Source organism: Ruegeria sp. CI5, from assembly GCF_056536885.1.
Window position 1 is genome coordinate 53,160 of record NZ_JBQFQN010000008.1, and the last position, 41,321, is coordinate 94,480.

Annotated in this window: 43 protein-coding genes and 1 tRNA gene (1 of these 44 only partly in view); 12 read left to right on the forward strand and 32 right to left on the reverse strand. The window is 59.5% G+C overall.

Annotated features, from left to right (window positions below; all coding sequences use genetic code 11):
* The 9 genes from ACR0BA_RS17860 to ACR0BA_RS17900 form a co-directional block, all read right to left on the reverse strand.
* Positions 1-143, reverse strand: the 5' end (the start) of a protein-coding gene (locus ACR0BA_RS17860) for a sugar phosphate isomerase/epimerase family protein (protein WP_480729243.1). The gene continues 913 nt to the left of window position 1, outside the view; 143 of the gene's 1,056 nt are visible here — the first part of the coding sequence; its start codon is at positions 141-143; its stop codon lies beyond the left edge, outside the window.
* Positions 144-169: 26 nt separating this feature from the next.
* A complete protein-coding gene (locus tag ACR0BA_RS17865; RefSeq protein WP_170343496.1) occupies positions 170-1,228 on the reverse strand; it encodes a LacI family DNA-binding transcriptional regulator in 1,059 nt (352 codons plus the stop codon).
* Positions 1,229-1,235: 7 nt separating this feature from the next.
* The gene (locus ACR0BA_RS17870; RefSeq protein ID WP_480729245.1) at positions 1,236-2,858 is read right to left on the reverse strand and encodes a dihydroxyacetone kinase subunit DhaK; all 1,623 of its coding nucleotides are present in this window, start codon (positions 2,856-2,858) and stop codon (positions 1,236-1,238) included.
* A 10-nt stretch (positions 2,859-2,868) separates the two neighbouring features.
* The gene (locus ACR0BA_RS17875) at positions 2,869-3,861 is read right to left on the reverse strand and encodes an ABC transporter ATP-binding protein (protein ID WP_480729247.1); all 993 of its coding nucleotides are present in this window, start codon (positions 3,859-3,861) and stop codon (positions 2,869-2,871) included.
* On the reverse strand, positions 3,854-4,951 hold the full coding sequence (locus tag ACR0BA_RS17880; RefSeq protein WP_480729249.1) for an ABC transporter ATP-binding protein: 1,098 nt from the start codon (positions 4,949-4,951) through the stop codon (positions 3,854-3,856). The genes ACR0BA_RS17875 and ACR0BA_RS17880 overlap by 8 nt, the downstream gene beginning before the upstream one ends.
* A 2-nt stretch (positions 4,952-4,953) precedes the next feature.
* Positions 4,954-5,142 carry a hypothetical protein gene (locus ACR0BA_RS17885; RefSeq protein WP_093965435.1) on the reverse strand — a complete coding sequence of 63 codons (189 nt, stop codon included), beginning with the start codon at positions 5,140-5,142 and terminating at the stop codon, positions 4,954-4,956.
* On the reverse strand, positions 5,139-6,077 hold the full coding sequence (locus tag ACR0BA_RS17890) for a carbohydrate ABC transporter permease (protein ID WP_010442361.1): 939 nt from the start codon (positions 6,075-6,077) through the stop codon (positions 5,139-5,141). Before ACR0BA_RS17890 ends, ACR0BA_RS17885 begins: the two co-directional genes overlap by 4 nt.
* Complete coding sequence (locus ACR0BA_RS17895; RefSeq protein WP_170332156.1) at positions 6,074-7,021, reverse strand: carbohydrate ABC transporter permease; 948 nt, start codon at positions 7,019-7,021, stop codon at positions 6,074-6,076. Before ACR0BA_RS17895 ends, ACR0BA_RS17890 begins: the two co-directional genes overlap by 4 nt.
* 79 nt (positions 7,022-7,100) lie before the next feature.
* The gene (locus tag ACR0BA_RS17900) at positions 7,101-8,420 is read right to left on the reverse strand and encodes an ABC transporter substrate-binding protein (RefSeq protein ID WP_093965439.1); all 1,320 of its coding nucleotides are present in this window, start codon (positions 8,418-8,420) and stop codon (positions 7,101-7,103) included.
* A 397-nt stretch (positions 8,421-8,817) separates the two neighbouring features.
* Between ACR0BA_RS17900 and ACR0BA_RS17905 the strand changes: the two genes are divergently transcribed.
* On the forward strand, positions 8,818-9,597 hold the full coding sequence (locus tag ACR0BA_RS17905; protein ID WP_480729252.1) for an MOSC domain-containing protein: 780 nt from the start codon (positions 8,818-8,820) through the stop codon (positions 9,595-9,597).
* 108 nt (positions 9,598-9,705) lie between these two features.
* Here ACR0BA_RS17905 and ACR0BA_RS17910 read toward each other — a convergent pair whose 3' ends face one another.
* The 8 genes from ACR0BA_RS17910 to ACR0BA_RS17945 form a co-directional block, all read right to left on the reverse strand.
* On the reverse strand, positions 9,706-10,593 hold the full coding sequence (locus ACR0BA_RS17910) for a sulfotransferase domain-containing protein (RefSeq protein WP_480729253.1): 888 nt from the start codon (positions 10,591-10,593) through the stop codon (positions 9,706-9,708).
* Between the two features lie 345 nt (positions 10,594-10,938).
* Positions 10,939-11,454 carry a hypothetical protein gene (locus tag ACR0BA_RS17915; RefSeq protein WP_480729254.1) on the reverse strand — a complete coding sequence of 172 codons (516 nt, stop codon included), beginning with the start codon at positions 11,452-11,454 and terminating at the stop codon, positions 10,939-10,941.
* A 57-nt stretch (positions 11,455-11,511) separates the two neighbouring features.
* Positions 11,512-12,486 (reverse strand): sulfatase-like hydrolase/transferase, encoded by a 975-nt coding sequence (locus ACR0BA_RS17920; RefSeq protein ID WP_480729256.1) that lies wholly within the window; start codon positions 12,484-12,486, stop codon positions 11,512-11,514.
* A 570-nt stretch (positions 12,487-13,056) separates the two neighbouring features.
* On the reverse strand, positions 13,057-13,905 hold the full coding sequence (locus tag ACR0BA_RS17925) for an enoyl-CoA hydratase/isomerase family protein (protein WP_480729258.1): 849 nt from the start codon (positions 13,903-13,905) through the stop codon (positions 13,057-13,059).
* Positions 13,906-13,983: 78 nt separating this feature from the next.
* A complete protein-coding gene (locus ACR0BA_RS17930; protein ID WP_480729260.1) occupies positions 13,984-14,772 on the reverse strand; it encodes an SDR family NAD(P)-dependent oxidoreductase in 789 nt (262 codons plus the stop codon).
* Positions 14,773-14,784: 12 nt separating this feature from the next.
* Positions 14,785-15,750, reverse strand: coding sequence for an LLM class oxidoreductase (locus ACR0BA_RS17935; RefSeq protein ID WP_480729262.1), 966 nt, complete (start codon positions 15,748-15,750; stop codon positions 14,785-14,787).
* 13 nt (positions 15,751-15,763) lie between these two features.
* The gene (locus ACR0BA_RS17940; RefSeq protein WP_480729263.1) at positions 15,764-16,540 is read right to left on the reverse strand and encodes a CmcJ/NvfI family oxidoreductase; all 777 of its coding nucleotides are present in this window, start codon (positions 16,538-16,540) and stop codon (positions 15,764-15,766) included.
* Between the two features lie 54 nt (positions 16,541-16,594).
* A complete protein-coding gene (locus ACR0BA_RS17945) occupies positions 16,595-17,290 on the reverse strand; it encodes an NAD(P)H-dependent oxidoreductase (RefSeq protein WP_480729265.1) in 696 nt (231 codons plus the stop codon).
* A 110-nt stretch (positions 17,291-17,400) separates the two neighbouring features.
* On the opposite strand from ACR0BA_RS17945, the gene ACR0BA_RS17950 reads away from it, so the two are divergent.
* Positions 17,401-18,315, forward strand: a complete 915-nt coding sequence (locus ACR0BA_RS17950; protein ID WP_170343509.1) for a LysR family transcriptional regulator — start codon at positions 17,401-17,403, stop codon at positions 18,313-18,315.
* A 44-nt stretch (positions 18,316-18,359) separates the two neighbouring features.
* On the opposite strand, the gene ACR0BA_RS17955 is transcribed toward ACR0BA_RS17950, so the two are convergent.
* The 6 genes from ACR0BA_RS17955 to ACR0BA_RS17980 form a co-directional block, all read right to left on the reverse strand.
* Positions 18,360-19,442: an energy transducer TonB family protein gene (locus ACR0BA_RS17955; RefSeq protein WP_480729267.1), complete on the reverse strand. Its 1,083-nt coding sequence runs from the start codon at positions 19,440-19,442 to the stop codon at positions 18,360-18,362.
* Entirely contained in the window at positions 19,439-19,816 is a 378-nt protein-coding gene (locus ACR0BA_RS17960) for an ExbD/TolR family protein (RefSeq protein WP_170343511.1), read from the reverse strand. Before ACR0BA_RS17960 ends, ACR0BA_RS17955 begins: the two co-directional genes overlap by 4 nt.
* Before the next feature lie 4 nt (positions 19,817-19,820).
* Entirely contained in the window at positions 19,821-20,147 is a 327-nt protein-coding gene (locus tag ACR0BA_RS17965) for an ExbD/TolR family protein (RefSeq protein WP_170343537.1), read from the reverse strand.
* Between the two features lie 31 nt (positions 20,148-20,178).
* Positions 20,179-20,844 (reverse strand): MotA/TolQ/ExbB proton channel family protein, encoded by a 666-nt coding sequence (locus ACR0BA_RS17970; RefSeq protein WP_170372791.1) that lies wholly within the window; start codon positions 20,842-20,844, stop codon positions 20,179-20,181.
* On the reverse strand, positions 20,841-21,182 hold the full coding sequence (locus ACR0BA_RS17975) for a hypothetical protein (protein ID WP_244952491.1): 342 nt from the start codon (positions 21,180-21,182) through the stop codon (positions 20,841-20,843). Before ACR0BA_RS17975 ends, ACR0BA_RS17970 begins: the two co-directional genes overlap by 4 nt.
* Before the next feature lie 259 nt (positions 21,183-21,441).
* Positions 21,442-22,566: an ROK family transcriptional regulator gene (locus ACR0BA_RS17980; protein WP_480729290.1), complete on the reverse strand. Its 1,125-nt coding sequence runs from the start codon at positions 22,564-22,566 to the stop codon at positions 21,442-21,444.
* Between the two features lie 306 nt (positions 22,567-22,872).
* On the opposite strand from ACR0BA_RS17980, the gene ACR0BA_RS17985 reads away from it, so the two are divergent.
* The 4 genes from ACR0BA_RS17985 (at position 22,873) to ACR0BA_RS18000 (ending at position 26,440) form a co-directional block, all read left to right on the forward strand.
* The gene (locus tag ACR0BA_RS17985) at positions 22,873-23,841 is read left to right on the forward strand and encodes a sugar ABC transporter substrate-binding protein (RefSeq protein ID WP_170366448.1); all 969 of its coding nucleotides are present in this window, start codon (positions 22,873-22,875) and stop codon (positions 23,839-23,841) included.
* 114 nt (positions 23,842-23,955) lie between these two features.
* Complete coding sequence (locus ACR0BA_RS17990) at positions 23,956-25,029, forward strand: ABC transporter permease (protein ID WP_005979495.1); 1,074 nt, start codon at positions 23,956-23,958, stop codon at positions 25,027-25,029.
* Positions 25,029-25,805, forward strand: coding sequence for an ATP-binding cassette domain-containing protein (locus tag ACR0BA_RS17995; protein WP_170366340.1), 777 nt, complete (start codon positions 25,029-25,031; stop codon positions 25,803-25,805). Before ACR0BA_RS17990 ends, ACR0BA_RS17995 begins: the two co-directional genes overlap by 1 nt.
* Positions 25,802-26,440, forward strand: a complete 639-nt coding sequence (locus ACR0BA_RS18000) for an AAA family ATPase (protein WP_480729270.1) — start codon at positions 25,802-25,804, stop codon at positions 26,438-26,440. The genes ACR0BA_RS17995 and ACR0BA_RS18000 overlap by 4 nt, the downstream gene beginning before the upstream one ends.
* On the opposite strand, the gene ACR0BA_RS18005 is transcribed toward ACR0BA_RS18000, so the two are convergent.
* The 6 genes from ACR0BA_RS18005 to ACR0BA_RS18030 form a co-directional block, all read right to left on the reverse strand.
* Positions 26,437-26,955: an N-acetyltransferase family protein gene (locus tag ACR0BA_RS18005; protein WP_480729272.1), complete on the reverse strand. Its 519-nt coding sequence runs from the start codon at positions 26,953-26,955 to the stop codon at positions 26,437-26,439. The two genes, ACR0BA_RS18000 and ACR0BA_RS18005, sit on opposite strands and share 4 nt — an antisense overlap.
* On the reverse strand, positions 26,952-27,506 hold the full coding sequence (locus ACR0BA_RS18010; RefSeq protein WP_480729274.1) for a helix-turn-helix domain-containing protein: 555 nt from the start codon (positions 27,504-27,506) through the stop codon (positions 26,952-26,954). Before ACR0BA_RS18010 ends, ACR0BA_RS18005 begins: the two co-directional genes overlap by 4 nt.
* A 108-nt stretch (positions 27,507-27,614) precedes the next feature.
* Positions 27,615-28,628, reverse strand: coding sequence for a Fe(3+) ABC transporter substrate-binding protein (locus ACR0BA_RS18015; RefSeq protein ID WP_170451994.1), 1,014 nt, complete (start codon positions 28,626-28,628; stop codon positions 27,615-27,617).
* A 151-nt stretch (positions 28,629-28,779) separates the two neighbouring features.
* Positions 28,780-29,943: a WD40/YVTN/BNR-like repeat-containing protein gene (locus tag ACR0BA_RS18020; RefSeq protein WP_480729276.1), complete on the reverse strand. Its 1,164-nt coding sequence runs from the start codon at positions 29,941-29,943 to the stop codon at positions 28,780-28,782.
* Between the two features lie 115 nt (positions 29,944-30,058).
* Entirely contained in the window at positions 30,059-30,184 is a 126-nt protein-coding gene (gene ykgO, locus ACR0BA_RS18025; protein ID WP_005648635.1) for a type B 50S ribosomal protein L36, read from the reverse strand.
* Positions 30,185-30,277: 93 nt separating this feature from the next.
* Positions 30,278-30,352: transfer RNA gene (locus tag ACR0BA_RS18030), tRNA-Val, on the reverse strand.
* A gap of 148 nt (positions 30,353-30,500) precedes the next feature.
* Here ACR0BA_RS18030 and ACR0BA_RS18035 point away from each other — a divergent pair.
* Positions 30,501-31,361, forward strand: coding sequence for an N-formylglutamate amidohydrolase (locus tag ACR0BA_RS18035; RefSeq protein ID WP_170373397.1), 861 nt, complete (start codon positions 30,501-30,503; stop codon positions 31,359-31,361).
* A gap of 6 nt (positions 31,362-31,367) precedes the next feature.
* On the opposite strand, the gene ACR0BA_RS18040 is transcribed toward ACR0BA_RS18035, so the two are convergent.
* Both ACR0BA_RS18040 and pyrF read right to left on the reverse strand, forming a co-directional pair.
* A complete protein-coding gene (locus ACR0BA_RS18040; protein WP_480729278.1) occupies positions 31,368-32,621 on the reverse strand; it encodes a DNA polymerase IV in 1,254 nt (417 codons plus the stop codon).
* Positions 32,622-32,994: 373 nt separating this feature from the next.
* A complete protein-coding gene (gene pyrF / locus ACR0BA_RS18045; protein WP_480729280.1) occupies positions 32,995-33,711 on the reverse strand; it encodes an orotidine-5'-phosphate decarboxylase in 717 nt (238 codons plus the stop codon).
* A gap of 87 nt (positions 33,712-33,798) precedes the next feature.
* On the opposite strand from pyrF, the gene ACR0BA_RS18050 reads away from it, so the two are divergent.
* The 3 genes from ACR0BA_RS18050 to clpB all read left to right on the forward strand — a co-directional run bounded on the left by ACR0BA_RS18050 (position 33,799) and on the right by clpB (position 38,214).
* Positions 33,799-35,055 (forward strand): tetratricopeptide repeat protein, encoded by a 1,257-nt coding sequence (locus ACR0BA_RS18050; RefSeq protein WP_480729282.1) that lies wholly within the window; start codon positions 33,799-33,801, stop codon positions 35,053-35,055.
* Positions 35,056-35,155: 100 nt separating this feature from the next.
* Positions 35,156-35,470, forward strand: coding sequence for a hypothetical protein (locus ACR0BA_RS18055; protein ID WP_093965477.1), 315 nt, complete (start codon positions 35,156-35,158; stop codon positions 35,468-35,470).
* A 125-nt stretch (positions 35,471-35,595) separates the two neighbouring features.
* Positions 35,596-38,214 carry an ATP-dependent chaperone ClpB gene (clpB, locus tag ACR0BA_RS18060; protein WP_480729284.1) on the forward strand — a complete coding sequence of 873 codons (2,619 nt, stop codon included), beginning with the start codon at positions 35,596-35,598 and terminating at the stop codon, positions 38,212-38,214.
* A gap of 64 nt (positions 38,215-38,278) precedes the next feature.
* On the opposite strand, the gene ACR0BA_RS18065 is transcribed toward clpB, so the two are convergent.
* The gene (locus ACR0BA_RS18065) at positions 38,279-39,262 is read right to left on the reverse strand and encodes a hypothetical protein (RefSeq protein WP_170422069.1); all 984 of its coding nucleotides are present in this window, start codon (positions 39,260-39,262) and stop codon (positions 38,279-38,281) included.
* Positions 39,263-39,486: 224 nt separating this feature from the next.
* Between ACR0BA_RS18065 and msrP the strand changes: the two genes are divergently transcribed.
* Both msrP and msrQ read left to right on the forward strand, forming a co-directional pair.
* Positions 39,487-40,389 (forward strand): protein-methionine-sulfoxide reductase catalytic subunit MsrP, encoded by a 903-nt coding sequence (msrP, locus tag ACR0BA_RS18070; RefSeq protein WP_480729287.1) that lies wholly within the window; start codon positions 39,487-39,489, stop codon positions 40,387-40,389.
* Positions 40,390-40,393: 4 nt separating this feature from the next.
* Complete coding sequence (msrQ, locus tag ACR0BA_RS18075; protein WP_480729288.1) at positions 40,394-41,008, forward strand: protein-methionine-sulfoxide reductase heme-binding subunit MsrQ; 615 nt, start codon at positions 40,394-40,396, stop codon at positions 41,006-41,008.
* Positions 41,009-41,321 lie beyond the last annotated feature (313 nt).

The window sequence follows — 41,321 nt, forward strand, 5'->3', positions numbered from 1 at the left end:
AACCGGCCATCCCAACTGGGAACCTGGACGCCCTTGTATCCACAGTCAGCCGCCCATTTGGTAATCGCGTCCCACGAATTGAACGGTGCTTCGTCCCCTGCGAATTGTGCAAGAAACAATGCTGGACCTTTGATCGTTTTCATAAGTTTCCTCCCCAAAACCTAAGCCGCTATGGCGGTAAATTTTCCCTCAGATAGATGTCGATACGGATACGTTCCTGCGCTTTGTTGAATGGGACTTTGTCCGAAGTCGCACGCAGAAGACGGACGGCTGAACGAACAATGTGCCCGGTGTCTTGCGAGATCAGGGCGTCAAACGTGCCAAGCCTCAGAGCCTCTCGACTAAGCGGAGTCAACTCATGCGCTATGATCACCAGATCCTTGCTGAGCTTGTTTTCCGAAAGGAACTGAATAAGGCCGGCATTGCCCGCTGCTGACGAGTATATTCCGACCAGATCCGGATAGGTTTCGAAGATCTCGGGCATCATCTTGTAAATCAGATCCGGGTCATCCCGGCCCTCAACAGACGCCACGACCTCGAGATGCGGAAACTCCTCGGCCACAACAAGATCAAAGCCCTGGCGACGCTCGAGGTGGTCACGTGCCAAACGAGAGCCAGTCAGAACCAGGACCTTGCCTTCCCGATGCACGAACCGTCCCATCAATTGACCGGCGGTTCGTCCTGCGGAAACGTTGTCAATTCCTACAAAGTGGTCTCGCTCGGAACTCGGCAGGTCAGACACCAAGGCAACCACCGGAACCCCTTTGTCCTTGAGCCGTCTCACCGCATCGCGAACAGAAGGCGTTTCGGGTCCGAAAACGGCAACCCCATCAACATCCAAACTGTCGACAGCATCCAGAATGTTGACGATATCCTGCGGTTCAAACGGAGCGACCCTTTTGATCGTGATGCGAGTCCGCTCGATAAACTGGTCACGGGATTGCTCTGCGATCTGGTTGCTGATCGCCTCCACAAATTCGTTGTCGGTGTCCGGCAGAACAAAAAGGAAATTGTAAACCCGGTTTCGTGCGAGGTTTGCCGCGGCGGTGTCGCGCACATACCCCAGTTCATCAATTGCCTTTTGTACTTTCTGAACGGTTACTGCGCGCACGCCGGGGCGCCTATTCAAGACCCGGTCCACAGTCGCAAGACTGACACCCGCAACCCGCGCGATGTCATTGACGGTTGGCTTCTTCACCAATTCTAGTTTTTGTTTTTGGTCTGCCACGTGTTCCTCAGCCCTCAAGCTCCCGCGCCAAGCCCTCGAACAACAAGGCAACGGCCTCAGCGCCGGGATCGTTATGTCCAACTAGGTTTTCTTCGGGAACATAAGCTGCTCGGCCCGCCTTCGCACGGCGAATTTTGGCCGTATTGTTCGCTCCTTCGCGGGCGGCATGTGCGGCATGGGTCAACCCCGATGGGAGAGCGGCAAGCGCGGGTGCCAAGGCGTCAATCATAGTTCTGTCGCCGACCTTGGCGCCTCCGACTTGGCTGACGCGTTTCAGGCCTTCTTCCAGGGATTTGGCTACGGTTGCCCCATTGGCACATGCGTCACCAGCTGCATTGAAGAAAATTGCTAGTATCACACCGGAGGAGCCACCCATGGTTTGGCTCAATTCATTGCCCAACGCCGGGAACAGCTGAGTCAAATCAGCGAGCGGCATGCGGTCAAGGCTGCCTTGCAGCGCTCTTGCGGCCGTCGCCAATGTGCTTCCTGTGTCGCCATCACCGGATTTCGCGTCCAGTTCGTTCAGATTCTTCTCAGCGTTGATGAGGAGTTCAGACAAGCGCGAGATCGTTTCCCTTGTGGTGGGATTGTTCGAAGGAATTGGATCGATCGGCGTCAGGCCGTCAGGCAATGGTGCCACTTTGATCGGGTCGATGGAATTGATCCCGGGCCACGCGGCCAGATCAACAGGTGCTTCAAGAGCTGACAAATCGGCCTGATCCACGGGTAGAATGGAAACAGAAAACCCGTGCATATCTAGCGATGTCATCATGGGGGCCGGACCGATGATATGGTGGGCAATACCGGTTTCGGACAAGGCGTGCGTTAGGACAGCCATTTCCAGCGGAGTCGTGGAACCGAGGTTGTTGACCAACGCCACACATTCCCCGGCCCCAAGCCGTTGCCTCAGCTTCTCCACCACTGTGGACATGGCCGATACGGCATTTGAGAATTCGACTTGCTGCACACCCGGCTCGCCATGGATGCCCAAACCAAGTTCCGCTTTGCCGGGTGCGATCCTGTCTTCTTTCGGAGATCCCGGAACGGTACAGGTGTCCAGGCTCATTCCGATGCTGACAACCTTTTCGATGGTGCTTCTGGCTGCTTTGGCAACGGTGTCCAGGTCAGCACCGCTTTCCGCAAGCGCTCCGGCGATTTTGTGCACGAACAACGTGCCTGCCACGCCGCGTGGTTGCGGCAGGTCGGGCAGGGCGATGTCGTCGTCGACGACCACCATCTCAACCTTGCGGCCCAATGCACGGGCGCGTTCAGCGGCCAGCCCAAAGTTCAGCCGGTCACCGGTATAATTCTTGACGATCAGCAAGCACCCTGCCTCACCCGTGACCGCAAGAATGCCCGCCAGAACCGCCTCGACCGACGGGGACGCAAACACTTCGCCGCAGACTGCGGCCGTCAGCATACCGGCGCCAACAAAGCCCGCATGGGCGGGTTCGTGACCTGACCCTCCACCGGACACCAACGCCACCTTCGACTTGTCCCAATCCGACCTGTAGACAACTTTGATATGCGGGTAGCCGTCCAGCCGGGTAAGCCTCCCTCCAGAGGAGGCCAGAAGACCGTCTATGGCATCTGTTACCAGAGTTTCTTTTGTGTTGAGGAACTGGGCCATGCTTTGCTCCTTAATTCACCCGCGCGCCGGACGCGTCAAAATACAATGGGTTACGGGGGCGGATTTTTATTATTTTTCCAGACGGATAGTCCTGGTGGACATCTATCAACGTCACGACCGGGTGACCGTTTAGGTCCAGGTGCAGCCGTGTTTGATCGCCCAGGTGCTCGGCGCGTATCACGCGCGCCTCACTGCCTTCACCTTCAACGATGTTTTCCGGGCGAAGACCAATCTGCGGGCCTTTGTGGTTGCCTCCGAACAACTCGGACGGCAGGATGTTTATCCGTGGCAGACCCAACCTGCTGGCCACGTAAACGCTGCCGGGATTTTCGTAGATATCGCGGGGAGTACCGTATTGAACCAGCCTGCCGTTTTCCAACACGCCGATATGCGTCGCCATTGTCATGGCCTCCACCTGATCATGGGTCACATAGAGCAAGGTTGACCCAAGGTCGGCCTGAATTCTTTTCAGTTCGACCCGCAAATCCGCCCGAAGCTTGGCATCCAAAGAGCTGAGCGGTTCGTCCATCAGGAATATCTGGGGGTCGCGCACCAGCGCCCGTCCGATCGACACTCGCTGCATTTCGCCGCCGGACAATTCGGTGGCTTTGTTGTCCAGCTTGTGCGGGATCTGCAGGATCTCCGAGACTTCGTTGACCTTCCTGGCGATCTCATCCTCTGGTGTCTTCAGGATCGGCGACCGCAGAGGGAAAGACAGGTTTTCACGCACTGTCATATGCGGGTACAGCGAGTATTGCTGGAATACCATCGCCACGTCGCGCTGGGCGGGTGTATCCATCCCGACGTCGCGCCCGGCAATGCGAACTGTGCCTGAATCCAGCTTCTCAAGCCCGGATATCAATCTCAGCGTTGTTGTTTTTCCCGCACCCGTCGGACCCAACAACACCACGAAGGCACCGTTGGGGATCGTCATTGAGATATCATCCACCGCTTTGATGTCGCCGAATGACTTCGAAATGTTTTCCAGAACGACTTCAGCCATTGCTCAGTACCTCGTCGTTCAGTGCGGACCTCAACGCGCGTCCGGTAGAATTTTCGAAAAGGGTCACTGCGGATGAGCGGAATTCCAATCCAACCGTCTCGCCGGGATTGACGGTTTCGCGTGCATCAATCCGGGCTTTCAACTCTCCGTTCGGGCTTTGCAGTGTCACGATCTGGGTGGTTCCAAGATATTCTGCGGCCAGGACCTTGGCTCGGTAGGCGCTGGCATCCGACAGAAAAACATGCTCGGGTCGAACGCCGAAAACCAAGTCACCTTCCGCACCTTCCATCAGTTTGGGTACGGCTTCGTCATGGCCATTCAGCCGTACCACTTCCGAGCCGGGCGCGACCTTTCCTTGAAACGGCAGGAAGTTCATCGAAGGCGATCCGATAAAATCCGCAACGAACATTGTGGCCGGTTTGTCGTAGATTTCCTGCGGCGTGCCGAATTGCTCGATCACAGCGTTGTTCATCACAACGATCTTGTCGCCCATTTGCATGGCTTCCAACTGATCGTGCGTGACGTAAACAGTGGTTGCGCCCATGCGATCATGAAGCGCACGCAACTCTTCGGCCATGTGCTCGCGAAATTCGGCATCCAAAGCGCCCAACGGCTCGTCCATCATGAACGCCTTGGGTTCGCGAACAATCGCGCGCCCCAGCGCCACGCGTTGCCTGTCGCCACCTGAAAGGCCGCCTACCGGGCTATCGAGGATGTCCTTGATCCCTAGTATTCCCGCGACTTCCTCTACTTTGGCTTTGACAGCAGCGCGCGGCATGCCCTGCGATATCAGGGGGTAGCTGATGTTCTTGCGCACGTTCATGTGCGGATACAGCGCGAACATCTGGAACACGAAGGCAATGTCCCGCTCTGATGGCGGCCGCTGGCTGATCTCTTCGCCGTCCAGATAGATTTCGCCCGACGTTGGAAGCTCCAATCCCGCGATCATCCGCAGCGTCGTCGTTTTCCCGCAACCGGATGGCCCCAGCAGCATGAAAAACTCGCCGTCTTCAATCGTGAACGAGCTTTCGCGGACAGCCGTGAAATCGCCGAACATCTTCTTTACGTTTTTGACTACGATCTGGGCCATTTCTACTCCGGGAAATGGCTGACGATGATGAACATGACGGTTCCGATCAGCGTGACGATGAAGGAATAAGTGAAGGCCCAAAGGACAAACGGCTGCATCAGCATGAAGACACCCAGTGCAATCAGGATGGTTGCGACCATCTCCCATGGGCCGCGGCGGAGCCGCATCAATCCGGAAAGAAACTCGCTCATTTGCGTACGGCTCCGAATGTAATCCCGCGCAGCAAGTGTTTGCGCATCAGGATGGTGAAAATCATGACCGGGATCAGGAAGATCGTCGCGCCGGCCGCCACCGCGGGCCAGTCCAGGCCGCCAATACCGATGATGGTCGGGATGAACGGCGGTGCGGTCTGTGCATTCGCAGATGTCAGCAGCACGGCAAACGCGTACTCATTCCAGGCGAAGATCAGGCAGAAGATCGCAGTTGACGCGATGCCCGTGGCGGCTTGCGGCAGCACCACTTTGTAGAAAGCCTGAAACCTCGTGTAGCCATCGATAAGGGCGGCTTCCTCGTACTCTCTGGGGATTTCGTCGATGAACCCTTTCAGCAACCAAACCGCCAGAGAGATATTTACCCCTGTATAGAGCAGGATCATTCCCAGATGCGTGTCGCTCAGCCCAAGGTTTCTGAACATCAGGAAGATCGGGATGGCGACAGCGACCGGGGGCATCATCCTTGTACTCAGGATGAAGAACAGAAGGTCGTCCTTGAGCGGGACCTTAAATCGGCTGAACGCATAGGCGGCCAGCGTGCCGAGGAAGATACTCAAGAACGTCGAGCCAAATCCGATGATGACCGAATTCATGAAACGCTCGCCGAACTTGGAGGGCCCAACGATCACCATGTCGTATTGGCGGACGATCTCATCGGCCCAGTTCTGCGGCGGGTTGGCTTCCAGAAACTCCTGCGTTTGCCTGGTGCGCGTGGTGAAAAGATTGACGTAACCTTCGAGCGTTGGGTCAAAGACCACTTTAGGCGGGTAGCTGATCGCGTCGGCGGGGGATTTGAACCCGGTCAGCAAGATCCAGACCAGCGGGATCATCGTGATCAGCGCATAAGTGATGACCAGGAAGCCTGCGATCCATTTGGACCGGTTCGAAGGTTCAGTGACGGAAAAACTGCTCATCGCTGTTTCACCTTGTTCAGGGCTTTGACGTAGATCGACGCAAGGCCGAACACGGTGACGAACAAGATGATCGCATAGGCCGAGGCGTAGCCCGTCCGCCACTTCTCAAACGCCTCTCGCTTGAGATTGATTGAGGTGAGTTCCGTTACAGATCCCGGCCCACCGCCTGTCAGCTGAACAACCAGGTCGAACATCTTGAAGTTCTCGATCCCTCGAAACAGCACCGCGAGCATCAGGAACGGCAGCACCATCGGAATGGTAATCGTAAAGAACTGCCGCAGCTTGCTGGCCCTGTCGATCTCAGCCGCCTCGTAGATGTAGTCGGGGATGCTGCGCAGCCCGGCCAGGCAGATCAGCATCACGAAGGGGGTCCACATCCAGGTGTCAACGATCACGATCGCCCAAGGGGCCAAAGTGACCGACCCCAGCATTTCAAAGCTTGAGGGATCCTTGCCCGTGAACCAGGACACGATGTAGTTGAACAGGCCGATTTGAGGCTGATACAGGAATTTCCAGAAGTTCCCGACGACGGCCGGGGACAGCATCATCGGCAAGACGATGATCGTGGTCCAAAGATCGTTGCCCTTGAATTTCTTGTTGATCAGCCATGCCAGCGTGAATCCGATCAGGACCTGGAAAAAGATCGTCCAGAACAGGAAATGCGCCGTCGCCTGCATGTTCAGCCAGGTGTCTGAATCAGTCAGGATACGTTCGTAATTCCTGAGCCCGACGTCTTTGACCTCGCGCCCGATCCGGTTGGCCTTGTAGTTGGTAAAACTCAGTTGGATGGTCCAGATCAACGGAAAGATGTTGATCGCCAGCAATAGAAAAATCGTTGGGGAGATGAATATCCAGGCGATTGCGCGGTCGGATAATCCTCGGATTTTTCGCGCAACTCGCTCGGGCGTTGCCTGCGCAACGCGATCTACGGTCCTGTCAGACATCTCTTTGCCAGCTCTTGTTGGTTTAGGACTCACGGGTGAAGGTGGAGCGGGATTGCACCCGCTCCTGCCTGTGTCCGGACTACAGCTTGCCTTCGTCTTCGAAGACTTCGGTCCAGTCTTGGATCAGAAGGTCAAGCGCTTCTTGAGCGGTGCCCTGGTCCGCAACCACGTAGTCGTGGATGCGCTTCTGCATCGCCAGCAGCAGTTCCGCATAAGCAGGCTCCTGCCAGAAATCCTGCACCCCGGCCATCGCTTCCAGGAAGTCACCGGCAAACGGCTGGCTGTCAACAAAACCCGGATCTTCCAGTACGGAGTTATGGGCCGAGTAGCCGCCGAGCTCCCACCATTTGGCCTGAACGTCCGGTTGTGCAAACCACTTGATGTACTCAAGTGCGGCGTCCTGTTTGTCAGAATAGCTGACAACCGAGATACCTTGTCCGCCCAGTGTCGAACCTGCCTGATTTTGTGGTGGGTTCACAAAGAAGTCGATCTTGTCGCCGCCGGTATTGGGATCGGCGTAGAGACCCGGGAAGAACGCAAACCAGTTCATCGCCATGGCGACCTGACCGGACTTAAAGGCGTCCAGACTCTCACCCATGTAAGAGTTGGTATATCCCGGAGGCGTCGCCGTTTCGTAGAATTCCTTGTAGAATTCCAGAGCTTCAACCGCTTCGGGCGAGTTCACGGCGCCTTCCATGTCATAGGAACCCGGCGTGTTTTCGTATTTGAAGCCCCAAGGATACAGCGCTCCGGTCACACCCATGGTGATCCCTTCCGAGCCGCGCTCGGTAAAGATGGCTGCCCCATAGACAGTCTTGCCGTCGATCTCACGACCTTGGAAGAACTGCGCGATCTGCAGGAGTTCTTTTTGCGATTGAGGCTCGCGGAGGTCCTGACCCGTCGCCTCTTTGTAAGCGGCTTGGATGTCGGGGTTTTCGAACCAGTCCTTGCGGTAGAACCAGCCATTCGCATCGCCCATCGCTGGCAGCGCATAGTAGTTCGGCGTGCCCTTGGGCCAGGTCGAGTATGCATAGACGGTGGCCGGCGCGAAATCGTCCATGCTGATGCCTTCAGCATCGAAGAAGTCGTTCAGTTTCACGTAGTGGCCATTCTCAGCGCCCCCGCCGATCCACTGGCTGTCGCCGATCAACAAGTCGCAGAGCTTGCCCCCAGAGTTCAGCTCGTTCAGCATCCGATCCGCAAAATTCGGCCAGGGAACAAACTCGAAGTTCATCGTGTGACCGGATTCGGCTTCGAATTCCTTTGAAAGCTCGACAAGCGCGTTGGCCGGGTCCCATGCAGCCCAACAAAGCGTCAGATCTTCAGCATTCGCCTTGGTGGAAAGAGTAGTAGCGGCAAGGACTATTGCGCTGGCCGAGGCCAGTTTTGTGTAAGTCATCCATTCCTCCCTTTTTTCGCCGTCAATCGAGGATGTGCGAATCGCGGCATACCTCCAAGGCTATTTGAGGTACGCACATCAAGTCTAGATATTTTTGAGGTTCGTACCTCAAGCGGACGGTGGTTGACGATTGGTGCTCCTTTAAATCACTGATGTAATGTAATTTTATTCCATTTGGTCGGTGTGCATGTATTTTCAGCAGTGAGGCATTTAAGGGCCGCACCCTCCAAAAGTGGCCCAGCTCACAATCACGGCCATCAAGCGGCCACCGGATTTTGGAACCCGCTTGTGAAGCCCTAGCGGATTATTCGGTCGATACCTTTGAGGATTGGAGATAGCGTCAAACGGCACGGGTCACTCTGGATCGTGCATGACTCGGTTGGACAGGGGCAGACGTATGAATACGCTCTCTATCGTCAGATTGAACCGGTACCCAATCAAAGGCTTGAGTGCCGAGCCGATGCAAACCGTGACGCTGCGGGCAGGGGAGGGGATCCCGGGTGATCGCCTGTTCGGATTTGCGCGCTACAACTCCGGGTTCGACGCGCAGAACCCTCAGCCACTGCCGAAAGATCGCTTTGTTGTTCTGTTGAATGAGGCAGCGCTGGCAGGCGTCGAGACGAGTTTTGATTTTGAGACCCAAGATCTTGAGATCAAAGCGAACGGCAAAACACAAAGCTTCAATATGCGAACACCAGAAGACCGGATGAATGCGGCAAGTTTCCTGTCTTCGGAGATCGGCTTGAAAGATCCCGAATTGCCGGAATTCGTCTCGTCTGCTCCTCACCGGTTTACGGATGTGTCCGTCGTCTCACCAAAAATGATGAACGCGATATCCGTTCTTAATCGCGCGTCGGTGAGAGAGTTGGGTGAAAAACTGAACGCAGAGATCCAGCCAGCGCGGTTCCGCGCGAACATCGAGATAGACGGCTTGCCTTCGTTTTCCGAGTTGGATGCAGTTGGATCAGTTCTGAGATTTGGCGATGTTGAGTTGAAGATACTATCGCGTACGAAAAGGTGTGCGGCCACTGAAGTGAACCCGGATACGGCCGAGCGTGACTTGAAAATACCCTATCTTATTAGGAAGCTGATGGGGCACATGGATATGGGAGTCTATGTCGAGGTGACCAAAGGCGGAACCCTAAGTGTCGGCCAACCCGGGGAAATGCTTGCCTGAATGCCGTCTCCTCAGATTGGCGACCTCGGGAAACCTCTGTTCCATATTCAATCGAGAAAAAGGTCTTCGGTTTTTGGTTATTCGCTGGTTCGCCCGGGGTGGCGATGTCTACGCAGCGAGGCTCCCCTGAGAGCCATATTCCAACCAGTCTCGGTCTTCGGGATCCAGGTGTGCATCCATCATCGCGTCGTAGCTTGCCAGTTCTTCCGCCGTCAGTTTCCCGTGCCATTTGCCGCTCGTTCCGCTGTGGAAAAACTCGGCATCCGACTTGAAGAACCCTTTGCCACCTGAGGGAGCATAGCGTTCTGCTTTGTCCTTCATGTTGTCGAAGGTCGCAGCTTGAACCAATTGATCCATGACTGCCTCTGAATGGGTCGTGCCCAAGATGTCAGCCAGCCTGAAGAACGTTCCTCTCAAGTCCCGGGTCATGTCTGCGTAGTGAAAACGCGATACGTTCGGCCGGTCGGAAAGCGCCGCAGCGGCTTTGTAATGCCGGATGATATGTGCCAGTGGCATCGCATCGGTATCGAACCCTTCCGCCCCGCCGTCCAGAAAGCGGCGGAATGTGATACCTTCTTCATCGTTCTCGGGATACCAGGTGTCAAACCAGGTCATTGGAATGTTTCTGATGTGTTTGCGAAACGAGAAATGCGCATCGAGGGGATGACGAAAAACGCAGATGTACTGTGCTTGATCATCCAGAGGTAACCCATCCATCGGTGTGTGGCTTTTCATGCTGCGCCGATGCTGCATGGCTTCGAGCCGCTCTGCGACTTCAGGCATCTCTCGGATTCGGATGTCTACCCAAGGCATTTTCACTGACAACTCCGTTTCAACTTCGGGATCACCAGAAAACAACAGCGATACGATGGTTTGCATCCAGGTCGTGCCGCATTTCGGAGGTGTCACTACGAACACATCATCGGGGCGGATGCGAACCATATCCCAGCGTCTATTGTCGGTCAGGTGGCCAAGGTAGAGCTTTCGGTTTTTCACGTCTGAAAATTCCTCCGCGCGAATTGGTTCAGGAAAAGTGGAACGAAAGTGAAAGGCGACTGGTTCTCATGGCAGAAAGCCTAAAAAGCCAGTTGCTGCCTTGTTGAGATAGGCTGGCAACAGAATGAGAGCGGAGCAGCACCTATGCGTTTTTCCAAAGACCGCTCAGGGTTCTGTCCAGCAAGCAGCGCTCAATGCCCGCAGAACGAAATCTAGCCGCCGTTCATTCTTTCCCTTGGACTGCGCTGGTCTTCAGTCCAAGGGCATGATTTACCAGCCTGAATTCGACAAACAGTTGTTTGCGAATTCAGGCTGGCGAACACAGCTCACGGCGTCCCGTTGGTGCTATTGGTTCCCGGCACGGCTTGTGAGTTCCTCCATGACATTGTCGAGGTTGAAGCTGCCGGGCTTTTGCCTTGGCGGAAATTCCTCGAAGCTTTGCAGCCATTGCCCAACGAAGGCGGAGGCCGGAGCTATCGCGAACATATGCTCGAGGAACCAGCGCTGGTATCCCATAGCGTTCTCTTCTTCGGCTCGCTCGAACGGATCGCTGCGGAGGTTTGCCAGCATCGGTGCGCGCAAGACTTCAAACGGTGAGAGCCATACATCAAGCCCATGAGCATTCTGCTTCAGGAATGTCACCTTGTACTGTTCGTATCGCAAGGCGGCGACGCTGCCATCATCGGTCCAATAGATGAACTCGCTGCGCGGCCACTCATCCGTTTCACCTGAGAGCGACGGCAGAAGATTGTAGCCGTCAAGATGGGCCTTGTATTGGCGACCGATCGCTTCAACGCCACCATCGAGCAACTTTTCTTTGATGTCTGGCTCACCGACCGCAGCCAGAATGGTAGGCAACATATCCGTATGCGATACTACGCCATTGACCTTCGATCCCGGCTCGATGACGCCCGGCCACTAGATGACCGTCGGGACACGATAGCCACCTTCCCATTGCGTGTTCTTCTCACCGCGGAAGGGTGTCGTACCGCCATCCGGCCACGTGAACGTCTCCGCTCCGTTGTCGGTTGAATACATCACGACGGTGTTGTCGGCGATTCCGAGCTCATCAAGTTTATCAAGCAGTACACCGACATGCCCATCATGCTCGACCATGCCGTCGGGATAAACTCCAAGTCCCGTCACTCCCTCGGACTCTTCCTTCAAATGCGTGAATATGTGCATGCGGGTGGAGTTCCACCAAAGGAAGAAAGGTTTGTCCTGTTCGACGGCTCTATCCATGAAATCCAACGCGCTGGCTGTGACTTCTTCGTCAACGGTTTCCATGCGCTTTTTCGTGAGCGGCCCGGTATCCTCGATCGAGCCATCAGCGGTCGACTTGATCACCCCGCGCGGGCCGAAGTTTTCCCTGAAGGCTTCATCCTTGGGGTAGTCAGGGTTTTCGGGCTCTTCTTCTGCGTTGAGATGGTAAAGGTTTCCGAAAAACTCGTCGAAACCATGGTTTGTGGGTAGGTGCTCGTCACGGTCACCCAAATGGTTTTTACCGAACTGGCCAGTCATGTAACCATGGTTTTTGAGCAGCCCTGCGATGGTTGGGTCTTCGACGGGCATGCCCTCTGGCGCGCCGGGTAGGCCGACCTTGGTCAGGCCCGTGCGGATGGGAGATTGTCCTGTGATAAAGGCCGCTCGTCCTGCGGTGCAGGACTGCTCACCGTACCAATCAGTAAATAGCGCGCCTTCTTTGGCTATGCGGTCGATGTTGGGTGTCTGATACCCCATCATGCCATGGTTGTAGGCACTGATGTTCCAAAATCCAATGTCATCTCCCCAAATAATCAGGAAGTTCATGGGGGGATCATCTTGTGCGGAAACGGTTGTGGCAGCTGCAGCAAATAAGGCCGCCATTATTGTTGATCTTGTTTTGTATTTCATTTTCGTCCTCCCAAAATTTTTTGTTAATACCGAGTAACCTATCACAAAATTGGCGGTTTTGTCGGGGCACTTGCGGTTTTCAGGATTTCGGGCGGAAATGCGCAAGTGATCCAAGAGACCCAATCGACTTTGAAGGCTTTGATTTACGAGCCGGCCGAAACTTTTCTCTGCGCTTCAAGGCATGGTTGATCAAGACGAGTTGCGTCGAGTCTCGGAGCCACGCCAATTCGGTTTTTGGAGCACTTCTTCTGCTTTTGGAGCAAAGAACGGCCTGCTGAACGTTTTTTTGGGGTGTGTTCAGTAAGCCTGTCGGTCGTTCCGGCACATTCGATCCCGTGCGTTGGCGACCGAAAAGCGCCGCGCACCGTAGATCAGCCCGGTCGCCCCGGACGTCGGTGCTGCTGCCGTCCATCCTTTGGCCTATCGCCGGCTTCGGAACGTGGGCGTATGAGTTCTTTGACAACCGCAGTATGGCGACCTGCGTGCCTCCGCCCCCTTGCCGTCGGAACGCCCAAACCGGCTGCGGGATATGATCCGCTGAAACCGACTTCAGCGGATCAAGCGCAGTCGTCAGTTGGTGATTTCTTGCACCTTCATGACCAGTTCGTTCCAGTTTCGCTGGTTCTCGATATCATGCTCGAGCCCTTGTTCATCGGCAATTCGAAAGCGCTTGACCGCCGGCGTCTTGCTAGTCGCCTGGTACAGCCAATAGGCCTCGGCTCTCAACGCCTGGGAAATAGGTTTGTCGATGGATTCGTAGACCATCTGCTTGCACGCGTTGATGGATTCGGCGGGGAACTGGGCAATGCGCCTGGCCAGAGCATCGACATAGGGACCGATCTCGTCGGAATCCAGCGCCTTGTTGATGGTGCCCATGCGCTCGGCATCGTCGGCATCGTAGTCCTGCGCACTCAGGATGATTTCCAATGCCCGGCCAAGTCCGGTTTGGCGCGCCATGCGAGAAGCTCCGCCGCCGCAGGGCAGGATACCCATGCCAACTTCCATCTGCATGAACTTGAACCGTCCACGTGCTGCAAAACGCATATCCAGCGCGAGTGCGAGTTCGTGTCCGCCGCCACGGGCGAAGCCTTCAAGCTTTGCGATTGTTTCCTGCGGGACCTTGCTCAGCCGTTCGCACACGGACTGCAGGTCCAGCAACTGGGCGTCTTCACGCGAGACGGCTTCGGTCGAAAGATCCTTGAGCAACTCGGTATCGTAATGACAGACCCAGATTTCGGGGTTCGCCGACTGGAAGATCACCACTTTGGTTTCCCGGTCCCGCTCCAGCCGCATCGCAAGGCTATTGAGGTCGGCCAGCATCTCCTGGCCCTGAACATTGACCGCTCCGAAGTTGAACGTCACGGTGGCGATTGCATTCTCGACTGCGACGTCGAAGGTCTGGAAGTTTTCGTATTTCATTGGACAGTCCTCTCCTGTCCTCGTCATCAAAGATGCGAGGGTTTGCGTGAATTGGCAGGGCGCGGGAGTGCGCCTGGCTCAGCCGTAGTGGCGGATAGTGTCTTGAATGGCCTTCATGACGTCGGCCGCGTGTTCGGACTTCAGCGCTGCGGGGTGCGGGTCTGCAAATGTACCGCCGTCATTGTCGAAATAGGCGCCCGACGCCTGCGCGAACCGATCGCTAAGTGCGGCGTCGATCAGGATGTCGGCGCCGATGTTGAGGTCGTTGCCGGCGACTCCGAAACCGTCCTTGACCATTTTGGACGCCAGCAACGAACCCGGATTGACCGCGATCAACGCCGGTCCATCGGGCAGGGCGCGGGCCTGTTCGCGCGTCCATATCGTGATTGCCAACTTGCTTTGCGCATATGCGCCCATATCGGCCAATCGCGTTTTGCCGGTCAAAGCATCCAAAACCACAGGGGCCTGGGCGGCCGAGGACAGGTTCACGACGCGGCCAGTCTTGGGAATGATCGGAAGCAGAAGTTCGGTCAGCAGATAGGGCGCGAACGTGTTCACGACGAAGCGGATATCGAGACCGTTTTCGAGAGTGGTCTGCGGAGCCTTCAGGACGCCGGCGTTGTTGATCAGCACATCCAGCCGGTCGTGATTAAACCGGATGGCCTCCGCCAAAGACCTCACGGCTGATAGGTCGGACAAATCGGCGCTGTAGGTTTCCGGCTGTCCTCCAACCTCCTGGGCGGCTGCCTCCAGCTTTGCAGAGTTCCGCCCGTGCAACAGAACACGGTGACCGTCAGCGGCCAGTTTCTTGGCGGTGAGCAGTCCGATACCATCGGTTGCGCCGGTGATCAGAATGGTTTTGGTCATGCGATCCGTTCCTTATGAAAATTCCGGCAAGATCGTATCCGCCAGGCGTTTGAGTGTCGGTTCGATGGCCGCCTGGTTGAAACGCAGATTCAGGGCGACGTGATTCATCCCGATCTCACGTATTTCAGCCAAGTAGCGGCGCAGGAAATTCGAACCCGACTGGAACCCCAGATGTATGGGACGTGCGGGGGCATTTGGGTCTTCCAGCAAGGCGACATAGAGCGACTGCATCACCGGTTTGTCCGGTTGCCCCAGTGCTTTCAGACGGTTCCGGTAATCGGCCACCGCGCGCCCCTGTGATGCCGCGTCGCGCGGATAGGTCATCCATCCATCGCCGTTTTCAGCCACCCAATCCGGGGATTGTCGACTGCCGCCCGTGATCAACAGCGGCAGGCGCGATCCCGAGGGTTTTGGCAGAAGGTCAATGTCGCCGGGCAGATGCCCCTGCAGGCTTTCATGCTTGGGATAGGGTGTTGCCGTCGCACGGATATAGTCGACACTGTCGCGGAACCGCTCACCTCGATCGGGGAAGGATTGACGCATTGCCGGATACTCTTCCGGTCGATCGCCGGACGCCACACCCAACAGCAGACGGCCATCGGACAACACATCCGCCGACGCGGCTGCCTTTGCCACATGGGCCGGATGGCGCAGGGGCAAAACGATGCTGGCGGTCCCCAGGGCAATGCGATCCGTCGCGGTCGCTAGCGCACCCAGATAGACGAACGGGTCAAAGATCTGGCCGGGGTCCCCGAAACTTGGAACATTGAACGGCACGTCGCGCAGCCAAAGCGCGGCAAAGCCCAGAGACTCGGCCAATTGCGCGGCCTTCATGTGGCCCTTCATCGTCGGCTCGGATCCCACCGGGTAGGCCTCAAGCGGCAATACCAGCCCGAGCGTCAGCTGATCCGGTCGAAATACCTGACCGTAGGCCTTGTTGATCGGGGCAAAGGACAGGTTTTGGTTTTTGTCCAACATGATGGTTCCTTGCTCAGTACCGCACCAAAGTGCGGGTCTCGATGCTCTTCCGGATGGTGGTGACGGTCGGGTCCTCGACCATATCGAGCGCGCTGTGCGCGACGGAAGGCAACCCCCGATTGTCGTAGATGTTGAAAATCGCGATTTCATCCGGGCTCATTCGAGACAGATTGACCCAGTCATGCCGTGCATTCCCGACAAGCCCCATGATCTGCCCTTTGCGGTCAGGATAGATCAGGTCAAGCAGGATCCAGTCTTTGGGTTCGACGGACGAAGGACGGACAAACCCCAGCGGCGCGCTGTTGATCGGGTGACCGACCGGCCGCCATAGATTGACAAAGGCATAGTGCCCTTTGCTCCACTCGGCCGCCCGCTCGGCGCCAAGCAAATCCTCCAGCCGTTGCCGAGCGCCGTCCGCGCTGTAATCGCTGTGGACATTGCGCGCCGGCTTGCGCGTCGCCTTTGGGTCGTCCACGCGCAAGGTATGGTCAAAGATCACGACCTCGCGAACGCCGATCTTTGCGGTCAGCAGTTGAGCCAGTTCGTGTTCGTAGGGCCGTTTCCACTGATCCCGGGAGAAATCGCGGATCGCACTGGGCGCATTCAGAAACTCGACGCCATCGGGGTCAAAGCGCAGGGGCCGCCCGGATGTCCGCATATCCGTCAGGCTCACCTGTGTCGGTAACAGTTCAGGCGAAATCAGGTTGCCGACAATGCCGCCGGCGTCCAGTTGGAACGCCTGCCGTTCAGGTTTGTGAACGTGATAGTTTACGATACCGGATCGTTGCATCTGAACCCTCACTGATTTGCGGATGACGCAGCCCCTGGCTTTATCGACGTTGGCTCAGAACCAGTTCACGGTTTCGGCCATCGGGCGGCGGGTCTTGGGGAATTGCGGATCGCTGGCGCGATACCCGAAGGCAAACATCACCGCGGGTTTCCATTTCGAGGTATCCACCCCGAAATGCTCGGCCAGAGTCTGGGTGGTGAGTTCCATGTCAAACCCTTCGATGGGGCAGGAATCTACACCCATCAAAGCAGCGGTCGTCATCATGTTGGCCAGAACGATGTAGGCCTGTTTGCCGGACCAGTCGGTGATTTCGCGTTCAGTGGTGATGCGATGGTCGGTTGACTGGAACTTGCCATACGCACCGTTGAATAATTCGATGACGTCCTCGGGCAGTTGTTTGACCTTGCGATAGTGGTCCTGCAGATAATCAGACCCAGCGGTCATGGTTGCCGCAGTGCTGGCCAGAATGATGCCAAAGTGGCTGGCTGTCCCCAGCTGGCCGGAGCTGCCGTTCATCATGCCATTGGCGCCCCAAGAAAACTCGCGCAAAAGCTCGCGTTTGTTGGGCGATTGGATGACAAGAATCTTGAATGGCTCGTGCCCGAAAGAGGTGGGCGACAGGCGGCCAGCTTCAAGAATGGTTTCGAAATCGGCGTCGCTGATCTTTCGGTCGGGATCAAAGACCTTTGTCGCGTGCCGGAAATTGAAGGCTTCGAGGATCTGAGACTGAACGTTCGGGCGAACGGACATTTGTGGCTCCATTTGGTTTGTCTTCCGTGGAGCCAGAAATATCACTTGTAGAATCCGATGAAGCAGCGGATATCAGGTTTCAGTTTTCGGATTTTGCGTATAATAAGCTAATGGACACACAAGCGCTTCGTCTTTTTGTGCTTGCAGCGGACAAGCTGAACATATCGGCCGCCGGGCGCGAACTGGGTTTGGTGCCCGCAGTCTCCAGCGCCCGACTTGCCAAGCTGGAGCATCAGCTGGGTGTCGAGTTGCTTCACCGCTCGACCCGGAAAGTATCGTTGTCTCTGGAGGGCGCTGAGTTTCTACCTTATGCGCGCGAGATTCTGGCGCAGGAGAATGCGGCCTTGGCCGCTTTGGGGCAGGGGTCGGCCCAAGCCACCGGCACACTGCGGTTTACTGCGCCCAGCACGTTTGCACAGCTCTACATTGCTCCGATCCTTGCAAAGTTCCAGGAACAGCATCCGGGTGTGACCCTGGACCTGCGTCTGTCGGATGCTCAGTTTGATCTGATCGAAGGCAGCTATGATCTTGCTTTGCGGAACGCACCGCTGATCGATACCAGCCTCAAGGGGCGCAAGCTGGCGGATGACAAACGCATCCTCTGCTCGGCACCAGATTACCTGTCGGCCCACGGAGAGCCCAAGACGCCGGATGATCTGGCGCATCATCGGCTGATTGCATTTCGCCACACCCGGGCCCGGGCGCTGAAAACTGCCCGGGGAGCTGTCGCAAGTTTCGATCCCGGAGCCACGAAATGTCCATTGATCATGGATGACGGTCTCAGCCAGAAGCTGGCCACCGTGGCAGGGGCGGGGATCTCGATGAACTCACTGTGGAGCGTTCAGGAGGAGCTTGCCTCGGGCAAGTTGCGTCATGTCCTTCCCGAATATGAGGCGGCGGAAGACAACGTGCTTTGGCTGATCTATCCCAAGTCGAACGTATTGTCGCCAAAGGTGCGGGTCTTCATGGATTTTCTGATCACCGAGATCGGCGTGAAGCCTCCGTGGGAAAGATCATTGGACTGACTGATTGCGTCCAGTTGCTTCGGGCCAGCGCAGCAAAGGCCCGATTAGCCGTTCTGAAAGTAGAACGACAGCTTCCGGCTGACCCCGCCCGGAGGTTTCGGGAAGGGCGATGCGCGGCGGACCTGTTCCTTGGCGGCCCTGTCGACCTCGGTCGAGCCAGAACTGTCGATAATATCGACCCAGGCCAGTGTTCCGTCCGGGTTGATTTCAAAGAAAACTTTGGCAAAGCCGCGAACCGAGACATAGACCGGCGGAGTTCTGTTGAGGTGGACAAGAACCTGCCCGGCGTAATTGGTGACATTCGAGTTTCCCGGGCCTCGACCGCCGGACTGATTGGAGTTGCCTCCTCGGCTGAAGGAATCGACCCCCTGTCGGCGATAGGTCGTCAGCGGCGAGTCGATCTGCTTGTTGGGAAATCGCAGGTTGTCAAAACTGTCGAGCCGGCTGGCCCTTTGGTCGGGTACAGGGGCCGCAGCAGGGGTCCGGTCCGGAAGGCGCGGGCGGATCGATGTTTCAACCGCCAGATCCGAGACGCCGTCTTCGGTGTCGCTTTCGACCGGTTGCTGCTCCTCTGCCGGCACTGAAGGCTCCGGAACCGGTGAAGGGGCAGGCAGGGCAGCCAGTTGCTCTGGTTCCGAAACCGGGTCCTCTATGGGTTCGACCGGTGCTTCGGGGGCCGCTGCGGACTGCGTTTCGGCTTGGACGGGGGGTGTTTCATCCACCTCATCGGCGGCCTGCCGATCACCTTCGGCCGAGTCCGCCGGCTCAACTATTTCCGGAACGGGCTGATCAGGCTGCACCGGGTTGGTTTGTCCGATATCAGGCGAGTTGACCTTTTGCGGGTCCGACGAGGCGACCAGTGTTTCGCTGACGGGTATTTCGGCCCGGTCCGGCTCTGTCGGCTGTTCGACATCGGGCTCCGGCTCTTCTGCGGGGGTTGGCGGCTCGGGCGGGGTCGCGGTTTCCGCCAGATCCTCGAACGCGTTGCCCAAGGCAACCGTGTCCGGTTGCGAACCGGCCGTCGCAGGTTCCGCAGAATCCCGCGCGGCTGGCAGCAGCAGGAAAAGGTGGAGCAGCACCGAAAGCACAACGGCCAGCGCCGCGACAAACAGAGATTCCCGGATCATTCGAGCGCCCGTTCGGTCACCGCAAAGACTGCGGTGGCGCCGAGACGGCGCAAGGCGCCGGTGACTTCGATCAGGCGTGCCCCGGAAACGTTCCGGTCAGGCACGATCCGCACGGGTTCTTCCCCCCGGCCGGTCATGTAGGTCTGCGGATCCGTCGGAGTCCCGCGAAAGCTGAGCGTCCCGTCAGCGTGAAGAACCAGTGCATCGGGTGGTTCGCGGCCATCCAGATCGGATGTATTGACCAGTTCCAAGTCCGGGTCCAACGGTTGAGCAACAGTTCCGGCGATCAAAAAGAAGATCAGCATCAGAAAGACCACGTTGATCAACGGGATGGTCGAGTCGCGCTTGCGGCTTGGGCGGTCGTGGCGGATCATGGGGTCACTCCAGAACCGTTACCGACAGACCGTCGAGGCCGCGCAATTTCACCAGAAAGTCAACAAGCCGTTGGGCGTTGACGTCGCCGTCAAGACTGACCAGCACCTGCCCGGGCTGCAGTGCCTGTGCCAATTCATCCAGCGAGAGCGGTGCTCCGTTCAGCACCACGCGGTTCGCCCCCAATTGCACAAATGCGCGATCCGACGGGGCGCTGGGCTCTGATGGGCCCGCGGCTGCGCTGCTGAGTTGAATTTCTCCGAATGTCGAAAAGGTCGACGTTAGCATGAAGAACAGCAAAAGCAGAAAAATCACGTCGATGAGCGGTGTCATCGACATGGCGCGCCGAACGAATGGGGCCGCGTTACGCATGTCCCGGCGCGGCGACAAACGCGGTGCTTGTCGTTGCTGCAGGCAGCGCCTGGGTCGGTACGAGAATCGTGCGCAAGGCCTTGTCTGCGAACACCCGCTCGCGCGCGGTGCGGCTTTCGAACCAGGACAGGACCATGGATGTGGGCATCGCAACCGCCAGACCCACCGCCGTCGTAACCAGCGCAACCCAGATCCCACCAGCCAGCAAAGACGGATCCACGCCGGCCCCGGCCGTCTGCAGGCTTTGGAACGCTTCGATCATGCCCAGAACCGTGCCGAACAACCCCAGCAAGGGGGCCAACTGCGCGACCGTATCCAAAAGCCGGAAACCGCGCTCGAGCCCGGCCAACGCCAGTCCGGCTTCGGCGTCCAGCCGTTCGTCCAGCCCCGCCGTATCCGGGGCGTTCATTGCCGCACCCACGATCGGGGCAAGGTAGCTGCTGCTGGCGGCCAGACGCTCGCGCGCAGTGTCGTGGTCTCCGGCATCCCAGGCCGCCAATGCCTGGGACAGCACCCTATGGCGGCCGACGCCACAGGCCGCAAACTGCCAGAGCTTGTAGATCGATACCGCCACGGTCAGGATCGACATCACAAGAAGGATCGCCACTACTGGCCCGCCTAGTGCAAGGATCTGGCCAAGCGCGTTGAAGATGTTCATCCCAAAAGCTCCATTTCCAAGCGGCTGGTCACCGAAAGGGCCGAATTGCAAAGATCACTCTCGGAACCGCCTGTTACGCAGGAACTGGCTCCGTTTATCAGAACGCGCCCGACCGTTGCGCATGGTCTGTCAGGCAGGTCGAACTGGCGCACACGCGGCCGGTCCTGCGGCAAATCCCGAAAATCGAACAATGACAGTTTGATCACCGAACCCTGCGTGTCGAAGATCACGGTTTCGAAAACGGCTTTGTCGATCGCCTGTCCGGTTTCGTTGGTGATCAGAAATGACAGCCGACAGGCCTGCCCCACATCCTGCGCCGCGTTGAGTTCCAGTGACAACCCTGCGCCACCGGCGTCAGATGATTGCGCATCAGCCGCAAGGGGGAGGGCTGACCATGCGATAAGGGCGGGTAAAAGGTGACGCAGTTTCAATGATAGAACCTCATTCTGAACACGTGGTACCTGCAGCCCGCCAAACAGTGCTGGCGCCGTGTCTGTGATACCTTAGACCGGCTGTACGGGGAAGGGTTGGCGGGGGCTTTGTGATCGTTCGTAAGGCGAAACCTCGCCAATGCTCTCGGAGGTTCGCGGCTGTCGCTCAGGTTTCGACAAGATATCTGTCCGACAGAGGCAGGCTGGCTGCCCCCAGGGCGCGGGCATCCGGACCCACCGACCCGGCCAGAACCGAGGGTTGCTCGAGCCCGGTGAAGTTGAGCTGGGAGAGATGCGTCTCGACACGTTCGATCAAGCGCGCGGTAACGCTCTCGGGCATCCAGCCGTCGATTTTCACCGTTTCAAAGTCGATCAGGCTGCAGGAAGACAGGATCGCATAGGCCAGACCTTTCGCGGCCTCGTCCATCCATGCTTCGAGAAGCGTGTCCGGCATGTCCCAATGGTCCGGGGTCTCCCACATGTGGAAGGGATCCAGCCCTGCGGCGACAAGCTTCTGCTCAAGCACGCACAGGCTGGCGACATCGATCAGGGGTTTGACTTCGCCCGAGCCGACGGGAACCGGCAACGGACCCAAGGCGCCTGCATTCCCGCGCCCGGAAAAAATGACGCCGTTCAGGACGACTCCCCCGCCAATGAAGTACCCCATGTAGAAATACAGAAAGTTCCGCGGCCTTTCGGATGGCCCGAACACCAACTCTGCCCCGCAAGCCGCGGTGGCATCATTCTGCAAATAGACGGGGATGTCTCGCGCTTGGGAAAGACTGGCTTGCAGATCGGCTGAGCGCCATGGATCCATCCTTTCTTGTGGGACATTCAGGGTCTGCGCCCAATCCCAGAGATAGAAGGGCATCGCAATGCCCAACCCGGCAACCCGGTCACGCGATGCTTCCGGCATCTGGTGCATCATCCGGTCCAATGTGCCCGTGGCGAAATCCAATGTCGCACCGGGGGTGGGATAGTCATAGGTCTCTCGCGCGCGATCCCGTACTTTGCCCAGGAAATCGGTCAATACCAGCTCGGTGCTGCGGCGGCCGACCTTCAGCCCCAGAAAATAGGCCCCATCCGGATTCAGGCGCATTGGCACGGAGGGTTGCCCAACCCTGCCACGTTGTGGCTCGCCCCTCAGCAGCAACCCATCGCTTTCCAGTTGGCGCATGATCACCGAGACAGTCTGCGCCGACAATCCGGTCATGCGGGCCAGCTCCGATTTGGCGAGCGCCTGGTGCCGGCGGACCAGTGACAGCACCAGTCGTTCGTTGTGGGCGCGCATGCCACTCTGGTTCGTCCCGCGCACGGTCGAAACGCGCTCGGGCGGATTGCTTTGCGCTGATTGTTCGTCGGGCACGGGCCGCTCCTCCTTCAGTCAAGAATGTGGATGCGCCTACCCAGTGTCAATAATAAATAAGAGTGATTTATTTATTGACAGAACCCGAGAATCACCGGATGGTTTGACGCATGGGAGCCGGAAGAAATCCGTTCGGATTCCTTAGATGCCCGTCGGGTATCGGAGATATTGGGAGGAAAAGCCTTGAAGATTTCAGCATTTGCTGGCGCGACCGCGCTGGCCTTTACAGCCATGGCAGGCGCTGCCGCCGCGCAGGACACGGTCTGCCTGATCACCAAAACCGACACCAACCCCTTCTTCGTGAAGATGAAAGAGGGGGCCACCGCCAAGGCCGAAGAGCTGGGCATGACGCTCAAGGCGTTTGCCGGCAAGATCGACGGCGACCATGAGACTCAGGTGCAGGCGATCGAGACCTGCATTCTGGACGGCGCCAAGGGTATCCTGTTGACCGCATCCGATACCTCGTCGATCGTTCCGGCCGTCCAGCAGGCGCGCGACGCCGGTGTTCTGGTCATCGCGCTGGATACACCGCTCGAACCGATCGACTCGGCGGACGCGACTTTCGCAACCGACAACTTTCTGGCGGGCGAGCTGATCGGCAAATGGGCCGCGGCCACGCTGGGAGACGAAGCCCAAAATGCGAAGATCGCGATGTTGGATCTGGCAGTCAGCCAGCCCTCGGTCGGGGTGCTGCGCGATCAGGGCTTCCTGCAGGGGTTCGGCATCGACCTGGGCGACCCGAACAAATGGGGCGACGAAACCGACCCGCGCATCGTAGGCCATGACGTCACCGCCGGGAACGAAGAGGGTGGCCGCAAAGCCATGGAGAACCTTCTGGCCAAGGACCCGATGGTCAACGTGGTCTATACGATCAACGAACCCGCCGCCGCGGGTGCGTATGAGGCGCTCAAGGCCATCGGCCGCGAAAACGATGTGCTGATCGTTTCGGTCGACGGCGGCTGCCCCGGTGTGCAGAACGTGGCCGACGGTGTGATCGGCGCAACCTCGCAGCAATACCCGCTGCTGATGGCGTCGCTTGGCGTCGAGGCGGTCAAGAAATGGGCCGACGAGGGCGTGAAGCCCGAGAACACGCCCGGCAAGGACTTCTATGACACCGGTGTTGCGCTGGTGACGGACAAGCCGGCCGAAGGCGTTGAGTCGATCTCGGTCAAAGAGGGCATGGACCTCTGCTGGGGCTGATCTGATCCCTTCAGGGGCCGCAGCGCGCGGCCCCTGAATTGAACCACGACCTCACCCGAAATTTTGCTAGAGTCGCCCCAAGACGGGAGCTTGACGCATGGGGGAACCTCACTGATGTCCGACACATCGAGACAGTCCGACGACTTCGAAGCCGCAGCCAAAGGCAGCCCGGAACAAGTTGCCGAATTCGAAGATCACCACCGCGGTTTCATGGGGACGGTCCAACACTTTCTGCATGTGAACCCGTCGCTGGTGCCGCTGATCGTTCTGGTCGCGGCGATCCTGATTTTCGGCGCCTTGCTGGGCGCCAAGTTCTTTTCGCCTTTCGCACTGACCCTGATCCTGCAGCAAGTGCAGATCGTCGGCATCGTGGCCGCCGCCCAGAGCTTGGTGATCCTGACCGCCGGGATCGATCTGAGCGTGGGCGCGATCATGGTCATGTCCTCGGTGGTGATGGGCCAGTTCACCTTCCGCTATGGGCTTCCGCCCGCGGTGGCGATCCTGTGCGGTCTGGCCATCGGGACCGCCATCGGCGCGGTGAATGGGTTCCTGGTCAGCCGGGTCAAGCTGCCGCCCTTCATCGTGACGCTGGGCATGTGGCAGATCGTTCTGGCCGCCAACTTCCTGTATTCACAGAACGAAACCATCCGGTCGCAGGAAATCGAGGCCAACGCCCCGATCCTTCAGCTGTTCGGCGCCAAGTTCAATGTCGGCGGGGCTGTGTTCACGGTCGGGGTGATCTTCATGCTGGTCCTGATCCTGGTGCTGGCCTATGCGCTGCGGCATACCGCGTGGGGGCGCCATGTCTATGCCGTGGGCGACGACCCCGAGGCCGCCGAGCTGTCGGGAGTGAACGTGCATCGCACGCTGATGTCGGTCTACATGCTGTCGGGGTTGATCTGTGCCTTTGCCGGCTGGGCGCTGATCGGGCGCATTGGCTCGGTCTCGCCCACCTCGGGGCAGTTGGCCAACATCGAAAGCATCACCGCCGTCGTGATCGGAGGCATTTCTTTGTTCGGGGGGCGCGGGTCGATCCTGGGCTCGTTGTTCGGGGCGCTGATCGTCGGCGTGTTCACCCTCGGCCTGCGGTTGTTGGGCGCGGATGCGCAGTGGACATTCCTTCTTATCGGTATGCTGATCATCGCCGCCGTGGCCGTGGACCAGTGGATCAGAAAGGTAGCAGCGTGATGGAACCCATTCTCAAAGGGCGCAATCTGGTCAAACGCTATGGCAAGGTCACGGCGCTGGATCACTGCGATTTCGACCTTATGCCGGGCGAAATCCTGGCCGTGATCGGCGACAACGGCGCAGGTAAATCGACCTTGATCAAGGCGGTTTCCGGTGCCGTCGCCCCGGATGAGGGCGAGATCTGGCTGGAAGGGCGCAAGGTCGATTTCCACTCGCCCATCGACGCGCGCGAAGCCGGGATCGAAACGGTCTATCAGACGTTGGCCATGTCGCCCGCCCTGTCGATCACCGACAACATGTTCATGGGGCGCGAGATCCGGCGCAAGGGGCCGTTGGGCTCGGTATTCCGGATGCTCGACCGTCCGGCGATGGAGAAGTTCGCCCGCGACAAGCTGAACGAACTGGGGCTGATGACGATCCAGAACATCAACCAGGCGGTCGAGACCTTGTCGGGTGGACAACGTCAGGGTGTGGCCGTAGCCCGGGCGGCGGCGTTTGGGTCCAAGGTCATCATCCTGGACGAACCAACAGCGGCGCTAGGTGTCAAGGAAAGCCGCCGGGTTCTGGAACTGATCCAGGACGTGAAATCGCGTGGCATTCCGATCATTCTGATCAGCCACAACATGCCCCATGTGTTCGAAGTGGCCGACCGCATCCATGTGCATCGGCTTGGCAAGCGGCTCTGCGTGATCGACCCCAAAGACTACACCATGTCCGATGCCGTGGCCTTCATGACAGGCGCCAAAGAGCCGCCGGACCAGGATCGCGCGGCATGACGACCGAGGGGTCATCGCCGCAGGCGCTGGCCGAGCGGATCGCCGACGCCGCAGCCGGGCTGGCGGACGTCGAGGCGCGCCAGCTTGTTGCCGTGGCCGGGCCGCCGGGTGCGGGGAAATCCACCGTGGCCGCTCTTGCCCAACAGGCGCTGCAGGGGCGCGGCATTCCGACCGGGCTGCTGTCGATGGATGGTTTCCACTATGACAACCAGATCCTGGCGGCACGCGATCTGCTACCGCGCAAGGGTGCGCCCGAGACATTCGACCTGCCGGGCTTTCACGCCTTGTTGCGCCGCCTTCAGGCCGAAGACGAGGTCGCCGTGCCCAAGTTCGACCGCGTGCTCGACAAGTCCATCGCAGCCTGTTCGTTCGTGACCCGCGACCAGCGGGTGGTGATCGTCGAGGGAAATTATCTGCTGCTGGGCGAACCGGGGTGGCGCGATCTGCGCGACCACTGGGCGCTGACCGTGTTTCTGGACGTGCCCCTGCCGACGCTCGAGGCGCGCTTGCTGGACCGTTGGATCGGGCTGGGCCTGCCTCGCGACGAAGCTGAGCGCCGAGCCTTCGCCAATGACATACCCAACGCCCGACGCGTGGTGCAGAACTCGGGCGCGGCCGACCTGGTGCTGAGTTAAGACAGCGCTTTGTACATGTAGGTGGTGGGTTCGAACGCGGGCTCGAACGGGTTGCGGCAATAGCCGGGAATCTCTCCGGCAGTTTCAAAGCCCAGGCTTTGGTACAGGATGAGCGACGGGTCGGTGCTGCGCGTGTCCAGCACCAACAGGGTTCGGCCAAGTTCGGCGGCGCGCTCTTGCAGGGCGCCCATTAAGGCACGGCCCAGCCCGCGCCGCCGTGCGTCGGGATGCACCAGCAGCTTGGCCACATCGGCGCGGTGCGGCTGGTTGGGCATCGCAGCCGGAATCAGCTGAACCGTCCCTTGGATGCGTCCGTCGCCATAGGCCACGAAAAGATCCAGCTCTCCGGCTGACAGCGCCGGGCGCACGCGTTCCTGCCAATAGGCGCGCGCGGCGTCATGGGAAAACGGCAGAATGAACCCTATGCTGGCGCCGGTATGCACGCAGCCATGCAGGATATCCGCCAGGTCCTCCACCGCTTGGTCAAAAGTCGTTTCGGTCAGGCGTGTAATCATATCAGCACCAGAATGTAGCGGGCGCCGCGGGACGCCTCGGTTTCAAAGCGGGTTGCGCCTGACAGATGATAGCGGAGGCAATCACCCCCGTTCAGCGCATGGGACGTTCCATCAACGGTCAGGGTCAGTGCGCCGTCCAGCACGATCAAGTGATGTTCCTGCCCGGGACGAGGTGGTGCGTCATAGTTGATCGTGGTGCCAGGCGGGAGGTGACACTCCAGAACCTCGCCCGTCAGCCCCGCCGAGGGGGGCGAAACCGACCGGCGCGTGAACCCGGTTTCGGGGTCGCGCCATTCGATCTGCCGTTCGTAAGGAACCTTGGGGTCGAAGCTGTCCTCGACCATCATCAACAGGCGCGACATAGGCAGCCCGTAGGCTGCGCATAATCGGCCAAGATTCTCGGCCGTCGGGCTGACCTCGGCCTTCTCCATGCGCGACAGGGTGGCCCGGCTGACCCCGCTGGCCTGAGCGAGTTGTTCAAGCGACCAGCCCCGGCTGCGGCGCAGGTCGCTCAGGTGGCGGGCGAGGCGGCTGGACAGGTTGTCTAGCATGTCTCATATCCGAGAAACAGTTTCGATAATGAGAGATATAGCAGAAATAAATAAAATAAAAAGGGGCGCCTGTGCTGCGCCCCTTCAACTGCTCGATATGATGTCGGCTTACTTCCAGCCAACCTCGTTGAAGATCTTCTGGGCCTCGGGGATGTTCTTGGCGACTTCAGACAGGTTCACTTCATCGGCCTTGAATTCACCCAGAGCGGCCACGTTCTCGGCCAGATCGACACCGTGGACGGCCGGGAATTCATCGTTGCCGTTCGAGAAGTAGACCTGTGCCTGATCGCTGGCGAGGTATTCCAGGAACTTGACCGCATTGTCCTTGTTCGGGGCATGGGCCGCGACGCCCGCACCCGACAGGTTCATGTGTGCGCCTTCGGCATCCTGCGCGGGGAATTGAATTCCGATCATGTCGACGCTGTCCGACAGGCCCTTGACGTCTTTGCGCAGGGCACGTGCAAAGTAGTACGAGTTCGACACGGCGATTTCGCATTCACCGGACACGATTCCACGCAGCTGATCGGTGTCGCCGCCCTGAGGTTCACGCGCCATGTTGGCCACGACGCCCTCGGCCCATTCTTTGGCCTTTTCGGCACCATGATGGGTGATGATCGAGGCCAGCAGGGTCTGGTTGTAGGTGTTGCTGGACGACCGGATGCAAACCAGCCCTTTGTATTCAGGGTCGGCCAGATCCAGGTAGGTGGCCGGCGGGTTGGTCACGTCATTCTTGTCGTAGAAGATGATGCGCGCGCGCTGCGAGAAGCCGAACCACTGGTTGTCTTCGTCCTGCAGGTTGGCGGGGATGCGCTCTTCCAGAACGTCGCTGTCGACCGCCTGCAGCAGGCCGGCGTTCTTGGCCCGCGCCAGGCGCGAGGTGTCCACGGTCAGCAGGATGTCGGCGGGCGAGTTCGCGCCTTCGGCTTCCATCCGCGCGATCAGCTCGTCGGCCTTGCCTTCGATGCGGTTGATCTTGATGCCAGTGGCTTCTTCGAAATCGGTGTAGAGACGCTCGTCGGTGTCGTAATGGCGCGAGGAGTACAGGTTCAGCTCGCCTTCGGCGGCGGCCGATCCGGCGATCAGGGCCGACAGTGCGGCGGCGATAAAGCTCGTGGTTTTCATCTGTGGATGTCCCGGTTGTCGAATCTCATGAGCGGGGTATTTCCCGACTGATTTGCTCAATTAAACGATTCCGGGTGGGATGCAAGAAAATCCGACAAAATTACTTGGTCTAATTTGCCGCAGCGTGTTTAAGTGCGCCGGACAGGCATGGCTAGCGCGCGCGTTGAATTGTCTCGACCGACAAAATGGTCGGCAAATGCCTGGCGATCTCGGTCCAGGTTTCGCCTTCGTCGGCGCTTGCAAACACCGAGCCGCTGTTGGTTCCGAAATAGACACCCGCAGGGTCGCAACAATCTCCTGCCATCGCCTGGCGCAGAACCGTGAAAAAGCAGCTGGTCTGCGGCAGCCCTTCGCGACAAGCGGTCCAGCTTTGGCCACCATCGGTCGATTTCCAGACTGCCGCTGCCGCATCCGGCGGATACCGTCCGATGCTGTCTCCATTCAGGGGAATGGTCCAGATCGTATTGGGATCGTGGGGATGGACGTGGATTGGGAATCCAAAGGTCGACGGCAACCCGCCCGAGATATCGTCCCAGCTGCGCCCGTCATCGGACGAACGCCAGACACCATGATGGTTCTGTTGATACAGCAGCCCTTTGGTGCCGGGCGCCCGGACCATGTTGTGTACGCAATGACCGATTTGACCGTCCCGCGGCGCGGCCGGATGGTCGTGATGGCCGCAACTTTCGGCGTTCGACAGCCGGTTGCGCCGCTCCCACGTAGTGCCGCCGTCTTCCGAGGCGAATACTCCGGCCGCCGATATGCCCACCCACAGCTTTTGCGCATCGTCTGGATCGGAAACGATCGTGTGCAGCACCAAGCCTGCGGCCCCCGGTGACCAGTCTTCGGCTGAGGGGTGATCGGTCAGGCCATTGACCGTTTCCCAGGTCTGCCCAGCATCCGAACTGACCAACAACCGCGCCGGTTTTGTTCCCGCGTACAATGCCCCGCCCGTATGATGCAGCGACCAGATCTGCGAGAACTCGTCGCCGAACGGTGCTGCTTCTCCGGTCCACCCGATCAACTCGGCAAAGTCGGGATCGTTCGCGGCCCACTCGTCCTGCTGCCCCCGGGTGAGCTTGGTGACTTCCCAGCTCTGGCCCCCGTCCTCGGAGCGCCAGACACCGGCTCCGTGCCAGTCGCCGCCACCGCCGGCCCAGAGTGTCCCGGTTTCGTCATCGCCAACGACGTGGTTGATGGGCCAGCCGTCGCAATGCGGACCCGTAATGCGCCAAGAAGCGCGATCCGGGTCTCCGATGATCACGAAGGCACCCTTGGTGGTGCCCACCAGTATGTCGATGCAAGAGTGTTTCATCCGTTTCGCGCTCCCGGCTGTTTTGGACAGCCTAACACGAACGGTCAGTCTCGGCGCGCGGCACAAAAAAACCGCGCCCGGAGGCGCGGTTCTTTGAAACAGCGATTTGCCGTTCTCAGCCCTGACGAGCTTTGAACTTGCGCTGCGTCTTGTTGATCACATAGACGCGGCCTTTGCGACGCACAACCCGGCAGTCGCGGTGCCGGTTCTTGAGCGAGCGGAGCGAGTTCTTGACCTTCATGGTCTCTCTCCAATTCTGCGGCGCCTTCATCAAGGACGTGGCCAGCGCCTGGGTTAGCGGGTGCCCCGGGTCAGACCCGAAACAGTGAAACGATGGTGGGCGGTACAAGGATCGAACTTGTGACCCCTTCGATGTCAACGAAGTGCTCTACCGCTGAGCTAACCGCCCACTTTCCCTTTGCGTATCCTGCCCCATAACGAAACGGGGCGCGGATCTCCGCGCCGGTGGAGGGGTCTATAAAAGGAGTCGCGAAGGGGTTCAAGGGGTTTGGTCCAACAATTTTCCGGTCTATGTTATCGGCAAAGAAGGAGAGGCCATGCACAGCGCCGCATACGCTTTGGAAATGCCCGCAGAACGCACGTCGTGCGTTGTTTTTTCTTCGCCACATAGCGGTCGGAACTATTTGCCGGGCTTTCTGGATCGTTCGGTTCTGAACCGCAATGTGATTCGCTCTTCCGAAGATGCCTTTGTCGATCAACTGTTCGCTTCCGCCTCGATCCAGGGCGCACCGTTGATTGCAGCGCAGATGCCGCGCGCGTTCCTTGACCTCAACCGCAGCGCCGAGGAACTGGATCCTGCGTTGATTCTGGGCGCGCGCCGCCAGGGACACAACCCGCGCGTGGTATCGGGGTTGGGCGTGATCCCCCGTGTCGTATCCAACGGTCGCGCAATCTACAGCGGCAAGCTTACGATGGACGAAGCGCGCCTGCGCATCGACACCTATTGGCGCCCCTATCACGCCCGCCTGAAGTCTCTTTTGGCCGAATCGATCGACATGTTCGGACAGGCCATCTTGATCGACTGCCACTCGATGCCACACGAGGCCGTTGCCATGGCCGGGAACCCCAAGGGGCGCCGTCCCGAGATCGTACTGGGGGATCGGTTTGGTGCCTCGGCATCGGGCGTCATTGTTGATCAGATCGAAGCAGCCTTTTCGTCCGCAGGTCTGACCGTGGCCCGCAACACACCCTTTGCAGGGGCGTACGTGACCCAGACCTACGGGCGTCCTGCCCGCCATCAGCATGCGATTCAGATCGAGATCGACCGGGCGCTCTACATGAATGAGAACACGATCGAGCCCAACGCCAATTTCTTGGCGTTCAGGGATATTCTGGAAGAAGTCATCGCGGATATCGCCCGAATTGGATCTCAGCCGGCACGGTTGGCCGCCGAATAGGAAGAGTCACCGCAGCGCTCGGCCCTTCACGATTGCATCAGTTCCATATTTTCGGCGGATCTCGTCGGTCGCACGTTCCGCTTTCGAGCGTTGCGTGGCCCCGGGGTCCAGCAGGTCGCCGGAAATGTCGGCCTGATCTTCGGCGCACAGGTCTGACAATCCGCAGCCCAGCAGACGATAGGGGCCCTGATCGCCGACCTGATCGAACAGCCCGCGGGCGGTACGGTAGATGCGGTCGGCCATCTGTGTCGCATCCCGCAACGAGACCCGGCGGGTCAGCAGTTTGTGGTTGGCCTTTTTGAGCTTCAGCGTCACGACCCGCCCGGCCAGCCCCTTGGCCTTCGCACGGTCGGCCACCTTTTCGGCCATGCGCCAAAGGTGACCGTCCAGAATGTCGGGGTTGGCGGTGTCTTCGAAAAACGTTGTTTCATTGCTGATCGACTTCATCGGCTCGTGGGCCGAAACCCGCCGCTTGTCCTGCCCTCTGGCCAGGTGCCACAGCCGATAGCCCATCGAGCCGAAGCGCGCCGTGAGGGCCTCTTGATCCCATCGCAGCAAGTCCGAGAATGTGCGTATGCCGGCCCGCTCCAGTGACTCCTGCGCAGCCGGTCCGATGCCCCAGATCAACCGAACCGGCTTGTCGTTCAGAAACTCGGCGGTTTCCGCCTTGCCGATCACGGAAAACCCGCGCGGCTTGTCCAGGTCCGAGGCCACCTTGGCCAGGAACTTGTTGTGCGACAGCCCTATCGAGCCGGTCAGGCCCAGTTCGTCTTTCATGCGCTTGACCAGCCGTGCCAGCATCACTGCGGGCGGCGCGCCATGCAGCCGCCGGGTGCCTGACAGGTCCATGAACGCCTCGTCCAGTGACAGGGGTTCGATATCCGGTGTCAGTTCGTCCATCATCGCGCGGATCTGTCGTGAGACTTCGACATAGACGGACATGCGCGGTTTGATCACCACTGCATCGGGGCATAGTTTCAGCGCCTGAAACATTGGCATGGCCGAGCGCACGCCGCGAATACGCGCCACATAGCAGGCCGTTGACACCACGCCACGCCGCCCCCCGCCGATGATCACCGGCTTGCCCGTCAGTTCGGGGTTGTCGCGCTTTTCGACCGAGGCATAGAACGCGTCGCAATCCATATGGGCGATTGTCAGATCGAACAGCTCTGGATGCCGCAACACCCGCGGGCTGCCGCAGGAGGGGCAGCGCCGTTCGTCGTGAAGACTGGCAAGGCAATCGCGACAGAGAGCGGGCATCATTTCCTTTCCACGGGCACCGTGAATGAGCGGTCTGGCCGAGGTGCCAAAAGTACAACACCGCACGCTGCAGCGCAAAGCGATTGAACGAAAAGGTGGGGCCGACAAGAAGACCCCCCGCAGTTTCGCGGGGGGAGGTAACGGGCCTCAGGAAGACGCGGCCCGTTGGGGAGTGTCTCTTGATCAGAATCGCCCAAAAATGTCGATTTCGATAGGCCTACGAAGCAGGTCCCAAAACTCGTGTTTTTCATGTGTGTTTTGGGGCACAGAGGCAATTTGGCGCGGCCGCGGCCAAAAGTGACGCAAGGTCAACCGCTTGCGGGCCAAATCGTGCTTCTGGAATGGTGATTTGACGCGACTTGCCCTCAAAAGGTTACACCGAACGCAACTCGGCCAGTACGGCGTCGGCTGCAGCTTTGGGGTCGGCGGCCTGATAAATCGGCCGCCCGACCACGATGTGATCGGCCCCTTCATTGATTGCGGCGGCGGGTGTCGCGACGCGTTTCTGATCGCCAAGGTCCGATCCGGACGGCCGCACGCCAGGGGTGACGATCAGTCGGCCTTCGGCCTGGGGCAGGGCGCGGATCAGGGCCGCCTCTTGCGGACTGGCAATCACGCCGTCGGCGCCGGCCTCGAATGCGCGGGCCGCGCGTTCCAGAACCATGTCCTGCATGTCGCCGGACTTCATCAAACCTGCATCCAGATCGTCACGGTTCAGCGAGGTCAGGATGGTCACCGCGAGGATCTTCAGATCCTTGCCTGCTGCGCCTTCCTTGGCAGCACGCACCACATGCGGGTCTCCGTGCACGGTGAGGAAATCCAGATCGAACTGCGCCAGCCCCCGCACGGCGTTTTCCACCGTGTTGCCGATGTCGAACAGCTTCATGTCCAGAAAGATGCGCTTGCCGTGCTCCTGCTTCAACTCGTTTGCCAAGGCCAACCCGCCACCGGTCAGCATGCCCAGCCCGATCTTGTAGAACGATACCGCGTCGCCCAGCGTCTCGGCCATTTTCAGCCCCTCCAGCGCGTTGGGCACGTCGAGGGCGACGATCAGGCGGTCATCTGCGGTTTGGGGCAGGGCTTCGGGCATTGTTTCGACCTTTCAGGCTTGACGGGATCGGCGCTTCTGTAGAGCGTGTGGCGCAATCAGACAAGAAAAGACGCAGGGAACTACAGGATGATACGGTTGGGTGTGGTGGCTTCGGCAGCTGTTTTGGCCGGGGCGGGCGCTGTCTGGGCCGGTGAAACGGATTGCGGCGAGGCCCGACTGGTCTGGGCGGACGTCAAGGACAGCGGGTCGGCGGCAGCCATCCAAAGCTTTGCCGAGGTCTACGCGGAGTGCCCGATCTACTCGCATCTTGCACGCGAGCAACTGGCCGAATTCAATGGAGGCGCACCTGAACCGGAGGAGGTCAGCGCCCCCAAAGAAGAGACGCGACGCCTGCTTGTCACCGACCTGCGAACCCGGCCGGAACCGGACCCCGACGATCCGCCATACGAGCCCGACTATTCGGACGGAGAATATGAGTGCCTGATGGCCGCTGCTGCTCCGGGCCAGTCGCCCTATTTCGACGGGGTGGAATGGGCGGATGTGGACGCCGAGAATGCGATGGCGATCTGTGCCGATCTACTGCTGGAAGACCAGAATGTCGACGCCGAGGTCGTCGCCGCGTTCGGCCGGGCGCTGATGAAAGGCGGCAAGCTGGAAATGGCGCTCGAGTTTTCGGAGCTGGCGGCAATGGAAGGCAGCGGGCTGGCGATGAACACGCTCGCTTCGCTCTATAACGAGGGTGAGATCGTTCCCGAAGACGATGAAACGGCGTTCGGGTGGTACATGGCGGCCGCCGATGCCGGCCTGTCCATGGGGATGCATAACGTGGCATACGGCTATGAGCACGGGGATGGTGTCGCGCCCGACATCGACAAGGCGCTCGAGTATTATGAACGGGCCGCGTATTATGGGTATGGTCCCTCAATGGTCCGCCTGGGCATCTTTCATCGCGACGGCACGCATGTCGCACAGGATATGGACCGCGCGGTCGACTATCTGGAGCGGGCCGCCGATCACGGGAACGTCGATGCCGCGGTGCATCTGGGCTTGATCTACGAAACCGGCCAGAACGGATATCCCAAGGATATCGAAAAGGCGGTGGAGTATTATTTCCAGGCCGCCGAAGAGGATGACGTCGTGGCGCTGCATAATCTGGGGTCGCTGACCTATCACGGGCGGGACGGCGTGCCCCAGGACACGCAGGCGGCGTTTGTCCTCTGGGGCAGGGCGGCCGAGCTTGGCCATATGGCCTCGCAGCGCAAGTTTGGCCGGCTGCTGCACGAGGCGGGCGAGATCGAAGGCGCGTTGAAGTATTACCGTCTTGCGGCCGAGCAGGGCGACGACGTTGCAAAAAAGCTGATCCGGGAAATCGAAGGCGATTGACCCCCACGGCTGGGCGGGGAGACCCTCGTTTCCCCGCTGTGGTCTAACTGTGCTATGGTGCCGCCATTCAGAAACAAAAATTGCACCAAAGGGACAGAACATGAAGCACCTATTTCCGCTGGCCGCCGTGGCCGCGCTCGCCGCTTGTGACGACACCCCTCCACAGCCCGAGACGGGCGCTGCGCCGCCGCCCACCAATGACGATTTGTACCTGGTCGGCGGCTATCGTTCCGAAGATGACTGGTGCCAGTTGACCGGCGAAACCGCCTTTACCGTCAATTTCCTTGACCACACGGCCGACCTTGTCTCGTGTCCCACCGGCAGCGCCGCCGCTCAGTCGCTGGTCGAGATGCAGAATGCTCAGCAGGTGGCCGAAACCGGCGGCTATACAGTCTATACGATTCCCCGCGGCTGAGCGTTTTTCACCCGCTACCCTCTTGAAGCAGCGGGGACATTTCCCAAATTGATCCATGAGGCCCGGACCACTGCGTGCTGCCAAGCAGGCGCAAATCTAACGGGCGCTTGGAAAAGGAGAATGCCATGGACTTGAACAAGTTCACCGAGCGTGCACGAGGTTTCGTGCAGGCGGCGCAAAGCATTGCGCTGCGCGAGGGACACCAGAGATTGGCTCCCGAACATATTCTGAAAGCACTGATGGATGATGACCAGGGGCTGGCCAGCAACCTGATCAAACGTGCGGGCGGCGCGCCCGAGCGCGTGGTCGAGGCGCTGGATGTTGCCCTGGCCAAGATCCCGAAGGTCAGCGGCGACGCGGGCCAGGTCTATCTGGACGGTCAGACCGCCAAGGTTCTGGACGAGGCCGAGAAGATCGCCAAAAAGGCTGGCGACAGCTTCGTACCGGTCGAGCGCGTGCTGATGGCGCTGTGCATCGTCAAATCCAAGGCCAAGGAGGCTCTGGAAGCCGGTGCCGTGTCCGCCCAGAAGCTGAACGAGGCGATCAATGACATCCGCAAGGGCCGTACGGCCGACAGCGCCAATGCCGAAGAGGGCTATGACGCGCTGAAGAAATATGCCCGCGACCTGACCGAGGCCGCCCGAGAGGGCAAGATTGACCCGATCATCGGCCGCGACGAGGAAATCCGCCGCGCCATGCAGGTTCTGTCGCGTCGGACCAAGAACAACCCGGTTCTGATCGGTGAGCCTGGTGTGGGTAAGACCGCCATCGCCGAAGGTCTGGCTTTGCGCATCGTGAACGGCGACGTTCCGGAATCGCTGAAGGACAAAAAGCTGCTGGCGCTGGACATGGGTGCCCTGATCGCCGGTGCGAAATACCGTGGCGAGTTCGAGGAACGCCTGAAAGCCGTTCTGAACGAGGTCACCGCCGCCGCTGGCGAGATCATCCTGTTCATCGACGAGATGCACACGCTGGTGGGTGCCGGCAAGTCCGACGGTGCGATGGATGCGGCCAACCTGATCAAGCCCGCGCTGGCGCGGGGCGAGCTGCACTGCATCGGTGCCACCACGCTGGACGAGTACCGCAAATACGTCGAAAAGGACGCGGCCCTTGCCCGCCGGTTCCAGCCCGTCTACGTGCAGGAACCCACGGTCGAGGACACGATCAGCATCCTGCGCGGCATCAAGGAGAAATACGAGCTGCACCACGGCGTGCGCATCTCGGATTCGGCGCTGGTGTCGGCTGCGACCCTGTCGCACCGCTACATCACCGACCGCTTCCTGCCCGACAAGGCGATCGACCTCGTGGACGAGGCCGCCTCGCGTCTGCGCATGGAAGTGGACAGCAAGCCCGAAGAGCTGGACCAGTTGGATCGCCAGATCCTGCAGCTCCAGATCGAGGAAGAGGCGCTGAAGCTTGAAGATGACGCGGCTTCGAAAGATCGGCTAGAAGCGCTGCAGAAGGAACTGGCCGAGCTCAAGGAGAAATCCGCCGAGCTGACCGCCCAGTGGCAGGCCGAGCGGGACAAGCTGGCCAGCGCCCGCGAGCTGAAGGAACAGCTGGACAAGGCGCGCGCCGAGCTGGAGATCGCCAAGCGCGAGGGCAACCTGGCCAAGGCCGGTGAGCTGTCCTATGGCGTGGTCCCCGAACTGGAGCGCAAGCTGGCCGAGGCTGAAAGCCAGGAAAGCAACGCGGTCATGGCCAAGGAGACGGTACGCCCTGAACAGATCGCGGCCGTGGTCGAACGCTGGACCGGTATCCCGACCTCGAAGATGCTGGAAGGCGAGCGCGAAAAGCTGCTGCGCATGGAAGAAGCGCTGCATGCCCGCGTGGTCGGCCAGGACGAGGCCGTGCGCGCCGTGGCCAATGCCGTGCGTCGGGCCCGGGCCGGTCTGAACGACGAGAACCGCCCGCTGGGCTCGTTCCTGTTCCTCGGCCCGACCGGTGTAGGTAAGACCGAGCTGACCAAGGCCGTCGCCGAATACCTGTTCGACGACGAACACGCGATGGTGCGGATCGACATGTCAGAGTTCATGGAGAAACACGCCGTCGCCCGCCTGATCGGTGCCCCGCCGGGCTATGTCGGCTATGAGGAAGGTGGCGTTCTGACCGAAGCCGTCCGTCGCCGGCCGTACCAGGTGGTTCTGTTCGACGAGGTCGAGAAGGCGCATCCGGACGTGTTCAACGTGCTGTTGCAGGTGTTGGATGACGGTGTGCTGACCGACGGTCAGGGCCGCACGGTCGACTTCAAGCAGACGCTGATCGTGCTGACCTCGAACCTTGGGTCGCAGGCGCTCAGCCAGTTGCCCGAAGGGGCCGACACGGCGCAGGCCAAGCGCGACGTGATGGACGCGGTCCGGGCGCATTTCCGGCCCGAGTTCCTGAACCGTCTGGATGAGACCATCATCTTCGACCGGCTTCAGCGGTCGGACATGGATGCAATCGTCGACATCCAGCTGTCCCGCCTGCGGAAGCGGCTTGCCGGGCGCAAGATCGATCTTGTGCTGGACGATGCCGCCAAGGAGTGGCTGGCCAACGAAGGCTACGACCCGGTCTTCGGGGCGCGTCCGCTCAAGCGCGTGATCCAGCGTGCCCTGCAGAACCCGCTGGCCGAGGCTTTGCTGGCCGGCGACATCCGGGATGGCGACACCGTGCCGGTAACTGCCGGACCCGATGGTCTGATCATCGGCGACCGGTTGGGCACCAGCGACCGCCCGCGCCCGGACGAGGCCGTGGTCCACTAACTTGCGGCTTGGCTGAAACAGGAAAGGCCCGCCAGAAATGGCGGGCCTTTTTCATGCGCACCAATCAGTCGTGGTTCTGACGGCTTTTGCGCAATGCTCGCAAGTCGTCGGCACTCAGGCGCGGACCGGACTCGGGCGATGGTGGTGGTGCCGGCGGAGCCATGCGCTGGGCCGGATCCACCATATGGCGGCTGGGGCGCCCGTCCTGCAGTTTCAGATAGGCCAATACCGCGCCCGCGGATTGCAGGCTCAGCCCCCAAAGCCCGACCAGGATAAAGCTGAGAAACAAGGCCACAGCAGGCCAGATCGGGTTTTCGATGGCCCCACCGCGGAACAGGCCTTCGATTTCGGTGACGGACGTTGCCAACGCCGGTAGCCCCGCCAGGAATGCCACGGCCAGAAAGGCGAGGACGTAAAGCACCATCATTGATACATAGCTGATGGCCACCAAAGCAAACAGCGGCCAAAAGGAGGCACCCAGATTGCGGAAGGGCGTATAGGGTCGGTCGTCAGGGTCGCTGCCCAAGGCTGCCGCAGCCAGGGGAACCAGCAGACTGGCCCGCGCAGCCGAGGCTACCGTGAATACCGCAACCGTGACGACGAGGCCCGCCACCGAAACCGACGCGCCGGCAGAGGTCAGCCAGTCCAGGGCCGGTGTTTCGGGGGTCTTGGTCAGATCAACCAGATTCGGCGCGACCTGAACAAAGGCCAACCCGACCACTGGCGCAAGAATCAGGGCGATCGCCAGAGACTCCGCCCCGCCATAGGCAATGGCGGGAACGATCAGCTTGCGATAGCCCACACCGGGTCGGATCAGTTTCGACTGGAACCCGAACCGGGCGCCGACCATGATCGGGATCACGCCGGATGAGGCGCTGATCAGGAAGGTTGCAATGAACAGTGTTCCGGGCAGGATCAACCCGATGACGAACCCGATCACGCCACCCAACGCGCCGTACAGAAAAAGGCCGATGAGCAGGATCGGGAACGTCACCGCAAAGCGCCACAGGATCGAAAGGGACAAAGGAATGGTTTTGGTCAGTAACACGGGGCAGCCTTCACACAGTCTCTGGTTGTTTCGGCGATACCTTATCGGATGTGCAGCTTCCATCCCGTTGATGCCGTTCCAAACAGGTGTTCGTCTGTGCGCGACGGGAATGCAACGCAGGCTTCGTTACAGTCCCGTCTCTCAATCGTGACGCAAGTTGCGTTGGTCCGGTGCTAAAACGAGGCTAATTCAAGGCTGATCTTTGTAGATGAACGGAGAACGTAATGGCGCACCGCTGGATCAACACCCTGACACATGCCGATACGACCCCGCGGGCGGCGTTCCTGAACCGCCGACAGATCATGGCCGGACTCGCCGGATCGGGACTGGCGATGATCGCGGGCCGTGCCGATGCGGAAGATGCGCTGGAGCAGAACACGTGGGAAGAGATCACCTCCTACAACAACTACTATGAGTTCGGGACCCGCAAGGACGACCCTGCGAAATACGCCCATACCCTCAAGACCGAACCATGGAGCGTCACGATCGACGGGTTGGTTGACCGCCCGGGAGAGTATGATTTCCAGGACATCATGTCCGAAATGACGATCGAAGAACGCATCTACCGGTTCCGCTGTGTCGAGGCCTGGTCGATGGTCGTGCCGTGGAACGGGTTCGAGCTGGCCGATCTGCTGAACATGGCGGGTGTGCAGGAGGGGGCGAAATACGTGGCCTTCGAAACCGCGCTGCGCCCCGACGAGATGCCGGGAGTTGCATATCCGGTTCTGGACTGGCCGTATCGGGAAGGTCTAAGGCTGGACGAAGCGATGCATCCGTTGACGATCATGGCGACGGGTATCTATGGCCGCCCGATCCCCAACCAGAACGGCGCCCCGCTGCGCTTGGTGGTTCCGTGGAAATATGGCTTCAAGTCGATCAAATCGATCGTACGCATCACTCTGACCGAGGAAGAGCCGCCAACCAGCTGGAACATGGCCAACCCGCGTGAATACGGGTTCTACAGCAACGTGAACCCGACCGTGGATCATCCGCGGTGGTCGCAGGCCTCGGAGCGCCGCATCGGCGGCGGGTTGTTTGCCAAGCGACAACCGACACTGATGTTCAACGGTTACGAAGAAGAGGTCGTAGGGCTTTATGACGGCATGGATCTCAGGGAATACTACTGAGGCCATGCACAAGCTGAACCAGATACTGCGCCGCGTTCCTGTCTGGGCCGTCTACATTGCCGGATTGGTTCCGGTGCCCTGGTTGTTCTACCAAGGCATGACCGGAGGCCTCGGGGTCGAACCGATCGAGGCTTTGGAACATGAATATGGAGAACTGGCGCTTCAGTTGTTGATCCTGGGTTTGGCGGTCACGCCGCTGAGGCGGCTTACCGGCTTGAACCTAATGAAGTTCAGGCGGGCCTTCGGCATTTTAACCCTGTCGTATGTGGCGTGCCACCTTTTGGTTTGGCTGGTTCTGGACGTGCAAGACCCAAGTCAAATCTGGGCAGATATCATAAAGCGACCCTACATCACAGTTGGCATGGCGGCATTCGTTCTGATGCTGCCGCTTGGGATCACGTCGAACAATGCCTCGGTCCGGTGGCTGGGGGCGGCTTGGCGGCGCCTGCACAAGCTGGTCTACCCGGCAGCCATCCTTGCAGGGCTGCACTACGTCATGCTGGCGAAGGGCTTTCAGATCGAACCCCTGATCTACCTGTTTGTGATTCTTGCCCTGTTGCTGCTGCGCCTGCCCAAGCCGGCTCTCAATACGGCGTCCCGGCGCGCCGATTCCGCGTGACTCGGGTGCTGGGCTGTGGGTAACCATGTGGGCAAGTCATACAGTGAGTGTTTTTGCACTGCGAGGCCCAGGCGAAAACTGAGTTCTGGGGAGGCATGACGTCATCAATAACCTGAAAATAAACAATTATTTTTGTTTTCGCGATTTTTTCCCAATTCTTGTCATTTTCTGCTTGCGGTGATTTGCAGTTATCCTTAGAACGCCCTTCACCGGCGCTGCTGAGGCGGTGTTGGGTGGTCTTGGAGAAGGCCTGACGGACTGGAAAGACGGTTGAGACGCCTGGGAGAGACCGGGGGCATCTTGAGTTGGGGTT

Bases quoted from the DNA above. Each gene is read 5' to 3' on its own strand.
- ACR0BA_RS17870 (WP_480729245.1), bottom strand. From the start codon at position 2,858: ATGGCCCAGTTCCTCAACACAAAAGAAACTCTGGTAACAGATGCCATA.
- ACR0BA_RS17875 (WP_480729247.1), bottom strand. From the start codon at position 3,861: ATGGCTGAAGTCGTTCTGGAAAACATTTCGAAGTCATTCGGCGACATC.
- ACR0BA_RS17880 (WP_480729249.1), bottom strand. From the start codon at position 4,951: ATGGCCCAGATCGTAGTCAAAAACGTAAAGAAGATGTTCGGCGATTTC.
- ACR0BA_RS17885 (WP_093965435.1), bottom strand. From the start codon at position 5,142: ATGAGCGAGTTTCTTTCCGGATTGATGCGGCTCCGCCGCGGCCCATGG.
- ACR0BA_RS17890 (WP_010442361.1), bottom strand. From the start codon at position 6,077: ATGAGCAGTTTTTCCGTCACTGAACCTTCGAACCGGTCCAAATGGATC.
- ACR0BA_RS17895 (WP_170332156.1), bottom strand. From the start codon at position 7,021: ATGTCTGACAGGACCGTAGATCGCGTTGCGCAGGCAACGCCCGAGCGA.
- ACR0BA_RS17900 (WP_093965439.1), bottom strand. From the start codon at position 8,420: ATGACTTACACAAAACTGGCCTCGGCCAGCGCAATAGTCCTTGCCGCT.
- ACR0BA_RS17905 (WP_480729252.1), top strand. From the start codon at position 8,818: ATGAATACGCTCTCTATCGTCAGATTGAACCGGTACCCAATCAAAGGC.
- ACR0BA_RS17915 (WP_480729254.1), bottom strand. From the start codon at position 11,454: ATGTTGCCTACCATTCTGGCTGCGGTCGGTGAGCCAGACATCAAAGAA.
- ACR0BA_RS17920 (WP_480729256.1), bottom strand. From the start codon at position 12,486: ATGAAATACAAAACAAGATCAACAATAATGGCGGCCTTATTTGCTGCA.
- ACR0BA_RS17925 (WP_480729258.1), bottom strand. From the start codon at position 13,905: ATGAAATACGAAAACTTCCAGACCTTCGACGTCGCAGTCGAGAATGCA.
- ACR0BA_RS17930 (WP_480729260.1), bottom strand. From the start codon at position 14,772: ATGACCAAAACCATTCTGATCACCGGCGCAACCGATGGTATCGGACTG.
- ACR0BA_RS17935 (WP_480729262.1), bottom strand. From the start codon at position 15,750: ATGTTGGACAAAAACCAAAACCTGTCCTTTGCCCCGATCAACAAGGCC.
- ACR0BA_RS17940 (WP_480729263.1), bottom strand. From the start codon at position 16,540: ATGCAACGATCCGGTATCGTAAACTATCACGTTCACAAACCTGAACGG.
- ACR0BA_RS17945 (WP_480729265.1), bottom strand. From the start codon at position 17,290: ATGTCCGTTCGCCCGAACGTTCAGTCTCAGATCCTCGAAGCCTTCAAT.
- ACR0BA_RS17950 (WP_170343509.1), top strand. From the start codon at position 17,401: ATGGACACACAAGCGCTTCGTCTTTTTGTGCTTGCAGCGGACAAGCTG.
- ACR0BA_RS17955 (WP_480729267.1), bottom strand. From the start codon at position 19,442: ATGATCCGGGAATCTCTGTTTGTCGCGGCGCTGGCCGTTGTGCTTTCG.
- ACR0BA_RS17960 (WP_170343511.1), bottom strand. From the start codon at position 19,816: ATGATCCGCCACGACCGCCCAAGCCGCAAGCGCGACTCGACCATCCCG.
- ACR0BA_RS17965 (WP_170343537.1), bottom strand. From the start codon at position 20,147: ATGACACCGCTCATCGACGTGATTTTTCTGCTTTTGCTGTTCTTCATG.
- ACR0BA_RS17970 (WP_170372791.1), bottom strand. From the start codon at position 20,844: ATGAACATCTTCAACGCGCTTGGCCAGATCCTTGCACTAGGCGGGCCA.
- ACR0BA_RS17980 (WP_480729290.1), bottom strand. From the start codon at position 22,566: ATGCGCGCCCACAACGAACGACTGGTGCTGTCACTGGTCCGCCGGCAC.
- ACR0BA_RS17985 (WP_170366448.1), top strand. From the start codon at position 22,873: ATGGCAGGCGCTGCCGCCGCGCAGGACACGGTCTGCCTGATCACCAAA.
- ACR0BA_RS17990 (WP_005979495.1), top strand. From the start codon at position 23,956: ATGTCCGACACATCGAGACAGTCCGACGACTTCGAAGCCGCAGCCAAA.
- ACR0BA_RS17995 (WP_170366340.1), top strand. From the start codon at position 25,029: ATGGAACCCATTCTCAAAGGGCGCAATCTGGTCAAACGCTATGGCAAG.
- ACR0BA_RS18000 (WP_480729270.1), top strand. From the start codon at position 25,802: ATGACGACCGAGGGGTCATCGCCGCAGGCGCTGGCCGAGCGGATCGCC.
- ACR0BA_RS18005 (WP_480729272.1), bottom strand. From the start codon at position 26,955: ATGATTACACGCCTGACCGAAACGACTTTTGACCAAGCGGTGGAGGAC.
- ACR0BA_RS18010 (WP_480729274.1), bottom strand. From the start codon at position 27,506: ATGCTAGACAACCTGTCCAGCCGCCTCGCCCGCCACCTGAGCGACCTG.
- ACR0BA_RS18015 (WP_170451994.1), bottom strand. From the start codon at position 28,628: ATGAAAACCACGAGCTTTATCGCCGCCGCACTGTCGGCCCTGATCGCC.
- ACR0BA_RS18020 (WP_480729276.1), bottom strand. From the start codon at position 29,943: ATGAAACACTCTTGCATCGACATACTGGTGGGCACCACCAAGGGTGCC.
- ykgO (WP_005648635.1), bottom strand. From the start codon at position 30,184: ATGAAGGTCAAGAACTCGCTCCGCTCGCTCAAGAACCGGCACCGCGAC.
- ACR0BA_RS18035 (WP_170373397.1), top strand. From the start codon at position 30,501: ATGCACAGCGCCGCATACGCTTTGGAAATGCCCGCAGAACGCACGTCG.
- ACR0BA_RS18040 (WP_480729278.1), bottom strand. From the start codon at position 32,621: ATGCCCGCTCTCTGTCGCGATTGCCTTGCCAGTCTTCACGACGAACGG.
- pyrF (WP_480729280.1), bottom strand. From the start codon at position 33,711: ATGCCCGAAGCCCTGCCCCAAACCGCAGATGACCGCCTGATCGTCGCC.
- ACR0BA_RS18050 (WP_480729282.1), top strand. From the start codon at position 33,799: ATGATACGGTTGGGTGTGGTGGCTTCGGCAGCTGTTTTGGCCGGGGCG.
- ACR0BA_RS18055 (WP_093965477.1), top strand. From the start codon at position 35,156: ATGAAGCACCTATTTCCGCTGGCCGCCGTGGCCGCGCTCGCCGCTTGT.
- clpB (WP_480729284.1), top strand. From the start codon at position 35,596: ATGGACTTGAACAAGTTCACCGAGCGTGCACGAGGTTTCGTGCAGGCG.
- msrP (WP_480729287.1), top strand. From the start codon at position 39,487: ATGGCGCACCGCTGGATCAACACCCTGACACATGCCGATACGACCCCG.
- msrQ (WP_480729288.1), top strand. From the start codon at position 40,394: ATGCACAAGCTGAACCAGATACTGCGCCGCGTTCCTGTCTGGGCCGTC.